Annotated in this window: 35 protein-coding genes and 1 pseudogene; 20 read left to right on the plus strand and 16 right to left on the minus strand. The window is 75.1% G+C overall.

From position 1 onward, the window contains the following. Nucleotides 1–99 precede the first annotated feature (99 nt). From AVW11_RS25040 to AVW11_RS25060, 5 genes are all read left to right on the plus strand, one after another. Nucleotides 100–450: an ArsR/SmtB family transcription factor gene (locus AVW11_RS25040; RefSeq protein ID WP_030848840.1), complete on the plus strand. Its 351-nt coding sequence runs from the start codon at nt 100–102 to the stop codon at nt 448–450. 144 nt (nt 451–594) lie between these two features. Next, entirely contained in the window at nt 595–1,998 is a 1,404-nt protein-coding gene (locus tag AVW11_RS25045) for an MFS transporter (RefSeq protein ID WP_079070822.1), read from the plus strand. Nucleotides 1,999–2,053: 55 nt separating this feature from the next. Next, on the plus strand, nt 2,054–3,478 hold the full coding sequence (locus tag AVW11_RS25050; protein ID WP_076046048.1) for a hypothetical protein: 1,425 nt from the start codon (nt 2,054–2,056) through the stop codon (nt 3,476–3,478). Between the two features lie 111 nt (nt 3,479–3,589). Beyond that, nucleotides 3,590–4,840, plus strand: coding sequence for an AAA family ATPase (locus AVW11_RS25055; protein ID WP_381788318.1), 1,251 nt, complete (start codon nt 3,590–3,592; stop codon nt 4,838–4,840). After that, on the plus strand, nt 4,837–6,090 hold the full coding sequence (locus tag AVW11_RS25060) for a vWA domain-containing protein (protein ID WP_076046050.1): 1,254 nt from the start codon (nt 4,837–4,839) through the stop codon (nt 6,088–6,090). Before AVW11_RS25055 ends, AVW11_RS25060 begins: the two co-directional genes overlap by 4 nt. Nucleotides 6,091–6,097: 7 nt before the next feature. On the opposite strand, the gene AVW11_RS25065 is transcribed toward AVW11_RS25060, so the two are convergent. Beyond that, nucleotides 6,098–7,186, minus strand: a complete 1,089-nt coding sequence (locus tag AVW11_RS25065) for a type II CAAX endopeptidase family protein (RefSeq protein WP_240528259.1) — start codon at nt 7,184–7,186, stop codon at nt 6,098–6,100. Nucleotides 7,187–7,248: 62 nt separating this feature from the next. Then, on the minus strand, nt 7,249–9,252 hold the full coding sequence (locus tag AVW11_RS25070) for a PAS domain S-box protein (RefSeq protein WP_225884591.1): 2,004 nt from the start codon (nt 9,250–9,252) through the stop codon (nt 7,249–7,251). A gap of 228 nt (nt 9,253–9,480) precedes the next feature. Between AVW11_RS25070 and dhaL the strand changes: the two genes are divergently transcribed. Both dhaL and AVW11_RS25080 read left to right on the plus strand, forming a co-directional pair. Continuing rightward, a complete protein-coding gene (gene dhaL, locus AVW11_RS25075; RefSeq protein ID WP_060180308.1) occupies nt 9,481–10,095 on the plus strand; it encodes a dihydroxyacetone kinase subunit DhaL in 615 nt (204 codons plus the stop codon). Further along, nucleotides 10,092–10,523 (plus strand): PTS-dependent dihydroxyacetone kinase phosphotransferase subunit DhaM, encoded by a 432-nt coding sequence (locus AVW11_RS25080; RefSeq protein ID WP_225884593.1) that lies wholly within the window; start codon nt 10,092–10,094, stop codon nt 10,521–10,523. The genes dhaL and AVW11_RS25080 overlap by 4 nt, the downstream gene beginning before the upstream one ends. Nucleotides 10,524–11,601: 1,078 nt before the next feature. Here AVW11_RS25080 and AVW11_RS25085 read toward each other — a convergent pair. Further along, nucleotides 11,602–11,991 carry an RNA-binding S4 domain-containing protein gene (locus AVW11_RS25085; protein ID WP_076046054.1) on the minus strand — a complete coding sequence of 130 codons (390 nt, stop codon included), beginning with the start codon at nt 11,989–11,991 and terminating at the stop codon, nt 11,602–11,604. A gap of 145 nt (nt 11,992–12,136) precedes the next feature. Here AVW11_RS25085 and AVW11_RS25090 point away from each other — a divergent pair, with 145 nt between their 5' ends. From AVW11_RS25090 to AVW11_RS25100, 3 genes are all read left to right on the plus strand, one after another. Beyond that, nucleotides 12,137–12,532, plus strand: a complete 396-nt coding sequence (locus AVW11_RS25090; RefSeq protein WP_076046056.1) for a TOBE domain-containing protein — start codon at nt 12,137–12,139, stop codon at nt 12,530–12,532. Between the two features lie 143 nt (nt 12,533–12,675). Further along, nucleotides 12,676–13,491, plus strand: coding sequence for a molybdate ABC transporter substrate-binding protein (gene modA, locus AVW11_RS25095; protein WP_076046058.1), 816 nt, complete (start codon nt 12,676–12,678; stop codon nt 13,489–13,491). Nucleotides 13,492–13,732: 241 nt separating this feature from the next. Beyond that, entirely contained in the window at nt 13,733–15,700 is a 1,968-nt protein-coding gene (locus AVW11_RS25100) for an ABC transporter permease (protein ID WP_076046060.1), read from the plus strand. A 436-nt stretch (nt 15,701–16,136) separates the two neighbouring features. Here the strand turns inward: AVW11_RS25100 and AVW11_RS25105 are convergent, their stop codons facing one another. The 3 genes and pseudogenes from AVW11_RS25105 to AVW11_RS39125 all read right to left on the minus strand — a co-directional run. Then, complete coding sequence (locus tag AVW11_RS25105) at nt 16,137–18,218, minus strand: SpoIIE family protein phosphatase (protein WP_076046062.1); 2,082 nt, start codon at nt 18,216–18,218, stop codon at nt 16,137–16,139. A gap of 121 nt (nt 18,219–18,339) precedes the next feature. Beyond that, nucleotides 18,340–18,555: a hypothetical protein gene (locus AVW11_RS25110; protein WP_060180313.1), complete on the minus strand. Its 216-nt coding sequence runs from the start codon at nt 18,553–18,555 to the stop codon at nt 18,340–18,342. Between the two features lie 1,352 nt (nt 18,556–19,907). Further along, nucleotides 19,908–21,185, minus strand: a pseudogene (locus AVW11_RS39125) (DUF6777 domain-containing protein); the annotation flags it as partial. A gap of 92 nt (nt 21,186–21,277) precedes the next feature. Between AVW11_RS39125 and AVW11_RS25120 the strand changes: the two are divergent. Then, on the plus strand, nt 21,278–22,561 hold the full coding sequence (locus AVW11_RS25120) for a streptophobe family protein (protein ID WP_076046064.1): 1,284 nt from the start codon (nt 21,278–21,280) through the stop codon (nt 22,559–22,561). A gap of 73 nt (nt 22,562–22,634) precedes the next feature. On the opposite strand, the gene AVW11_RS25125 is transcribed toward AVW11_RS25120, so the two are convergent. Both AVW11_RS25125 and AVW11_RS25130 read right to left on the minus strand, forming a co-directional pair. Beyond that, entirely contained in the window at nt 22,635–23,300 is a 666-nt protein-coding gene (locus AVW11_RS25125) for an SH3 domain-containing protein (RefSeq protein WP_076046066.1), read from the minus strand. Nucleotides 23,301–23,305: 5 nt separating this feature from the next. Beyond that, nucleotides 23,306–25,684, minus strand: coding sequence for an FHA domain-containing protein (locus AVW11_RS25130; protein WP_060180317.1), 2,379 nt, complete (start codon nt 25,682–25,684; stop codon nt 23,306–23,308). 180 nt (nt 25,685–25,864) lie between these two features. Between AVW11_RS25130 and AVW11_RS25135 the strand changes: the two genes are divergently transcribed. The 5 genes from AVW11_RS25135 to AVW11_RS25155 all read left to right on the plus strand — a co-directional run bounded on the left by AVW11_RS25135 (nt 25,865) and on the right by AVW11_RS25155 (nt 31,107). Continuing rightward, nucleotides 25,865–26,911, plus strand: a complete 1,047-nt coding sequence (locus AVW11_RS25135) for a cation diffusion facilitator family transporter (protein ID WP_076046068.1) — start codon at nt 25,865–25,867, stop codon at nt 26,909–26,911. Nucleotides 26,912–26,941: 30 nt separating this feature from the next. Further along, the gene (locus tag AVW11_RS25140; RefSeq protein ID WP_030848901.1) at nt 26,942–27,409 is read left to right on the plus strand and encodes an NUDIX hydrolase; all 468 of its coding nucleotides are present in this window, start codon (nt 26,942–26,944) and stop codon (nt 27,407–27,409) included. A 48-nt stretch (nt 27,410–27,457) separates the two neighbouring features. After that, entirely contained in the window at nt 27,458–28,708 is a 1,251-nt protein-coding gene (locus tag AVW11_RS25145; protein WP_076046070.1) for a Tm-1-like ATP-binding domain-containing protein, read from the plus strand. A 150-nt stretch (nt 28,709–28,858) separates the two neighbouring features. Next, nucleotides 28,859–30,484 (plus strand): serine/threonine-protein kinase, encoded by a 1,626-nt coding sequence (locus AVW11_RS25150; RefSeq protein WP_076046072.1) that lies wholly within the window; start codon nt 28,859–28,861, stop codon nt 30,482–30,484. Continuing rightward, nucleotides 30,481–31,107 carry a hypothetical protein gene (locus AVW11_RS25155; protein ID WP_076046074.1) on the plus strand — a complete coding sequence of 209 codons (627 nt, stop codon included), beginning with the start codon at nt 30,481–30,483 and terminating at the stop codon, nt 31,105–31,107. Before AVW11_RS25150 ends, AVW11_RS25155 begins: the two co-directional genes overlap by 4 nt. A 195-nt stretch (nt 31,108–31,302) precedes the next feature. On the opposite strand, the gene AVW11_RS25160 is transcribed toward AVW11_RS25155, so the two are convergent. Next, the gene (locus AVW11_RS25160; RefSeq protein ID WP_076046076.1) at nt 31,303–32,592 is read right to left on the minus strand and encodes an ATP-binding protein; all 1,290 of its coding nucleotides are present in this window, start codon (nt 32,590–32,592) and stop codon (nt 31,303–31,305) included. A 160-nt stretch (nt 32,593–32,752) separates the two neighbouring features. Here AVW11_RS25160 and AVW11_RS25165 point away from each other — a divergent pair, with 160 nt between their 5' ends. Beyond that, entirely contained in the window at nt 32,753–34,207 is a 1,455-nt protein-coding gene (locus AVW11_RS25165) for a glycosyltransferase family 39 protein (protein WP_076046078.1), read from the plus strand. Between the two features lie 165 nt (nt 34,208–34,372). Continuing rightward, on the plus strand, nt 34,373–35,149 hold the full coding sequence (locus AVW11_RS25170) for a trypsin-like serine peptidase (RefSeq protein WP_037833514.1): 777 nt from the start codon (nt 34,373–34,375) through the stop codon (nt 35,147–35,149). A gap of 108 nt (nt 35,150–35,257) precedes the next feature. On the opposite strand, the gene AVW11_RS25175 is transcribed toward AVW11_RS25170, so the two are convergent. From AVW11_RS25175 to AVW11_RS25200, 6 genes are all read right to left on the minus strand, one after another. Further along, nucleotides 35,258–36,466 (minus strand): acyltransferase family protein, encoded by a 1,209-nt coding sequence (locus AVW11_RS25175; RefSeq protein WP_079250780.1) that lies wholly within the window; start codon nt 36,464–36,466, stop codon nt 35,258–35,260. 103 nt (nt 36,467–36,569) lie between these two features. Next, nucleotides 36,570–37,070: an NUDIX hydrolase gene (locus AVW11_RS25180; RefSeq protein ID WP_060180322.1), complete on the minus strand. Its 501-nt coding sequence runs from the start codon at nt 37,068–37,070 to the stop codon at nt 36,570–36,572. A 34-nt stretch (nt 37,071–37,104) separates the two neighbouring features. Beyond that, nucleotides 37,105–38,748, minus strand: coding sequence for an apolipoprotein N-acyltransferase (lnt, locus tag AVW11_RS25185; RefSeq protein ID WP_076046080.1), 1,644 nt, complete (start codon nt 38,746–38,748; stop codon nt 37,105–37,107). 61 nt (nt 38,749–38,809) lie between these two features. Further along, nucleotides 38,810–39,325: a hypothetical protein gene (locus AVW11_RS25190; RefSeq protein ID WP_030848930.1), complete on the minus strand. Its 516-nt coding sequence runs from the start codon at nt 39,323–39,325 to the stop codon at nt 38,810–38,812. Nucleotides 39,326–39,452: 127 nt separating this feature from the next. After that, nucleotides 39,453–40,037, minus strand: coding sequence for a dihydrofolate reductase family protein (locus AVW11_RS25195; RefSeq protein WP_076046082.1), 585 nt, complete (start codon nt 40,035–40,037; stop codon nt 39,453–39,455). A gap of 114 nt (nt 40,038–40,151) precedes the next feature. Continuing rightward, the gene (locus AVW11_RS25200; RefSeq protein WP_079250781.1) at nt 40,152–41,237 is read right to left on the minus strand and encodes an FAD-dependent oxidoreductase; all 1,086 of its coding nucleotides are present in this window, start codon (nt 41,235–41,237) and stop codon (nt 40,152–40,154) included. Between the two features lie 80 nt (nt 41,238–41,317). Between AVW11_RS25200 and AVW11_RS36760 the strand changes: the two genes are divergently transcribed. Together AVW11_RS36760 and AVW11_RS36765 are read left to right on the plus strand one after the other, a co-directional pair. Next, nucleotides 41,318–41,908 (plus strand): TetR/AcrR family transcriptional regulator, encoded by a 591-nt coding sequence (locus AVW11_RS36760; RefSeq protein ID WP_076046084.1) that lies wholly within the window; start codon nt 41,318–41,320, stop codon nt 41,906–41,908. Continuing rightward, nucleotides 41,905–42,837 (plus strand): ADP-ribosylglycohydrolase family protein, encoded by a 933-nt coding sequence (locus AVW11_RS36765; RefSeq protein ID WP_060180325.1) that lies wholly within the window; start codon nt 41,905–41,907, stop codon nt 42,835–42,837. Before AVW11_RS36760 ends, AVW11_RS36765 begins: the two co-directional genes overlap by 4 nt. On the opposite strand, the gene AVW11_RS25215 is transcribed toward AVW11_RS36765, so the two are convergent. Then, nucleotides 42,807–44,420, minus strand: coding sequence for an ATP-binding cassette domain-containing protein (locus tag AVW11_RS25215; RefSeq protein WP_076046086.1), 1,614 nt, complete (start codon nt 44,418–44,420; stop codon nt 42,807–42,809). The genes AVW11_RS36765 and AVW11_RS25215 overlap by 31 nt on opposite strands. Nucleotides 44,421–44,770 lie beyond the last annotated feature (350 nt).

Below are 44,770 nucleotides of genomic sequence, written 5' to 3' on the forward strand. Positions count from 1 at the left end.
TGCACGGGCTCCGCGACCCCCTGGGCGCGGAGCCCGTGCACGTTCGCATGCGTGCGCAGCGGCGCACGCCTCGCGCACCGGCCGCCCTACGATGTCCGCATGAGTTCAGGCACGCGCCCGACAGGTGCGCAGGATGCGCAGGTGCGGGGCGACCGGCTGGAGGTCGCCGCGGCCGTTCTGGCCCTGCTGGCGGACCGTACGCGCCTGGCGCTGATGGAGCGGCTCGGACGGGGCGAGGCCGACGTCACCACGCTCACGCAGGCGTGCGGGGCGGCCCGTCCCTCCGTGAGCCAGCACCTGGCCAAGCTCCGTCTCGCCGGTCTGGTCACCACCCGCAAGGACGGGCGCCGCGTCGTCTACGCCCTGCGCCACGGGCACCTGCGCCGGCTGGTGGACGAAGCCATGAACGTCGCCGACCACGAGATCGGCTCGCTCCCTCCGCACGACTGAACCCGTCCGATCGGACCGCGGCGGATGCGTGCATAGGTACGCACATGTTGGCTACGCTGGAGTGGCGTCATCGATCCGCCGACCGGAACGGGGCCGCCGTTGCCGTCCTCTCCTTCCGCGCCCTCCGCACCGGCCGCGCCGGCCGTGCTGTCGGTTCTGCGCAACGGCACCTACCGCCGCCTGTTCACCGCCCAGGTCGTCGCCCTGGTCGGCACCGGGCTCGCCACCGTCGCGTTGAGCCTGCTCGCGTACGACCTCGCCGGCGACGGCGCCCCGGCGGTCCTCGGCACCGCCCTGGCGATCAAGATGATCGCCTACGTGACCGTGGCACCGCTGGTCACGGCCGTCGCCGACCGGGTGCCCCGGCGCGTCCTCATGGCGGCGACGGACCTGACCCGCGCCGCCGCGGCACTGGTCCTCCCCTTCGTCACCGAGGTGTGGCAGGTCCACCTCCTGGTCTTCCTGCTGCAGGCGGCTTCGGCGACCTTCACCCCTGCCTTCCAGGCCACGATCCCCGAGGTCCTGCCCGACGAACAGGACTACACCCGGGCGCTGTCGATGAGCCGGCTCGCCTACGACCTGGAGAGCCTGTTCAGCCCGGTCCTGGCCGCGGCGCTGCTCACCGTGGTCTCCTACGACCGGCTCTTCGCCGGCACCGCGGTCGGTTTCCTCGCCTCCGCCGCGCTCGTCACCGCCACGGTGCTGCCCCGACCCGCTCCCGTCCGGCGGACCGGCAAGATCCACGCCAAGGCCGCTTTCGGCACCCGCCTGTTCCGGGCGACTCCGCGGCTGCGGGCCCTGCTCGCCCTCGACCTGGCGGTCGCCGCCGCCGGAGCCGTCGTCTTCGTGGACACCGTCGCGGCCGTCCGCGGCCACCTCGACCTCCCCGCCGGCGCGGTCTCGGTGGCGCTCGGCGCGTACGGGGCCGGGTCCGTGCTCACCGCGCTCGCCCTGCCGCGGCTCCTGCGGCGCGCCACCGACCGAGCCGTGATGCTCCGCGCCGCCGCCACCCTCCCGGTGGTCCTCGCCGCGGTGGCCGTGCTCACCGCGACCACCCCGGGCGCCTGGTCCTGGCCCGCGCTCCTGGTGGCGTGGGCGGCGATCGGAGCGGCCTGCTCCGCCGTCCTGACGCCCGGCGGGCGCGTGGTCCGCCGCTCCACCGCGGATGCGGACCTGCCCGCCGCCTTCGCCGCCCGGTTCTCCCTCTCCCACGCCTGCTGGCTCCTGACCTACCCGCTCGCCGGGTGGCTCGCCCCGTGGGCCGGCCTGCCGGTGACCGCCGCGGCCCTGGGCGCCGTCGCCCTGGGCGCGACCGCCGCCGCGGCGGCGCTCTGGCCGGTCCGCGACCCGGACCGGCTGGACCACGTACACCCGGACCTGCCGCCCGGCCATCCGCACCTCGCCGACGCCCGTCCGGCCGGCGGCGGTTGGCTGCACGGCCACCACTACGTCATCGACCGGCACCACCACCACTGGCCCGGTCCGAACCGCGCCGACCGGAAAACCCCTCGCCGGTCGCGGCAGGGATCGCTACGATCACCGCGATGACCACCACCCGTTCCGCTCACGGATCGGAGGTCCCCACCGCGCAAGGTGAGTGCTGATGCTCACTCGGACCGCGAACAGGGACTCCCGCCTCGCCCTCTGGCTCCGCGTACGCGAGTACGCCGTGCCGGCGTCCATGATCGAGACTGCGACCGCCCGCCGGCACGCCGGCGACTGGTCCGCGGCGTGCGCCGCCGCAGGCTTCGACGTCGATTTCAACCTGCGTTGCCTGGCCCGCTCGCACGGCCGCGACCTCGCGGACCGGATCCGGGCCGACCTGCGCCACCTGGCTCCCGACCTGCTGCGCTGGCACATGCCCCGCGTCGCTCCGGACGGGCTGCTGCGCCCGGGCCTGACCCTCACCCTGGCCCGCTACGACACCGCCGCGACCGGGGACACCGCGCCCCCGGTGCACCTCGTGGCCCGCACCCCGCCCGCCTGGGCGGACGGCGGGCAGCGCATCAGCCTCGCGCTGTGGGACGGTGCCCGCTCCGGGTCCGGGGCCGTCGGCGCCGATCCCCGCCGCGGGCCCCGCCCCGACCGGCGCTTCCGCCTCGACCTGCACCGCCACCTGTGGGACGCGCGCAGGGCGGCCGAGCTGCGGGCCCGCTCCGGGGCCGACCGGCCGCCCTGCGACGACCCGCCCGGACCGGATCGGGAACTCGCCCGAGCCCTGCCGCCGGAGCACCGCTGCGCCGTCGGCCGGTGGGCCGCCGAGGCCGGGATCGTGCTCCGGGCCGAGGGACGGGACACCGGCAGCGTCACGGTCCGGCTCGGCGCGCGGCGCCGGCTGGTCCTGGACCTGGTCGCGGACGGGCACGGTGACGGGCACGGGCCCGGCGCCGGGACGCCGTCGCTGCGGATCGGGGCCGCCCCCGCGGACGGCAGCGCCCACGCGCTGCCCGTCCTGCCGGACGCGGCCGCCCGGGTGCTCCCCGACCTGGAACTGCTCCGCACCGGCTCCCTCACGGCCGACCGGCTGCACCCGCTGGTCGCCGCCGCCCTGGCACCGGAGCATGCGCCGGCCGCGCCGTCGCGGAGCCCGGACCCGGCACCGGGTCCCGGCCGGCCTGGCCTCGTCGAATGCCGCGGAGCCCGCCATCGCATCGGCCTCGTCGACGGGGTGCTGACACCGCTGGACCACGACCCGGCAGAGGTGCGGCGCGAGGAACTGCTGGCGGCCCTGTCCGGGACTCCCCTGCCCTGCCTCCGGGCCATCGACGCGGCCCACCGCCGACCGGACTGCCTCACCGGCGTCCGCGAACGCCTGGACCACGGAGACATCGCCGGGGCGCTGGCCGTCGTCGAAGGCCTCCTGGGCCCGGCCGCGCTGGTGCGCCCCGGTGCCCTGCTGGACGAACTGGAGGCGGCCGCCCGACGGCGGATCACCTACGGGCTGTTCCGCGCGGGCCTGGCCGGACCGGGTCCCGACCGCCTCCCCCCGAAGCCCCGCCGCTCCCGGCACGACCGCCGGGCCGCCTGAGCCCCCGGGACTCCGCACGTCGGCCGGAGCCCGCCCCACCGCCGCGCGCCACGCCGCGCCGCGCCCGCACCCTTCTTCCGCACCCTTGACGAACCCCACAGGTGACCACACATGCCCATGGACCTGCCCGCCCCCTCCCAGCTCTCCCAGCTCGACGTCGCCGGCGAGCTGCTGGCCCTGCTCGGCGCGACCACCACCGAGCCGCGCCCCGACAGCCAGCTCGAAGCCCTCACCCTGGCCGTCGCCGCGGACCTGCCCGTCCTGCTGTGGGGCGAGCCGGGGATCGGCAAGACCGCTGCCCTGACCCAGCTCGCCACCACCCTGGACCTGCCGCTGACCACGGTCATCGCCAGCGTGCACGAGCCGTCCGACTTCTCCGGGCTGCCCGTCGTCGGCGACGACCCCGCCGAGCAGGGCGTCCCCATGGCCCCGCCGGACTGGGCGGTGCGCCTGGTACGGGCCGGGCGCGGACTGCTCTTCCTCGACGAGTTGTCCACCGCACCCCCGGCCGTGCAGGCCGCACTGCTGCGCCTCGTACTGGAGCGGCGGATCGGCGCCCTGCAACTGCCGCCCGGCGTGCGGATCGTGGCGGCCGCCAACCCGCGGTCCTCGGCGGCCGACGGCTGGGAACTGAGCCCGCCGCTGGCGAACCGGTTCGTCCACCTCCAGTGGACCCACGACCACGAGGTCGTCGTACGGGGGCTCGGCGGGACCTGGCCGCGGGCCACCCTGCCGCGCCTCGACGCGCAGGCGCTGCCGGCCGCCGTGGACCACGCCCGCCGTGCGGTGTGCGGGTTCCTCACCACCCGGCCCCCGCTCGTGCACCGCCTGCCCTCCGGTGAGTCGCGGCGCGGCGGTGCCTGGCCGTCGCCCCGCAGCTGGGACATGACGCTGCGCCTGATCGCCTTCGCCACCGCGGCCGGCGCGTCCAGGGAGGTGCTCTCCATGCTGGTCAGGGGAACCGTCGGGGACGGTCCGGCGCTGGAACTGCTCGCCGCGCTGGACCGGATGGAACTCCCGGACCCCGAGGTGCTGCTCGCCGACCCGGACGGCGCCGACCTGCCCGAGCGGGGCGACCAGCGCCAGGCCGTACTGGACGGGATCGTGGCGGCTGTCAACCGGCGTCCGGAGAAGGCCCGCTGGGACGCGGCGTGGGCGATCATGGTCCGGGCGCTGGAGACGGGCGCTCCGGACCTGGTGGTCGTCCCCGCGACCTCGCTGGCCGCACTGCGCCGGGAGGAGTGGGACGTGCCGGCCGCGATCGAGCGGCTCGCCGGGGTGGTGGACCTGTCCCGGCGCGCGGATCGGGCGGCGGAGCGGACCGCGGTCCGTACGGGCGTCCCCGCGGGGGCCCGCCGGTGAGCGCCGGGGCGCCGGGGGCGCTGGACCTCGACAAGCTCTACACCGCGCGGCTGCACGCCGCGCGGGTCCGGCCGTACCTCGCGACGGCCCTGTTCGCCCTGCACACCGTGGAGTCGCGGCAGGTGCCGACGATGGCCGTCGACCGGTACTGGCGGGTCTACGTCTGCGCGGGGTTCGTGGACCGGACGCCGGTGGAGGAACTGGCCGGGGTGTGGGTCCACGAGGTGTCGCACCTGCTGCGCGACCACCACGGGCGCGGTGACCGGGCCGCGCGGCTGCAGGGTCTGGAAGGCCCCGGGGCACGGCTGCGGATGAACATCGCCGCGGACCTGGAGATCAACGACGACGTGTTCGGCGACGGGCTGCTCCGGCCCGCGGGCGCCGTCACCCCGCAGGACCTGGGCCTGTCCGGGGGCGAGCTGATGGAGGACTACCTGCGCCGGTTCGGGCTCGGACCGCGGACGGACGGCCTGGTGTGGCTGGACTGCGGCAGCGGCGCCGACGGGATGGAGCGCGAGTGGGACCTCGGGCCGGACGGCGCGCACGGCCTCAGCGAGCAGGAGCAGGACGGGATCCGGTTCCGGGTGGCGCAGGGCATCGACGGACGGCCGGGGACCGTCCCGAAGGGATGGAAGCGGTGGGCGCAGGAGGCATTCCACCCGCCGCAGCCGTGGCGGGAGTTGCTCGGAGCGGCCGTCCGGTCCGCGGCGTCCGGCACGGGCGCCGGGGAGGACTACGGCTACGGCCGTCCCTCCCGGCGCTCGGCCGGACTGCCCGGTGTCGTCCTGCCGAGTCTGCGGCGCAGGCCACCGCGGGTCTGCGTGGTGATCGACACGTCCGGGTCGGTCAGCGACTCCGAACTGGGCAGCGCGCTCCTGGAGGTCACCGCGATCTCCCAGGCCGTGGGCGGCCGCCGCGACCTGGTCACGGTCGTGCCGTGCGACGCGGCGGCCCGGATCGTGCACCCGCTGTGCCAGGGCGAGGGCATTCCGCTGCTGGGTGGCGGCGGTACGGATCTGCGCGCGGGTTTCGCCAGGGCACTGCGGTCGGGTCCCCCGCCCGACGTCATCGTGGTCCTGACGGACGGGCACACGGCCTGGCCCGCCGTCCGGCCGCCCTGCCGGGTGGTGGTGGGCCGCTTCTCCCGTGCCCGGGCCCCCCGGTGGGACGAGGACGATCCGCACTACCGGCCGGACCGGACGCCGTCCTGGGCCCGAGTGGTGGAGATCGGATCGCCCGCCGGCCGGTGAGCCGCGCCTACCCGGCCGGCTCCGCACGCCCGTCCGGCTCCGCACTGCCGGCGGGCGTTGCCGGGCTGCGGCGTCGGACGCCGTGGGCGGTGGCGAGCTTCGCGATCAGCAGGCAGTACGCCGGTGCGGCGACGAGTTCGAGGACGAGCGCCTGCCACGGGGCGTCCGCCGCGTTCCCCGATTCCGCCAGTTGCCCCAGGGCGGCGGTGATGGCGTAGGCGGTCATGTTGTTCGCCACGTGCACCGCGATGACGGCCTCGAGGCCGCCGGTGCGGACGGTCAGCCACCCCCACCACATGGCGGAGTAGAAGAGCAGGGCGAAGCCCGACCACTCGCCGAAGCCGTGGGCGGCGGCGAAGAGGGCGGAGGCGATGACGGTGCCGGGCCAGGGGGACCTGAGGAACCCGCCGAAGAACTGGGCGAGCCAGCCCCGGAAGACGAACTCCTCGGCCGCGGCCTGAAAGGGGATCAGCGCCCACAGCACGACGAGTGCGAGCGCGAAGCCGGACCAGCCGGGGAAGTCGCCGGCGAGCGACTCCTCGCCGTCGCTGAGATAGCCCCACAGTGCCAGCCCGCCCATCTGGAGCACGATCAGCGGGAAGGCCACCGCCGCGCAGCGTGCCAGCCAGCCCCAGCGCAGCCGGCCCACGACGGAGGCCGCGGTGCCGGCGGGGCGGCTGCCGCACCAGCGGACGGCGAGCAGCACGACGGGTATGCCGGTGGCTATGGAGAGCAGGGCGAGTGCCTCGTCGGCGAGCGGGTCCGCCAGGATCCGGTCGCCGTCCTCGGGGGCGAAGTCCAGCCCCAGCACGTACCAGGCGAGGGCGCCGAACGCGACGACGACCAGCGGCACGGCCAGGTTCCCCACGACGACGAGGAGGAACTCCCCCAGGCGCTGCGGCGCCTTCTGCCGTCCGTTGCGGGCCTGTTCGTGGTAGTCGCTGCCGGGCGGCGCGGTCTCGGTCGGCGGTCGCGGGGGCCCGGCGGCGTACGGGGGACCGCCCTGGGCGGGCGGCCATCCCTGCGCCGGGACCGGCCGTCGCGGAGCGCCCGCGGGCGGCGCGGCCCACACGTTCGGCGGGGGCGTATCTGACACAGCGGGACCCTTTCCGTCACGGCCGTTCACCCGCCCATTCGATCACGCGGCCGCCGCGGGGCTCAGTCCGTTTTCGCGCGGGGGTCCGTTCTCGCGCAAGGATCCGCTGTCGCGCGGGGATTGGTTGTCGCGCGGGGGTCCGCCGGCCTCCCGCAGGCCGCGCCTTCGGCCGGCCGGTCCGAGGGGGGTGCGGGGCGTGGGGCGGGCAGGGGCAGCGAGAACCAGACGGCTTTGCCCTCGGCCGTGGGGAGGGTTCCCCACGAGGCGGCGAGGGAGTCGACGAGGAGCAGCCCCCGGCCGGACTCGGCGTCGGGGGCGGCGAAGCGGGCCTGCGGCAGGACCGGGCTGCCGTCGCAGACCTCGACGCTGAGTTCACGGCCGGCCTGGCGCAGGCGGAGCCGGACGGGTCCGCAGCTGTGGTTCACGGCGTTGGAGAGCAGCTCGGAGGTGAGCAGGCAGGCCGTGTCGCGGAGTTGGTCGTCGTCCTTGCCCCACAGGGCGAGGGTGGAGCGCAGGAACCGCCGCCCCGCGCCGACGCTGCTCGGGTCCGCGGCGAGGAGCATGCTCTGCGAGGTCACCGGGGTGTCGGGAATGCGGACCAGCAGGAGGGTCACGTCGTCGGGGTTCTCGTCGACCTCCGGCAGCAGTTCGCCCAGCAGCCGGTCGGCGGCCGCCTCCAGGCTGTCCGTCGTCGCGACGGCCTTCTCCAACGCGGCCGCGAGACCGTCGACCTGGCCCTCGATGTCGCTGTCCGGCGTCTCGACCAGGCCGTCCGTGTAGAGCGCGAGCACCGATCCGGGCTCGACGGTGTGCCGGGTCTCGTGGTGGGGCACCTCCCCCACCCCGAGCGGCACGCTCACCTCGACGGGCAGCCGGGTGACCTCCCCGCACGGGGCGACGAGCAGGACCGGCAGGTGTCCGGCCGAGCACATGGTGATCTCGGCGGAATCGGCGTCGACGACGAGGTAGCAGCAGGTGACGAACTGGTCCGGCAGTTCGCTGACGACGGCGTCCAGGGCGCGCATGAGCTGCCAGGGCGGCATCCCGGTCTTGGCCAGGGCGTGGGAGGCGGATCTGAGCTGGCCCATGACGGCGGCGGCGTCCAGGCCGCGCCCCATCACGTCGCCGACCATCACGCCGACCCGGCCGCCGCCCAGCGGGATCAGGTCGAACCAGTCGCCGCCCACCCCCGCCCCCTGCCGGGCCGGGAAGTACCGGCTCGCCGTGGGCATCCCCGGTACGTCCGGCGGGGATCCCATGAGGCTGCGCTGGAGGGTGAGCGCGACGTGGCGCTGCTGCTCGTAGAGCTTGGCGAGCATCTCCTCCGCCGACTTGCGTTCGGTGACGTCGCGGATGGCGGCGGAGACCAGGGTGCCGTCGGGGGTCTCCAGCGGGCTCAGGCTGATCTCGACCGGGAACTCGCCGCCGTCGCGGCGCAGTCCGTACAGCTCCAGGCCCGCGCCCATGGGGCGGGTCTTGCGGTTGACGAAGTAGCCGTGGCGGAAGTCGGAGTGGTGCCCGCGGAACCGTGCCGGTACGAGTACCTCGACGGGTCTTCCCAGGAGGTCCTCCCGGGCGTATCCGAAGAGGGCCTCGGTCTGCGCGTTGACGAGCTGGATCGCGCCGCGCTCGTCGACGATCACCATCGCGTCGGGTGCCGCCTCCAGCAGGGCCCGGAAGCGTTCCTCGGCGGCCCTGCGCTCGCTCACGTCGCGGACGGCGGCCGAGATCAGCAGGCCTTCGGGGGTCTCCAGCGGGCTCAGGCTGATCTCCACGGGGAACTCGCGTCCGTCCCGGCGCAGCCCGTACAGCTCCAGGCCCGCGCCCATCGGGCGGACCTGGCGGCTGGCCGCGTAGCCGACGCGGTGGCCCGGGTGCTGGCCGCGGAACCGCTCGGGGACCAGGATCTCGATGTGGCGGCCCAGGAGTTCCCGCCGGGGATGGCCGAAGAGGGCTTCGGTCTGTGCGTTCACCAGCCGGATCACCCCGGAGTCGTCCACGATCACCATCGCGTCCGGTGCCGCTTCCAACAGAGCCCTGAACGGCTCTTCAGTCGTCGCTGCCACGCTGCGCCTCGCACTCGTCGAATCCCGCAGAAGCAGACATCCGACCACGTGGCCGAATCTCGCGCTTCCGGTTGATCGCATGCGGCGCCAATTGACCGTTTCTGCGCACGGGCGGGGCGGGCGGCGTCTGCGCGGTCGACGTCCCCGTACGGAGGCGGCGCCGCGGCGGGGGCGCTGATCTATGGTGGCGGGAGGACTGGCCGGGCGGACGCGAGGCGAGGAGATCCGGTGCGTGACGCAGAGTTCTTCCGGAACTGGATGGCGGCCGCCGCGGCCGTCGTGGAGCGTGAGGCGGACCGGCTCACCGAGCTCGACTCCCCCATCGGGGACGCCGACCACGGGAGCAATCTGCTGAGGGGGTTCACGGCGGTGCGCACCGCTCTGGACGCGGAGGGCCCGGCAGCACCGGGCGCGGTGCTCCAGCTCGCCGGGCGGACGCTGATCTCGACGGTCGGCGGCGCGTCGGGACCGCTGTACGGGATGCTGCTGCGCCGTACCGGCAAGGAGCTCGGGGAGGCGCCCGAGGTGTCCGACGAGGAGCTGCGCGAGGCCCTGGACAAGGGGGTCGGCGCGGTGGCGCAGCTGGGCGGGGCGGCGCCGGGCGACAAGACGATGCTGGACGCGCTGCTGCCGGGCGTGGCCGCGCTGGCCACGTCGTACCGGGCGGCGGCGGACGCGGCGCAGGACGGGGCCCTCGCCACCGTACCGATGCAGGCCCGCAAGGGGCGGGCCAGCTACCTGGGCGAGCGCAGCATCGGACACCAGGATCCGGGCGCGACCTCGTCGGCGTTGCTGATGGGTGCGCTCGCGGACGCGGCGGAGCGGGTGGAGGGCGCACGGTGACGGGTGGACATGGCGACGGCGGTACGCTGCCGGCCCTGGTGGGGGTGGTGCTGGTCTCGCACAGCGCGCCGGTCGCCGAGTCGGTGGCGGAGTTGGCGCGGGGCCTGGCGGCGGGCGGACCGGTGGCTCCGGTGGCAGCCGCCGGCGGGACGGCCGCAGGCGGCCTCGGCACGAGCGCGGAGCGGGTCGTGGCGGCCGCGCGCGAGGTCGACCGGGGGGCCGGGGTGGCGCTGATCGCGGACCTCGGGAGTTCGGTGCTGACGGTGAAGGCGCTGCTGCTGGAGGACGAACTCCCGCCGGATGCGCGGCTGGTGGACGCCCCGTTCGTGGAGGGCGCGGTGGCGGCGTTGGTCGCCGCGTCCGCGGGCGCCCCGCTGGCACAGGTCGCGGAGGCCGCCGCCGAGGCGTACGCCTACCGCAAGGTCTGAGCCGCCCTTCCTCCGGGGCCACCGTCCGAAGACCGCTCCGCGAGAGTCAACAGGACGACCGGCCGACCGCACCGCGCCCGAGACGGGCGGCCGGGACGGGCGGCCGGGGCGAGCGGCCGGGACGGGCGGCCAAGGCGAGCGGCCAGGGCGAGCGGCCCAGACGAGCGGCCAGGGCGAGCGGCCCAGACGAGCGGCCAGGGCGAGCGGCCCAGACGAGCGGCCGGGGACCGGCGACCGAGACGGACGCCCAGGACCGGCGGCCCAGAAGGGCGACCGAAACCGGGGGCCCAGACAGCCAGGAGGGGCGGGCCAGAGGCCGGCCGGAACGGCTGGCGAAGGCGCGACGCGTCCTGAGTACACCGGCGTGGGCCCGGTTTTCCGAAGCCGTCGGCGACCGATGAGCGCCCCGACCTCGCCGCCGGCGACCCGGGCGACGCTGCCGCGGGCCACAAGGGGCCGCCATGCGCCCGTACAGCCGGACGACACGCGGCACACTCCCAGGCCGCCACGGGCCGGTACAGCCGGACGGCGCGCGGCCCCTGCAGCGTGCGGGCCGTGCGGCGCACCCCTGGGCCGCCATGCGCCCGTACAGCCGGACGACACGCGGCACACTCCCAGGCCGCCATGGGCCGGTGCAGCCGGACGGCGCGCGGCCCGTGCAGCGCGCGGCCCGTGCAGCCGGACGACGTGCCGCCCCTGCGGCGTGCGGCCCGGGCGGCCCCCCCCTGGGCCGCCATGGGCCCATGCATTCGGACGACGTGCGGCGCACTCCCGGGCCGCCATGGGCCCATGCATTCGGACGACGCGCGGCACACTCCCAGGCCGCCGCGGGCCTGTGCAGCCGGAGGGCGCGCGGCCCCTGCGGCGTGCGGGCCGTGCGGCGCACTCCTGGGCCGCCATGCGCCCGTACAGCCGGACGACGCGCGGCTCGCTCCTGCGGCTGCCACGGACCCTTGCGGCCGGACGGCGCGGTGCAGTCCTGCGATCGGGGGCGGCGCCGCTGCCATCGGGCCGCAGGGCTTGCCCTCGGATCGGCGGGCCCGGCCGAACCCCCGGGGCGCCGCGGGCCCGGCGGGCGTCAGCGTCCGCGCAGCGACTGGATCTCGCGGCGGTCGCGCTTCGTGGGGCGGCCCGTGCCCCGGTCGCGGATGCCGACGACCGCGGCCTCCACCGGGGTCGGCGGCGGCGGGCTCTTGTCGATCAGGCACTCGGCGGCGACGGGCGCACCCACCCGCTTGGACACGGGCCGCTTGACCACGACGATCCGCTCGCGCCCGGCATGGAAGAGCCGTACCTCGTCCCCCGCCCGGATCGCCTGCGCCGGCTTGGCGCGCTCCCCGTTGACCTTCACGTGGCCCGCCCGGCAGGCCGTCGCCGCGATCGAGCGGGTCTTGGTCAGACGCACGGACCAGATCCACGCGTCGACCCGCACCGTGCCCGTTTCCGTCCCCGATACCTCATCTGCCATGCCCCGACTCTAGCGATCCCGCCCCCGCGGGACGGAACGACTTTTCCCGCGCCTTTGGCAGATGCACCAACGCCCTTGGCACCTACCATGGTGATCCCCCCAAGAGAATTGCAAATGCGCCACACGTGCGCCTACCGTGTCGCACATGCAGTCCTACACCATCGGACAGGCTGCGCGGCTGCTGGGCGTCAGCCCGGACACCGCGCGGCGCTGGGCCGACGCCGGCCGGGTCGTGACCCATCGCGACGAGGTCGGCCGGCGGCTGGTCAACGGCCGTGATCTGGCCGCCTTCTCCGTGGAGGTCGGGCAGGGCGCCCACGCCGAGGACGCAGAGCCGTACACCTCGGCGCGCAACGCCTTCCCGGGCATCGTCACGGCCGTCCGGCTCGGCGACGTCTGCGCCCAGGTCGACATCCAGGCGGGTCCGCACCGCCTGGTGTCCCTGCTCACCCGCGAGGCCGCCGAGGAGCTCGGGCTGGAGGTCGGCATGCGGGCCACCGCCCGCGTGAAGTCCACGAGCGTGCACGTCGACCGCGCCTGAACCACAGACGCCCGCCCGCGACCCACACCGCCGCCCAGCACCATCGAACCGTCCCCACCCGCTCCGCCCGTCACCGGCGCGGGTCACCACCGAGCGGATCCGGCACCGGGCCGGCCGCCGACCCGACCGAGGAGCCTGCGCCCATGCCCCCGACGCCGATCCGCCGCCGCACCGCCGCCGCTGCCGCCCTGTCCGCCGCCCTGCTCGCCGCCCTGACCGGCTGCGGCAGCGGCGACGACAAGCCCGCCGCCTCCGACTCCGGCTCGGCGGCCCCGTCGGCGTCCGCCGCGTCGCGGGCCGACCTCACCGTCCTGGCCGCCTCCTCGCTCACCGACGTCTTCAAGGCCGCGGGCGAGGCGTACCAGAAGTCCCACCCCGGCACGAAGGTGACCTTCTCCTTCGCCGGTTCGCAGGAGCTCGCGGCGCAGGTCAAGCAGGGCGCCCCGGCCGACGCGCTGGTCACCGCCGACACCAGGACCATGGACGGGCTGAAGGCCGAGACCGGCGACGCCAAGATCATCGCGAAGAACCGCCTGGTCATCGCGGCCGGCAAGGGCAACCCGTTCAAGATCGACGAGCTCAGGGACCTCGCCGGCCCCAAGGTCAAGGTCGTGCTCGCCGCGCCCGAGGTGCCGGTCGGCCGCTACAGCAAGCAGATCCTCCACGCCCAGAGGATCGAGGTGAAGCCGGTCTCCCAGGAGCCCAACGTCCGTGCCGTCCTGAGCAAGGTCGAGCTGGGGGAGGCGGACGCCGGCCTCGTCTACAGGACGGACTCCGCCAAGGCGGGCGACAAGGTCGTCACCGTGGAGATCCCCGACGAGCAGAACGCCGTGGCCTCCTACCCCGCCGCCACGCTGAAGCAGTCCAAGAACGCCGACGCCGCGGCCGCGTTCGTGGCCTGGCTGAGCACCCCCGAGGCGCAGAAGATCCTCCAGGACGCGGGCTTCCAGCAGCCGTAGCCGGCGACGCCTGCCCCGAAGAGGCGCGGGGGCTGTCCGGTCCGGGGGGAGGGACAGCCCCTCCGCGCATGCCGCCCCGCCCGCGCGTACCCGCCCCGCCCGCGCGTACCCGCCCCGCCCCACGCGTGTGCCCGCCCCGCCCGCGCGTACCCGCGTCCGCCTCCCGGCCCGTCATACGCTGCACCCCTGCGCCGCCCGCCCCTTTCCCCGGCCCACCACGCCGTCCCAGCCAGGAAGTCCCGTGAGCAGACTCCGTACCCGCACCCGGCCCCCGGTGGCCCTGGCGCTGCCCGCGCTGCTCGCCGTGGCGTTCCTGCTGCTGCCGCTGATCGGGGTCCTCGTCCGCACTCCGTGGGGCGACCTCGGAGAACACCTCGGCAGCCCGGGCGTGGTCGAGGCCCTGAAGCTGTCGCTCCTGGTCTCCCTGTGGGCGCTGGGCCTCTCCCTCCTCCTCGGCGTGCCGCTGGCCTGGCTGCTGGCCCGGGTGCGGTTCAAGGGCAAGGCGCTGGTCCGCTCGCTGGTGCTGCTCCCCATGGTGCTGCCGCCGACGGTGGGCGGTGTCGCCCTGCTCCTCGGCTTCGGCCGCCGCGGACTGCTGGGGCCCTGGCTGGAGGACTCCTTCGGGCTCACCCTGCCCTTCCACACCTCGGGCGCCGTCGTCGCGGCGACCTTCGTCGCCATGCCGTTCCTGGTCATCAGCCTGGAGGGCGCCCTCGGCGGCCTCAAGCAGAGCTACGAGGAGACCGCGGCCTCCCTCGGCGCGTCGCCGGTCCGCGTGTTCTTCACGGTGACCCTGCCGATGGTGGCGCCCGGTCTGGTCGCCGGCGCCGCCCTCACCTGGGCCCGGGCCCTGGGCGAGTTCGGCGCGACCATCACCTTCGCCGGGAACCTGCCGGGCACCACCCAGACCCTGCCGCTCCAGGTGTACCTGCTGCTCCAGGACCGGCCCGAGGCCGCGACCTCGGTCTCGCTGCTCCTCCTGGCGATCGCGATGGCCGTGCTGATCGCGCTGCGCGGCCGCTGGACGGGCGCCCCGGTCGGCCGCGGGGCGGTCACCGTGTCGCGGCCGGCCCCCGATGAGGCACCCTCCCCCGCCGCGGAGCCGGTCGGGGACACCGCCTCGGCCGGCCTCCCGCCGACGGAGTCCGCGGGTCACGCCGCACAGCCGGTACAGCACTGGCCCCTGCACGCCACCGTCACCGGCTTCAACCGCCTCACCCTGGAGGCCGAACCGGGCACCACCATCGCCGTCGTCGGCGAGAACGGCGCCGGTAAGACCACCCTGCTGCGGGCCCTGCTCGGCCTCACCCCGCGGGCCCACGCCGACCTGCGGCTCGGCGACGCCGACGTCACCGCCCTGCCGCCGCACAAGCGGCAGGTGGCCTGGGTCCCGCAGGACGGTGCGCTGTTCCCGCATCTGAGCGCGCTGGCGAACACCGCGTACGGGCTGCGCGCGCGCCGGGTGCCGCGCGCCGACGCCCGCCGCGAGGCCCAGGCCTGGCTGGACCGGTTGGGCGTCGGCCACCTCGCCCACCGCAAGCCGTCCCAGCTCTCCGGCGGCCAGGCCCAGCGGGTCGCCCTCGCCCGGGCCCTGGCCGCCCGCCCGCGGCTCCTGCTGCTGGACGAGCCGCTGGCGGCCCTCGACCAGACCACCCGGGCCCGCGTACGGCACACCCTGCGCACGCACCTGGCCGGCTTCGGCGGGGTCTGCCTCATCGTGACCCACGACCCCGTCGAGGCGGTGTCGCTGGCCGACCGGGTCCTCGTACTGGCCGACGGCCGGGCCCTCCAGGACGCGCCGCCCGCCGAGGTCTCCCGGCACCCGCGGTCCCCGTGGGTCGCCCGCATGCTCGGCCGCAACGCCTGGCCGGGCATCGCCTCGGGCGGCGGCCTCGCCCTCGCGGCGGGCGGCCGCCTGGTGGTCGCCGAGGCACTGCCCGACGGGGCCGAGGCCTTGGCGATCATCGCCCCGGAGGCGGTGTCGGTGCACCGGGACCGCCCGGGCGGCAGCCCCCGCAACGTGTGGCCGGGCACCGTCCGGGAGATCACCGCGGTGGGCAGCCGGCTGCGCGTGCTGATCGCGTCGCCCGAGGCGCCCGACCTGGTCGCCGAGATCACCCCGGACGCGGCGGCCGAGCTGGGCCTGGCCGACGGCTGCGCGGTATGGACGAGCGTGAAGGCCACCGAGGTCACCCTGGTACGCCTGTAGGCCCCCGGGGGCGGCCGGCGGCATCGGCTGCGTCCCGCAGCGCGCGGCCGTGTCCACCGCCGGACCCCCGGGCCGGCGGCACGGCCGATTCCCCGGCCCGAGCCCTCCCAGGACCCCGCCCCGACGGCCCCGTCGCCTGTGGGACCCCCGCTCGGGCCACCGGTCGCAGGTCCCGGACGGCCCGTCGCCTACGGGACGCCGCTCGGGCCCCCGGACGCGGTTCCCCCGCGTACGCCGGCCTCACCCGGGCCCGTGTCCACCGCGGTACGGCCCCGGGCGAATCGCCGGGCGGGCCCTGGGCCGTCTCGTGCGGAGCGTCACGAGCCCGCGCGAGACGACCCGGCTCCGCCGGCGGGCAAGGAGCTGCGCTCCCGCCGTGCGCCGCGGGCGACGCGGCCGTGCCCGTACGCAACGACCTCTGGACGCGGACGCCCCCTCAGGACGGCTCGCCGGTGCTCTGCTCGGCATCCACGACGAACTCGCACCACACGCACTTGCCGCCGCCCCGCGGCTCCACGCCCCACTCGTCCGCGAGCTGCTCCACCAGCATCAGGCCGCGCCCCGACACCGCCCAGTCGTCCGCGTCGCGCCGCCTCGGGAGGGCGCTGCTGGAATCCTCGACCTCGACCCGGATCCGGCCCTCCGCAGTGGTCCGCATGCTGATGTGGCCGCCGCCGTCCGTGTGGACCAGGGCGTTCGTCATCAGCTCGTCGGCCGCCAGCTCGATCTCGTCGGCCCGGTCACGCGCGCCCCAGGCGGCGGCCGCCGCCCTGACGAGGTGCCGGGCCAGCGCCGGGGCCTCGGCGTCGCCCGGTTCCAGGCGGTGGCTCAGCGGCCCGCCGCCGCGCCCGGGGGGCGTACCCCGGCGGCGCAGGACGAGCAGGGCCATGTCGTCCCCGCCGCCCGAGTCCCCGACGAGGTCGCACAGCACGTCGGCGAGTTCCTCGACGTCCGCGGGGCCGCTGTGGATCGCCTCCATGAGTTCGCGCATGCCGGTGTCGGGGTCGGCTCCGGGTCGTTCGACCAGACCGTCCGTGCACAGCACCAGGGTGTCTCCGGGGTGTAGTTCCAGGCTGGTGACGGGATAGCCGGAGCCTGCCGCCGCGGTCGGTTCGCGGGGCGGGAGGCCGAGCGGCAGGCCGCCCGCCACCCGGATCCGGTGGCAGCTGCCGTCACCGCGCCGGACGACCGGGTCGAGGTGGCCGGCGCGGACCATCTGGAGCATTCCGCTGGTGAGGTCGATCTCGGCGTAGGTGCACGTGGCGAAGCGTTCGGTCTCCAGTTCGCGCAGGAAGGAGGAGGCGCGGGCCATCGCCGCGCCGGGTGTGTGGCCCTCGACCACGTACGCGCGCATCACGATGCGCAACTGCCCCATGACGGCGGCCGCGTCCGTGTCGTGCCCCTCGACGTCACCGATCATCACCCCGACCCGGCCGCCGCCGAGCGGGACCACGTCGTACCAGTCGCCGCCGATGTCCCGCCCCATCCGGGCGGATCGGTAGCGCACGGCGATCATCGCGCCCGGCACCGCCGGAATCCGGCGGGGCAGCATGGCCCGCTGGAGACCCTCGGCGAGGTCGTGCTCCTGCTCGAAGAGGATGGCGCGCTGGAGGCTCTGGGCGACGCCGCTGCCGAGCGCCATCAGCAGGTTGCGTTCCTCGGCGGTGAAGTCGCCCTCGCGCCGGTAGAGCAGCCCCAGGGCGCCGATGGGCCGGCCCTGGGCGATGAGCGGCAGGTAGACCCCGCTGTGGACGGCCAGCGGCTCGATGTAGGGCCACAGTTCCGGGTAGGAGTCCTGGAACTCCTGCCGGGAGAGGATGAAGACCGGCTGCATGGTGCGTACGGCCACGCTCATCGGGAACCGCTCGTCGATCCGGGTGTACTCGATCTCGGGGACGTACGTGCCGAGCTGGCCCTCCGCGACCAGGTGGATGCGGCCCCCGTCGACGACGCCCAGCATCACGCTGACCGCGCCGAGGTGGCCGAGGGCCTGGGGGTCCTTGAGGATGTCGGTCACGTCGTTGACGGTGCGGGCGTGGGCGAGGATGGCGGTGGTCCGCTCGACGACTCCGGTCATCCGGCGGCGTCCCTCGTCCTGCTCCCCGGCGGCTCCGGGCTCGCCCGGGTCGTGGGCGGCGTCGCGGAGGATGCCGATGACGCGGTACGGGCGGCCGCCCGGGTCCCGCAGGATGTGCCCCTGAATGTGGGTCCATGCCGGTGACCCGTCGCGGCGGCGGCTGCGAACGTAGGCCCCGTAGTGGCTCCGACCGTCCTTGATCGCCTGGGCGACCCGGGAGTCGAGCCGGGCCTCCTCGGCGGGTGCGATGCGCGCGCGGAGCCCGGCGGGAGTGCCGCTGTACTCGTCCGGGCGCAGGTCGAGGACCTCGAGGGCGGTGCGATCCAGGTGCATCCGCCCGCTGTCGAGGTCCCAGTCGAACGTGCCCATGCGGTTGAGCGCAAGGCTCGTGTCCGGCCGCGCGGGCCAGTCGACCTCGGGAACGTCTCCCCTACGGGCCATGCAGCCAGGGTCTCACTGTCCCCCGCCGGTGTCCCTGCGGGACGGCCGGCGGGGTGGCTGCGGCGCACCGGGACACGGCACTGTGCGGCCCGTCGCGCGGGCCGCACAGCGTGTGCCGGTGTCAGCAGTCGCCGTGGCCTCCGCCACGGTAGTCGTCGTCATCGTCGTCGTACCAGCCGTGGTGGCCGCCCTTGTCGTGGTCCCAGCCTCCGCCGCCGCTGACGTAGGAGACGGGCTGGGTGGGGGTGGCCGCCGAGGCGGTGCCTGCGGCTCCCAGGGCTCCGCCGGCCATCAGAACGCCGATGGCGGACGCCGCGAAGAGACGCTTGACTCTCATTGCTCGCATGGTTGAGAACCCTTCTCGTTGCTATGGCACGAAAATTTGTTCTTCCTCCTCGGCAAAGGGACGTACACGGCTGCACCTGTGGCCGTACAGATCTTTTGAATTGCGCGCATTCCCGGTCAACGCGGCCTCGTTGGGCCACGGACCCTGTGGGCGGGTGCGATATGCCGCACGCCTCGCGCTCCGGCGTATTCACCGCGGGTAAAGGGTGCGATTCCCGCAGTTGCCACAGCTACCTACAGATGATACTAATCACGGCTCCGCCGATCGGCATCTTGAACGCACGCGCGCACCCGGCCGGAATCCCCACAATTCCGTTGCATGGACCATCCATTCGGGTCGCCCGCCCGGTCACCGGGACGGACCAGGCTCGGTCCGGCACCCGAGGGGCGGCGCGACGACCGCGGAGTGAGCCTCGGCGAGCTGCGGTGTCGTGAGGGCGGCGCGCCACGGGGGCGATGCCGCACAACCCGCCCTCGACGGGCCCGAGTCGGAGCAGCACCGGCCGACGTCACCGTCGCCCTGCCGTACCCGCTGCCGCCGTACGGAACGGCCCGCCCGAAACCGGGTCCGGGGTGTGCGCGGCGGTCACCGGCGCCGCCCCGCACGGCAGTTGGGCCGTCCAGGGGCGCAAGGCGTCGTCCGGCGGGACGACCTGAACGGCCACCGCCTCCTTCTCCGCCGCGCTGGGCAAGGACGGGGGCGGCGGCGCCGGGGCCCCGGGCCGCGCGTACACGGCGCGCCCCTACGGCTCTGCCGGGGCAGTGGCACCGTCCAGTGCACCGGCCGCGCCATCACCGGCACGGGCCGACAGCGGCTCTTCCTCGTCGTGGCCCAACACGGCTGTCTCGACGCGGTTGCCGAGGCCCGGACGGCCGCCCTCGGCGCGGCGGTGGGCGCGACGGGGGAGGCACTCACCCGCCGCGCCCGGAGCTGACCGGCTACCGGTTCCCGCCGTTTCCGCCGTCTCCGCCGTTTCCGCCCCCGTCCTCGCGGGGCTGGTCCGCCGGCGGCGGACCATCGGGCTGCGGCGCCACCGGTGACTGCGGGGCCGGAGGCCTGCCCGGCAGGGAAGGCGTGCGGTCGGTCGGCGGCGGGGTCCGCGACGGCAGCGGGGGCGTGCGGTCGGTCGGCTGGGGCGAACGCGCCTCAGAGCGCGACGGCGACGGCTTGGTCGAGGGCGATGCCGCCGGGGACCCCGAGGGGGAACCCGACGGCGTCGGCGGTTCCGACGGTGACCCCGAAGGGGGCTTGGACGGGGTGGGCGACCCCGAGGCCGTCGGTGTGGGTGAGCCCGACGCGGACGGCGTCGGCGAGGGCTTCGGCGAGACCGACGGGGATCCGGAGGGCGACTTCGACGGGGTCGGCGAACCCGAGGGCGACTTCGACGGGGACGGCGAACCCGAGGGCGTCGGCGAACCCGAGGGCGTCTTCGACGGGGACGGCGAACCCGAGGGCGTCGGCGAACCCGAGGGCGTCTTCGACGGGGACTTCGACGGCGACTGCGACCCCGTGTGCGTGGGGGACTTCGACGGGGACTTCGACCCCGTGGGCGTGGGCGACTTCGACGGCGACCCGGTCGGCGGCGTCGGCCCGGTGCGCGTCGGCGTGACCGGGCTCGGCGTGGTCGGCGGCGTCGGGACCACGGGCGGCGGGATCGGCCGGTCGGGCTTCCTCTCCTGTTGGTAGCCCTTGTCGCGCTCGAACCAGTGCCGGTTCTGGTGGTCGTAGATCACGATCTTCTTCACGGGCTGGACGGCCGGCGCGATGACGACCACCTTCGCCGGCTGGTACGAGGGCCACGTCTGCCCGTAGCGCTTCGGCGCGGCCTTGAGCGGTACCGGCGGACCGAGCGGGTTCCCGCACGCGCAGCGCACCCGGGGCACGCCCCGGTCGTCCACGAGCACGGCCGTCCCGGCCTGCAGCACGGCCTGGTAGCTGGTGACCTTGCCGTTCTGGAAGCCGTGGTTCGTGACCCGGGTGTCCAGCCGCAGCTGCACCGGGGTCAGTGACCGCAGGTACGCGGGCACCGCCGCCGGCCGGATGCCGAGCGTCGTCGCGAAGGCCTCGTTCGTGGCGGGCTCCGCGGCCAGTACCCTGATCTGCTTCTCGACGTCGCAGCTCGCCACGTCCTGGGTGCCCCCGTACACGCCCGGGGCGGAGCCGCTGACGCTCCTGGTGCCCGTGGCGGCGCCCTGGGTGGTGGGTGCGGCGCCGGGCTCGGTCGGGGACGGCGCCGGGCTCTCCGGCGGCGGCGCGTCCTCCTTCACGACGGTGGACTCGGTGAAGGGGTCCGGGCCTGCCGCGGCAGCCGGCTGGAGGAACACCTCGGCCCCGGCGCTCGGGGGGCCGCCGGGCCGGGTGAGCACCACCGCCAGGGCCACGGCCGCCACCACCGCGACGAGCGCGGTGGCGAGCCGTGGAACGGACCGCCACCAAGGACCCTTGCCCCGCCCCGGACCGCCGGGGCCTGCCGGACCACCGGCCGGACCACCGGGCGGCCCGGTCGGCGGCCCGGTAGGCGGCGGGGGCGGAGGCACCTGCTGCCCGCCCGACAGCGGCCCGGAAGGCGGCCCGGTAGGTCGCTCTGACGACGGCTGCCTGCCGGAGGGATGTGTGCTCACGGGCTCTTCTTCCCAGGAGGAGGAGTTCCCATCGGACCATTGTGTGCGCCATCCGGGTGGTGCCCGCAAGCCGGGAGTGCCACGGTTGCAGGGTGAGCCAGACATCGGGAACGGCATCGTCCGGGGGCTCCGCGAGGGCTTGGCGCGACGCCCTCGTCAGCGTCGTGGCCGGCTTCGCGGCGATGATCGCGGTCGCCGCGGCCGGGCTGGCGTGCGCGGGCGCGGGCGACCTTCCGGAGGGGGCGTTCCCCCGGGTGCTCGCCGCGGTCGTCGTGATGGCGGCCGGCGGCACGGTGGAGGTGTCCGGCGACGCCGGTCTGCTGGCCGGCGTCGACGCGAGCCTGTCGGTGCTCCCGCTCTCGGTGAGCCTGGCGGGCGCCCTCGCGGCCGGCTGGTGCTTCCTGCGCCCGCTGCACAACCGGGCCGTCGCCGGCCCCCGGGAACTCCTCGGCCGGGCCGTCCCGCTGGTCGTGCTGTGGCTGCTCGCCCTGACCGGGGCGGCGGCCGTGGCCCGACAGGATTTCGGCATCTCCACCGGCGACTCCGCGCTCGGGGTGATCGGCGAACTCCTCGACGCCGAGCCGAAGGTGGGCTTCCGCGCCGATGTGCCCGCCACCCTCCTGCTCGGACTGGTGTGGATCCTGGGCCTGTTGCTGATCGCGCTGCTGGTGTCCCGGCGCGCGCCGCTCCCGGCGGGACTGGTCCGCTTCCACACGGCGGTACGCCCGGCCGCCTTCGCCACGACTCTGCTGCTCCTCGCCTACGTGGTGATCGGCGTCGTCGTCGGCCTGGTGGTGGCCGCGACCCAGGGGCACGCCGGCCGGACCCTCGCCGTGGTCCTGCTCGGGCTGCCGAACCTCGTCTGGATCGCGCTCACCCTGGGCTTCGGCGGCGCCTGGGAGGCCCGGGTCGAAGGGGCCTTCGGGCTGCCGGTGCCGCGGTTGCTGGACGAGGTGCTGCGCGACGCCGACGGGGCCCCGGTGGACGTGGCGACGCTCGCCGCGCGGGATCCGCGGGCGTGGTGGCTGGTGGTGGCGGCCGCGGTCCTGCTGCTGGGCACGGGCGTGCTGGCGGCCGTACGGTCCCCCGCGCACGTCCGGCCCTGGCAGCACGCGCTCCACCTGGGCGCGGCCCTCGCGCTGGCCACCCTGGCGGTCTGCCTGCTGGCCCGGATCCACGCCGTGTACGGGCTGTCCCTGCTGGGCATCGGCGATGTGGACGCCCTCGGCGGGCAGGTCCTGCTGGACCCCGTGCTGTGGCGGACGGTCGGCCTCGGCCTGCTCTGGGGTGCGGTGGCCGGCTTCCTCGGCGGCGTCCTGGCCCGCCCGCTGCACCGCCGCGGGCGGGTCGACGAGCCCGCCGCGAAGCGCGGCTGAAGCCGGCACCCTCCTTCCGGCTCACTCCGGGCCGGCTCACTCCGGGCCGGCTCACTCCGGTTCGGGGGCCGGTTCACTCCAGTTCGGGGTCGTGCGTGTCCACGATGCGGGTCGGGGTGGCCCGGTCGGCGCCGCCCGCCTCGGGGCCGGCGGGCGGCGCGTCCGGCCCCGCGCCCGCCCTGCCGGCGTCGTCCGGGCCCGCCTGGGGGGACCCGTGCCCGGGTGCGGTCCCGAGGGCATCGGTCACCGCGTAGGTCGCGAGGCGGGTCCCGTCGCCGTACATCCACCGTCCGGAGGACTCGTCGTAGAGCCAGACCGACTCGCCGTCGACGACGACGCCCACCCGCAGCCCGCGCAGGGACCGCCGGAAGGCGTCGGTGTCGGCCCGGCCGGAGGCGAGCTCGTCCACGGCGTGCCGGTAGCGCTCCAGGGCGTGGGCGCCGCGCTCCAGCAGCGGCCTCGGGTCCTCGGCGCGTACGGACGGCCGCTCGCCCGCGGTCGGCGGCGGCTGCGGGACCGCGACGAGGAGCCGCCCGTCGACCCAGGCGCTCCATCCGTTGGCGCACAGGATCTCCCCCCACTCCCCGCGCCGCGACAGCAGTTGCACGGGCAGGAAGGCGTCCAGGGAAGCGGTCGGCCGGGAGACGTCGGGCGCCTCCCAGGCGGAGAGCCCCGGCGGCGGCACCACGTGGGTGGGCCGGAAGTCCGCCACGGCGATCCCGGGATCCATCGAGCTCATGAGGCCTACTTCCGCATGATCACGGGCTCGTGCCGGCGCAGCAGCCTCGCGACCAGCAGCCCGAACAGGACGGACAGGACCACCAGCATGCCCAGGTTCAGCAGCCACACCGCGGGACGGTGGGCGAACAGCGGGTCGTCGGTGAGCGCGCCGGGCACGATCGCGCCGAGGTCGATGGTGCCGGCCATGGCGCCCAGGGCCCAGCGCGAGGGGACCAGCCAGGCCAGCTGCCCGATGACGGGCACGCCGTCCAGTTCCAGCAGGGCGCCGCAGAAGACCACCTGCACGATGGCGAGGAGGACCAGCAGCGGCATGGTGACCTCCTCCTTGCGGACCAGCGCGGAGACCAGCAGGCCGAGCATCATGGCACTGAACGCCAGGAGGGCCACCGCGATGGTGATCTCCACGAGGGGGTCCAGGAGCACGCCGTGGCCGCCCGGTGCGTTCAGGTCCACGCCGTACAGCGCCACCAGGGTCAGCACCACCGCCTGGGTGACCGTGACGGCGCCCAGCACCACCACCTTGGACATGAGGTAGGCGGAGCGGGAGAGCCCCACCGCCCGTTCCCTCCGGTAGATGACCCGTTCCTTGACCAGTTCGCGCACGGCGTTCGCGGCGCCGGTCAGGACGCCTCCGACGGACAGGATGAGCAGGGCGTTGATCGCGGTCTCCTGGGTGAGCCTGCTGCCGGCCAGGGCGCGGGCCATGGCGCCCATGACGAACGGCAGCGCGATCATGATGGCGAGGAAGGTCCGGTCCGCGGCGAGCGCCGCCGCGTAGCGCCGTACGAGGGTGGACAGCTGGGAGCCCCAGCTCTGCGCCTTGGGCGGCGGGGGGACGGAGTCGGGCGCGGCGGCGGCCCCGGCGGCCGCCGGGTACTCGCCGTACCAGGGCTGGCGGGCCGCGCCGAGGACGTACGTGCGGTGGGCGGCCGAGGCCGCGTACTCCGCGGCCCAGTCGCGGCCGCGCTGGTTCTCGAAGGCCTCGAAGGCCTCGGGCCACTGGGAGAAGCCGAAGAACTTGAGGGTCTGGGCGGGCGGCCCGTAGTAGGCGATGCGTCCGCCCGGGGCGAGGACCAGCAGGCGGTCGCACACGTCGAGGCTGAGGACGCTGTGGGTGACCACGATGACGGTGCGGCCGTCGTCGGCGAGGCCGCGCAGCATGTGCATCACCGAGCGGTCCATGCCCGGGTCGAGGCCGGAGGTGGGCTCGTCCAGGAAGAGCAGGGAGGGTTTGGTGAGGAGCTCCAGGGCGACGGACACCCGTTTGCGCTGACCGCCGGAGAGGCTGTGGATGGGCTGGTCGGCGCGCTGTTCGAGGCCGAGTTCGCCGATCACCTCGTCCACCCGCCGCCGGCGTTCGGCCTTCGCGGTGTCCTGCGGGAAGCGCAGCTCGGCGGCGTACAGGAGGGCGCGCCGGACGGTGAGCTGGGAGTGGAGGATGTCGTCCTGGGGCACGAGGCCGATGCGGCTGCGCAGTTCGGCGTAGTCGCGGTAGAGGTCGCGGCCGTCGTAGAGGACGGTCCCGTGGTCGGCCGGTCGCAGGCCGGTGAGGGCGCCGAGCAGGGTGGACTTGCCGGCTCCGCTGGGGCCGATGACGGCGAGCAGGCATTTGGCGCCCACGGGGAAGGACACCTGGTCGAGGAGGGTCTTGCGGCCTCGGTCGACGGCGACGGTGAGGCCTTGGACGTCGAGGGTTACCTCGCCCGTGTCCTCGTACTCCTGGAGCCGGTCGCCGACGAGGCAGAAGGCCAGGTGGCCGATGCCGACGATGTCGCCCTCGGTGAGGGGGGCCGTGCCCGTGACGGGGGCGCCGTTGAGGTAGGTGCCGTTGTGGCTGCCGAGGTCGGCGATCTCGTAGCCGCCGCCGGCGAGGGCCCGCAGTTCGGCGTGCCGGCGCGACACGTCGAGCTCGTCGATGACGAGGTCGTTGTCGGTGGCGCGGCCGATGCGCACGGTGGTGCGGGCGGGCAGCGGGAGTACGGCGCTGGGCTGTCGGAAGGTGGTGGTCATCGACGGGTCGGCGACCCCGGACGGCCGTCCTCCGGCCGCCTCGGGGGCGGGGCCGGGAGCGAGGAGGACGGCCCGGGGGCCGTCCTGGGCGTCGCCGAAGCGCAGTTCGCTGCCGGCGCCGACGCTCCACTCGTGGACGCGGTGGCCGTCGGCCCAGGTGCCGTTGGTGCTGTCCTCGTCCTCGACCGTCCAGTGGTCGCCGTCGGGGCGCAGGACCGCGTGGTGCCAGGAGACGCGGCCGTCCTCGAAGCAGACCTCGCAGAGCGGGTCCCTGCCGACGCGGTAGGTCCGGCCCGGGCTCATCGGTGTGGAGCCCGTGGCGGTTTCCAGGACGAGCTCGGGCGCGGTCGGCACACCGGGGCGCTGGACCATGAGCAGATTTTCCCACGATCGCACCGGCCCGGCAGCGGTCCATTGAAAGCGCAGGTCAGGGGCCTCTTATAGGGAATGACAACGGTCCCCGTTGCAGCCTTTGCCCATCTCGCCGGGGTGCGCTTCACTTCACGCGACGGGAACCGAACACACGGCTGCCGCGACGAGACGGGGGATGCCATGACGGGGCACGACCACGGGCACGACGACCACGGGCACGGGCACAGCCACGGCCACGGCCACGACGGCCACGGCCACGGGCCCGGGGGCCACAGCCACGGTGTGGCGGCCGACGCCGACCGCCGCTGGCTGGCCGTCGCGCTCGGCCTGATCGGCGGGTTCATGGCCGTCGAGGTGGTCATCGGCGTCATGGCGCACTCGCTGGCCCTGATCTCCGACGCGGCCCACATGCTGACGGACGCCGTCTCGATCGTCCTGGCACTGATCGCGATGCGGCTTGCGGCCCGCCCGGCCCGCGGCGGTTTCACCTACGGCCTCAAGCGGGCGGAGATACTCTCCGCCCAGGCCAACGGCCTGACGCTGCTCCTCCTGGCGGTGTGGCTGGCGTACGAGGCGGTGCGCAGGCTGATGGACCCGCCGCCGGTGGAAGGCGGGCTGGTCCTGGTGACGGCGCTCGCCGGCATCGTCGTCAACGTGGCCGCCGCCTGGTGCATATCGCGGGCGAACCGGTCCTCGCTGGCGGTCGAGGGCGCCTACCAGCACGTCCTGAACGACCTGTTCGCCTTCATAGGGACGGCCGTCGCCGGTCTGATCGTCATGACGACCGGGTTCCGGCAGGCCGACGCGATCGCCACGCTCGTGGTCGTGGTGCTGATGGTCAGGGCGGGGTACGGGCTGGTCCGCGACTCCGGGCGGATCTTCCTGGAGGCCGCGCCGGCCCACGTGGACCCCGACGCGGTCGGCGACCGGCTCGTCGGGCACCCGCCGGTCACCGAGGTGCACGACCTGCACATCTGGACGATCACCTCGGGGCAGGCCGCGCTCTCCGCGCACGTGCTGGTGGAACCGGCGGGCGACTGCCACGCCGTACGCCGGGAGCTGGAGCAGCTGCTGGAGAAGGAGTACGGGATCACGCACACCACCCTCCAGGTGGACCACGTGCAGGACGCCCTCCTCTCGGTCGGACGGCACGGCGAGGCCCCGTTCGACCCGCACTGCGCGGACGCGCACGGACCGGTCCACCGGGAGGGACCGCACGACCACTGACCGGCGCCGGTACGGGGCATGTATGGGCCCATGACGTACAAGCGCAGCGCCGGACTGCTCCTCTTCCGGCGGACGGAGCCCGGGATCGAGGTCCTGCTCGGGCACATGGGCGGCCCGCTGTGGTCGGGGCGGACCTCCGGTGACTGGGCCATCCCCAAGGGGGAGTACGGGCCGGAGGAGACACCGCGTGACGCGGCCCGCCGGGAGTTCACCGAGGAGATCGGCCTGCCCCCGCCGGAGGGCGAGTACCTGCCGCTGGGCGAGGTAAGGCTCTCCAGCGGGAAGCTGGTCACGATCTGGGCGGTGGAGGCGGACCTCGATCCGGCGCTCATGGTGCCGGGGACCTTCACCCTGGAGTGGCCCCCGCATTCGGGGAACGAACAGGAGTTCCCCGAGCTGGACCGGGTGGCCTGGTGCACTCCCGAGATGGCTCAAAGCATGCTGATCCCCTCGCAACTTCCCTTCCTGGAGCGACTGTTGGTGCTGCTGAAGGCTTGACCAGAGCTCGTACTTGCCAAGGTCCGCGGCTGCCTGGACATTGCACGTATGACGAACGTCGTGCTGGTGGGAACCCTGGACACCAAGGGTGTGGAGTACGGCTGGCTGCGCGAGAGGCTGCTGCGCGCCGGCGTCGAAGTGGTACTGGTCGACACAGGAATCATGGGCGAACCCCGGGTGGCCGCGGACGTGTCGCGCGCCGCGGTGGCCCGGGCCGCGGGAACCGAACTGTCCCTTCTGCGCTCGGCCGCCGACCGGGGCGCGGCCGTGACCACGATGGCCCGGGGCGCCGAGGCGACGCTGCTGCGCCTGCACGCCGAGGGCCGGCTGCACGGCGTGCTCGCGATCGGCGGCAGCGGCGGCACCTCCATCGCCACCCGGGCGATGCGCGCCCTGCCGCTGGGCGTCCCCAAACTGATGGTCTCGTCCATGGCGTCCGGGGACACCGCCCCGTACGTCGGCTCCTCGGACATCACGATGATGTACAGCGTCGTGGACATCGCGGGGATCAACAGCGTCTCCGCGCCGATCCTGGCGAACGCCGTGGCCGCCATCGCCGGGATGGCCGGATCCTTCGCCCGCGCCTCGGCGGAACACCCGCCGCGGCTGGGGGCGGGCCCCCGTCCGCTGGTCGCGGCGAGCATGGCGGGCGTGACCACGTCCGGGGTGGACGCGGCGCGCGAGCGGCTGACCGAGCTCGGCTACGAGGTGCTCGTCTTCCACGTGAGCGGTACCGGAGGCCGCACGCTGGAGACCCTCGCCGCCCAGGGGATCTTCGCCGGAGTCCTCGACCTGACGCTCAGCGAGCTCGCCGACGACCTGTGCGGGGGCATCCTGACCGCGGGCCCCGACCGGCTCAGCGCGGCCGGGCAGGCCGGGGTGCCGCAGGTGGTGAGCCTGGGCGCGCTGGACATGGTGAAGTTCGGCCCGCTGGAGTCGCTGCCCCAGCGGGTCCTGGACCGGGGCGTCCACGTGCACAACCCGTCGATCACGGTGATCCGTACGAGCGAGGCCGAGTGCGCGGAGCTCGGCCGCCGGGTCGCCGCCAAACTCCGCGCGGCGACCGGGCCCACGGCCGTCTGCGTCCCGCTCCGTGGACTGTCCACGCTCGGCGCGCCGGGCGGCCCGTACCATGACCCCCGCGCGGACCGGGCGTTGTTCTCGGCGCTGCGCGAGGGCTTGCGCGGCAGCGCCGCGCGGCTCTACGACTACGACACGCACATCAACGACCCGGCTTTCGGGCGGGCGGCCGCGGACCGGCTGCACGCCATGATCGCCGCGGTGCCGGCCGCGGCCTGAGACACCGGCCGCGGCGGGAACCAGCCGTGGCGCACACCACGTCCCAAGGGGAGTCCGGTCCGGGCCGGCCGGTGAGCGGCCGGCCCGGACCGGCCGCTGACATGGACGATTCGGCGCCACACGGCAGGCAGCAGGCAGGGGGCAGGAACGATGGACGACACGCGGGCGGCATGGTCGGTCCCCGGTTACACGGAGGTCCGCGAGCTCGGCTCGGGCGGCAGCGGCCGGGTGGTGCTCGCCGTCCACGACGCCACGGGCACGGCGGTCGCCGTCAAGTACCTCAGCGACCGGCTGCGCGAGGACCCCGCCTTCGTGGGGGAGTTCCGGGCCGAGGCCCGGCTCCTCGGCGGGCTGGAATCCCCGTACGTGGTGCGCCTGTACGAGTACGTGGAGGCGCCCGGCGGCGCGGCCATCGTGATGGAGCTGGTCGACGGCATCTCCCTGCGCGCGCTGCTGAAGCAGTCCGGACGCGCCGACGCCGAGGCGGCGCTGGTGGTCCTGAAGGGGTCCCTGCTCGGCCTGGCGTCGGCGCACCGGGCGGGTGTGGTCCACCGCGACTACAAGCCGGAGAACGTGCTGGTCGCGGCCGACGGCTCGTCGAAACTGGTGGACTTCGGGATCGCGGCGAACCGCGGCAGTACGCCCGGTGTCGCCGGCACCCCCGCCTACATGGCGCCCGAGCAGTGGCAGGGCCGGCCGGCGTCGCCCGCCGCCGACGTGTACGCGGCGACGGCGACCTTCTTCGAGTGCCTCACCGGGCGCAAGCCGTATGACGGGGAGAACTTCGCGGAGCTCGCGGTCCAGCACATCGAGGCCCCGGTGCCGGAGACCGAGGCCCCGGAGCCCGTACGTCCGCTGATCAGGCGCGGCCTCGCCAAGGCGCCCGAGCAGCGGCCGGAGAACGCCGAGGCGTTCGTGGCCGAGCTGGAGGACGTGGCGCTGGCCGCGTACGGGCCCGAATGGGAGGAGCGCGGGCAGCGCAAGCTGGCGGCGCTGGCCGCGCTGCTGCCGCTGCTGTTCCCGTCGGCGGGCGCGCCTGCGGCGGGCACCACCGCGGTGGCCACGACGAAGCTGGACGGCGGATCGGGCTGGGCTCCGGGCCGGCGCGGCTGGATCGCGGCGGGGGCGTCCCTGATCCTGGGGGCGGTCCTGGTGTTCACGACGGACGCGATCGGCGCGGCTCCGGGCGGGGCGTCGGCGCTGAGTGCCTTCGCCACGACGAGTGCGACCCCTGCCGGGTCGGCCTCCCCCACGCCCGATGCTTCCGCTTCGGCTTCCGCTTCGCCGTCGCCGAGTCCGAGCGCCTCGGCCTCGCCGAGTCCTTCGCCGTCCGCGTCCGCCTCCCCGTCGGAGTCGGTCTGGCCGTCACCGTCGCCGAGCCCCACCACCCCGACGCCGACGCCGACGGTGAGCCGGTCTCCGACGCCGAGCCCCACGCCGACGCTGCCCCTGCGGGTCACGAACGTCGCCGTGTCCCTCAAGACGAGCGTGTACCGGGGGGACGCGGCCATCACGGTCTCCTCCCAGGGCACCGGGCCGGTGACCGTGGTGGTGGAGTGGTTCCTGGGCGGCTCTCAGGGATCCTTCTCGGTGCCCGACGGCACCGAGTCGTTCACGGTCCAGGCCGGCTCGACCGTCACCGCGACCAGGCAGCACACCTTCAGCCGCGACCGCGGCTGCTACGGCGGGGTCCGGGTGACGACCAACCCGGCCGCCGGCAACAAGTCCGCTTCTGCCTCGCAGTACCTGCCGCGCTGCGTGGAGGTACCACGATGAGCGATTCCCGCGCCCCCGAGGGCGACGACTACAGCGCGACCGTCCTCGGGAGCCACTGGTTCAGCGGCCCGCCCGCGCCGGCCGGTCCGGTGGAACCCGACCGCGTCGAAGGGTCCGTGCTCCGCTTCGGGCCAGGGGTCACCGCCGCCATGCCCGCGCCGTTCCCGCTGGACGCGGCCGTTGCGGTGGCCGCCGCGCCCCGTCGGCGGCGGGGTGCCGGACTGCGCCGGTACGCGCTCGCCGCGGTCGTGCTGGCCGCGGTCCTCGCCTACCTCGGATGGCAGCGGTTCGGTCCGGGGATCGAGGTCCGCGACGTGGCCGTGAGCACCGACCCGGCCGGCCCGGGGTGCGACGCGACCGCCGACGTGGTGGCCGTCGTGGGCACCGACGGCCGGCCGGGGACGCTCACCTACCGCTGGGTCCGCAGTGACGGCACCAAGTCCGAGGAGCTGACCGAGCGGGTCCCGCGCGGGCAGCGCGAAGCCCGACTGCACCTGCTGTGGACGTTCCAGGGCACGGGCAACTACCAGGCGAAGGCCGAGCTCCAGCTGCTGTCGCCGGCGCAGCGCACGGCGTCCGTGAACTTCACCTACCGCTGCTCCCGCCAGCGGGGAGCCGGATGACGGCCCGTCCGCCGTCAAGGTCCACCCGGGGGCGGGCCGGGGCGCCGCCATCCTCGTCGTCGCGCATGGGCAGGACGCTCTGAAGCCGACCCGGCCGTTGCCGACCCGGCCGTTGCCGACCCGCCCGCCCGGCCCCTGGCGGGGGGCCGGGCACCGGCGTTGGTCCCGTCCCCCGCCGCAACCGGGGGACGGAGTTCAAAAGCGCGCGTGCGCGGTGATGTCCGCCTCGAACTCGCCCGTCATCGCCGGGGTCACCGTCGGCCGGCACTGGTGGACGGCCTCCAGGTAGTCCTGCGTGGTCGCGCCGAGCTGCGCGGCCGCCGCGCCGCGTGCGCCCACCGCCTCCAGGTCCCGTTCGAAGGACACCTGTGCCGCGATCCGCGCCGCGTGCTCGATGTCGGCCGGGGTGAACAGCTCGGTCGCCGCGACCAGGGCGCTCACGTCGACATCGGCGCGGCCCGCCGTGTAGCGGGCCCAGATCGCGGCGCGGGCCCCGGCGTCGGGGGTGCCGATCGGGATGAGGTAGTCGAAGCGGCCGGGCCGCAGGAAGGCCGGGTCGAGGGAGCGGATGGAGTTGGTGGCGCAGACGAGTAGCCTCTCGTCGCCCTCCCGGAAGCCGGGTATCAGCTTCAGCAGCTCGTTCGTGACGCCGTGGATGCCGCCGGGCTGGGCGGGCTCGGTGCGCACCGGGGCGATCTCCTCCACCTCGTCGATGAAGACGAGGACGCGCTCCAGTTCCGCGATCCGGGCGAAGGCGTCGCGCAGCGCCGCGGCCAGGTTGCCCTCGTCGGCGAGGCGCGAGGGCAGCAGTTCCACGAAGGGCCAGCCGAGCCGGGAGGCGATGGCCCGGGCGAAGGTGGTCTTCCCGGTGCCGGGCGGGCCGAAGAGGGTGATGGCGCGCGGCGGTCGCACTCCGTGCGCGGCGGCCCGCTCGGGCTCGGCGAGCGGCAGCACCACACGCCGCTCGATGAGGTCCTTCTCCTTCTCCATGCCGGCGACCTTCGACCACAGGCCGTTCGGCAGGAAGCGGCCGCCGAGGTCGTCGAGGAGGCCGGCGGCCGGTCCGTGGAGCGGCTCGGTCTTCTCGAAGTAGGCGACGGCGGGCTGCCGGGTGTAGCCGGCGTTGAGGAGGCCCTCGCCGAGCAGGTCCTCCTCGGGCAGGACGTAGGCGATGCGGCCGACACGGGCGGCGATGAGCCGTCGTTCCAGCTCGACGAGGAGGGCGCTGGCCAGGCCCCGGCCGCGCCAGCCGGCGGCGATCGCGATGCGCATGACCCAGGCGCGTTCCCCGGTGACGCAGGCGAGGGCCGCGCCGATCGGGACGCCCTGGTGGACGGCGACGACGCAGGGCTGCCGGCCGGTCAGTGCACTGATGCACTCGGCGAGCGAGAAGACGGACTCCTGGCCGAGTTCGGCCGTGGTGTCGATCAGGTGGACCACCGCTGCGAGATCGCTCTCGCGGTAGTCGTGGATGAGCCAGTTCACCGGGTACCGCCCCTCGTTCGTACTCCTTGCGGCGAGGCTAGGGGCGGGTGGGCCCGGCGATCTCGCTCCGCGGTGCACAACAGGCGGTCGGGAAACCCTCCGTGGCGTCCATAGACTGTGGTTTCCGCCCGAACGCCAGACCGAGGAACCCAGCACCTTCATGCGTTGCCACATACCCGCGGCCCGACGCGGGCCCCTCCTCTGTCTCGTGCCGTTCCTGTGGACCCTGGCGCTCGGCCTGTGGGGGCTCTCGCGGCAGGACAGCGTGTGGCGCGACGAGGCGGCGACCTGGCAGGTGGCCGGGCGGCCGGCGGGCGAGATCTGGCGGATGCTCGGGAACGTCGACGCCGTCCACGGGCTCTACTACCTGCTGATGCACGGCCTCTTCGAGGTGTTCGGGACGAGTACGACGACCCTGCGGATGCCCTCCGTGCTGGCGGTCGCGTGCGCCGCGGTGTGCGTGGCCCTGATCGGGCGGCGTGTGGCGGGCTTCTGGGCGGGCCTCGGGGGCGCCCTGGCGCTCGGCCTGCTGCCGGCCGTGCAGTTCTACCTCCAGGAGGGCAGGCCCTACGCGCTGGTCGCGGCCGGGGCCGGGCTGTCGGCCCTGCTGCTGGTGTCGCTCCTCCAGGACCGGTCCGGGCGGCGGACGTGGCCGCGCTGGACGGCGTACGGGGCGGTCGTGCTGGTGTGCGCGCTCCTGAACTGGCTCTCGCTGCTGGCCTTGCCCGCGCACGCGGCGACCCTGTGGTGGGTGCGGGCGGGGCGCGGGGTGTGGCTGCGCTGGGCGGCGTACGGATCCGGGGCGGTGGCGGGGGCGCTGCCGCTGATCCTGTTCAGCCGGGGCCAGTCCGACCAGGTGTCCTGGATACCGCCGTTGACCTGGCACATGCTGATCGGCCCGGGGATCCTGCTGGCGATCGGCGCGCTGGGGGCGTGGGCGGACCGGCCGGACCGGTCCCGGGTCTCGGCGGCGGCGGTGGGGCTGCCGCTGCTGGCGGTGCCCCAGCTCGGGCTGATCGCCCTGTCGCTGGTCCAGCCGCTGTTCCTGGACCGGTACGTGCTGTTCGCCATGGTGGGTCTGGCGCTGCTGATCGGCGCGGCCCTGGGGGCTGCCGTACGGGCCTGCGCACCCCGGTTCCCGAAGGCGTCGGCCCTGCTGGTGCCGGGGGCGGTCGGTGTCTCGGTGCTGGCCCTGCTGCCGGTGGAGCTGGGCAGGCGGGCCCCGGCCAGCCGGGTCGACGACGTGCTGGCGGTGGCCGGCGAGGTGGCCCGGCTCAAGCGGGACGGGGACGCGGTGCTGTTCGTGCCGGCCGCGCGGCGGGACACGGCGCTGGTCTCCCCCGGCGCCTTCACGGGCCTGACGGACCTGGCGCTGGCCGAGAGCCCGGTGGCCTCGGCGACCCTCAAGGGCGAGGAGGCGCAGCCGGCCCGTATCCGGGAGGCGCTGCTGGAGCAGCGGCGGGTGCTGCTGGTGACGGACTCGGCGAAGGTCGCGAAGGCTCCTTCCGCGGAGCGGGACAAGGCGAAGGCGGAGGTGCTGCGGGAGCGGTTCACGGTGGTGGAGGACCGGCAGGTGCGGGGGCGCCGGGTGACGGTGTACGAGCGCCGGGGGTGACCCCCTGCGGCCTCGCGCCGCCCGGGCGTGTCGTCCGGCACTGTGCCGTTCGGGACGGTCTCGTCCGGGCATGGCCGGGGTTTCACACCGGGTTCACGGGATTCACAGCGGATTCATACGGAACTCCGCCCTCCGGTCATAGGTTCGGCGGGCAGGGTGGCAGGCATGATCCACGACGTGCTCCCCCGAACGGCCCGGCGCTCCCGTGCGCGGCGGGCATCACGGATCCTCCTCGCGCTGACCGCGACGGCCGCGCTGCTCGGCGTGGACGCACCCGACACCGTGGCCGGACCGCCGCTGGGGGTCACCGCGTGGGCCCCGCCCGGCGCCGCCGCCGACCGGGTCGGCGCGCTGTTCGCGCAGGGGCTGGACGGCGGGCACTTCTGCACCGCGGCCGTGGTGCGCAGCGACGACCGCGACGTGATCGCGACCGCCGCGCACTGCCTGGAGAGCCCGGACACGACCGTCTTCGCGCCGGGATACCGGGACGGGAGGGCTCCGTACGGGCTGTGGCGGCTGACCGGCGTGTACGTGGCCCCGGAGTGGACCGAGGGGCAGGACCCGGACGCCGACATCGCCTTCGCGACGGTGGCCCCGGTGGACGGCGGGCGGACCGGCCGCGTCGAGGACCTCGTGGGCGGCTTCCCGGTCGCGGCCGAGCAGCCCGCCGGGGCCAGGGTGACGGTCATCGGCTATCCGCGGACGCTGGAGGCCCCGCTGCGCTGCGCCAACAGCACCGGCCTGCTCTCGCCGACCCAGCGCCGGATCGGCTGCCCCGACCTCAGCGGCGGCACCAGCGGCAGCCCCTGGCTGGTGGACGGCGCCCTGGCCGGCGTGCTCGGCGGCCACGAGGGCGGGGGGACCGTGCCGGAGATCTCCTACAGCGCGGTGATGGGCGACCGGGCGGTGGAGCTGTACCGGCGGGCCGCGGTCGACGGCTGAGGCAGGTTTCGACCGGACCTGCGTGCCGGCCGTACCCGCCGTGCTGCCGTACCTGCCGTTGCTGCCGTTGCTGCCGTGCCTGCCGTTGCTGCCGTGCCTGCCGTGCTTTCAGGAGCGGCCGGCCGGGACGCGTTCCGCCTCCCGGGCGGAGGGCTGGGCGGGGATCCGGCCCAGCGGGGCCCGGCGCGGGGTCCCGCAGCGAATGTCCTGCACCCCGCGCCGCAGGCCGTCACACAGCAGTCGGCCCAGCGGGCGTTCGACGAGCCGGTGGACCAGCCAGGCGAGGACCACCATGAGGGCGGTCACGCCGATCACCAGCGGCACGGGCGCGATGTCGCGGCGGAAGTGGTGGATGAGGGTCAGCCCGGCCATCATGTGGATCAGGTAGAGCGGGTAGGTGAGGGCTCCGGCGTGCCGGAGCCAGGGCCACCGGACGCGGTCGAGGGCGCCGAGGGCGACGGCCGCCATGACGGCGAATCCGAGCACGATGACGGCGTGGGCCGGCCAGGCGGGCGTCTGCTCGGTGGCCTTGCGGCCGAGGCTGGAGATCATGCGGGCGTGCACGTGGTGCTGCGCCAGGAGGAACTGCACGCCGACCACCGCCCACAGGACGGCGTTCGGCCGGAAGCGGCGCATCAGGTGGAAGGCGATGCCGGCGATGAAGTAGGGGGACGCGGACGGCACCGCGAAGAAGGACAGCAGGCCGTTGTCGGCGCTCGGGGCCACGACGCCGGCCAGGGTCCAGACACCGCAGAAGAGCACGCAGTTGCGGTAGGTCACGCCGCTCATGACGACGGCGGCGAACAGCACGTAGAACTTGAGCTCGACGAACAGCGTCCAGTACGCGTCGTCCAGGTGGGGGACGCCGATCCCGCCCTGGAGCATCGAGAGGTTCACCACGACGTCGCTGAACGACTCGACCCTGCGCACCTCGGGCCACGTGAACAGCACGAGTGAGGTGAAGGCCACGGCCGCCCAGTAGGCGGGGAAGAGCCGGGAGACCCGGGAGACCGCGAAGTCGCCCACGGTGCGGCCCCAGGCGCTCATGCAGATCACGAAGCCGCTGACCAGGAAGAAGATCTCGACGCCGAGCCAGCCGTAGACCGCCAGTGCGTGAGCGGCCGGGAAGACGTCCTCGGCTGGCTTCCCCCAGGCGCTGTCCAGGGCCGCGTAGTGGTAGAAGAGCACGGAGAGCGCGGCGAGGACCCGGACGGCGTCGAGGGCCGCGAGGCGCGGGCCCGGTGCTCCGGCGGGCGGTGCCGCGGCGCTCGCGCGCCCGCCCGCCCTCGGTATCCCTGCCGTTCCTCCCGGGCTCATCCCTCGATCGCTCCCCGCATACGTGACGGCCCGATGAACTCCGTCGGGTCAGCGGAACCATACAGGCCGCCCGCCGGGGGTCCGTCCGGGGCGGCGGTCGTGCTCATCGCAGGGCGGCCTGGTCGGCGGTCTCGGCGGGGACCTCGAACCAGGTGGCTTCGTCGCGCAGGGCCCGGTGGATCCGGTCCAGGGCGAAGGGCTCCAGCGGAGGCAGCGCGTCCACACCGAACCAGGCCACCTCGAGGGACTCGTGGTCGTTGGCCCGCGCCTCGCCGCCGGTGGCGCGGCAGCGGAAGGTGATGTCCTGGAACTGGCAGACATCGCCGTTGGGGTAGGTGATGGGTTCGAGCATCTGGACGAGGACCACACGCTCGGGCACGCAGCGTACGGCCGTCTCCTCGTACACCTCGCGCACGGCGGTCTCGGCGGGCTGCTCACCCGGCTCGGCGATGCCGCCGACCACGGACCAGCGCCCGGTGTCGGAGCGCCGGCCGAGCAGGACCCTGCCCAGGTCGTCGACGACGATGGCCGTGACCCCGGGCAGGAGGAGCAGCTGGTGGCCGGCGGACTCACGGATGCGCCGGATGAAATCAGGTGTGGTCATCCCCCGACCCTACGAGGCGGTGGGCCGGTCCGTCTCAGGCGGCGCGGCGGGCGCGGATGCGGCGGGCGGCGAGTACGCCGAGCCCGCCCGCGGCGAGCAGCACCAGGACGTACTCGGGGAGCGGCCCGAGCACGGTGGCGGGGGTGCGGCTCGAGCGCAGCGGGATCTCGGCGACGAGCGCGTCCGCGGTGAACATCTTCGTCTCCGAGACGATCCGGCCGTCGGGTCGGATGACGGCGCTGACCCCGCTGGTGACGGGGACGAGGACGGTGCGGCTGTGCTCGACGGCGCGGACCCGGTCCATGGCGAGCTGCTGGTAGGTCATCTGTGTGCGGCCGAAGGTGGCGTTGTTGCTCGGTACGGCGATCACCTGGGCGCCGTCCTGGACGGTGGAGCGGACGGCGTCGTCGAAGGCGGCCTCGAAGCAGGTGACCATGCCGACGCCGCTGCCGGCCATGTCGAAGACGCCGGGGTCCTTGCCGGGGCCGAAGTCGCGGCGCACCCGGTCCACGTCGGAGCTGAAGAGCCGGACGAAGGAGCGCATCGGGATGCGCTCGCCGAAGGGCTGGATCTTGCGCTTGTCGTAGGTCGCGGTGGGGCCCGCGACGGGGTCCCAGAGGATCATCGTGTTGCGCAGCGGGCCCGTCTCGGGGGCGACGACCGCGCCGATGGCCACGGGCACGCCGATGGCCTTGACGGCCTTGTCGATGACGGCGTGGGCGTCGGGTTCGGCGTACGGGTCGAGGTCGGAGGAGTTCTCGGGCCAGACGACGAAGTCGGGCGCGGGGACCCGGCCGGCTTTGACGTCCTCGGCGAGCTGGATGGTGCGCTTGGCGTGGTTGTCGAGGACGGCGCGGCGCTGGGAGTTGAAGTCGAGGCCGAGGCGGGGCACGTTGCCCTGGATGACGGCGGCCACGACGGTGCCGTCCTCGGCCGCGTCGGAGACCAGGGGGCGGGCGGCGAGGGCGGTGGCGACGGGGGCGGCGACGGTGAGCGCGGTCAGCGCGGCGGTGGTGCGGCCGGGGTGGCGGCGGGCGACGCGCAGGGCTTCGTAGAGGCCGAATCCGCAGAGGGCGACGCCGAAGGAGAGCAGGGGTGTGCCGCCGAGGGCGGCGAGCGGGGTGAAGACGCCGTCGGCCTGTCCGAAGGCGAGCTTGCCCCAGGGGAACCCGCCGAACGGCGCCCGGGCGCGCAGTGCCTCTCCCGCGACCCAGACGGCGGCGGCGAACAGCGGCCAGGCCGGGAGCCGGCTGACGAGGGCGATGCCGAGGCCGGTCAGGCCGATGAAGAGGGCTTCGAGGGAGGCCAGGGCCAGCCAGGGCACGGGGCCGACCTCCTCACCGGTCCACACCAGGAGCGGCAGCAGGTAGCCGAGGCCTGCGAGGGTGCCGAGCCCGAAGCCCGCGCGCGGACGGCGGCCGTGGAGGCAGCCGGCGAGCAGGGCGAGGGCGAGCGGGGCCAGCCACCACAGGGGGCGGGGCGGGAAGCTGAGGTAGAGCAGCACGCCGGACAGCGCGGCGAGCCCGCAGCGGACCAGGCGGGCGCCGCTGCGTCGCGGCGCGGCCGTCGCGGCGGGGCCGACGGGGGGCGTCGCGGAGGGCGTCCTGGGCTCGGCCGGTCCGTCGGCGGGCCGCGAGGGCTCGTTCGAGGCGGCCTCGCGCGTCACACTGCTGCTCATCTGGCGGAGTGTACGTCCCCGTGCCGTCGGATCCGGTAAGCGCCTCGGTTCGCCGGCGGTCTCATCCGGCGTGGGTGTGCAGGTGGGCGCGGATGACGCGGACGGCGTTCTCGGCGTCGTCGACGGTCACCGTGAAGAGCTGGCCGTCGACCAGCCTCAGCTCGATGCCCTCGCCGCCCCGGACGATCACCGCTGTGCCCTTCTCGGGGCGCCAGCGGCAGCCCCAGCCGCCCCAGTTCTGCGGGGTGATTCGGGGCAGGAACTCGGCCGCGGCCACGTCCGCGAGCTCGATCCTGCGGCGCGGGAGCCCGATGTGGCCGCAGCGCACCACCAGGGCCTGGGCGTCGACGGTGACGGCGACGTGCACGAAGGCGACCGTGCCGTAGACCATGAGCAGCCCGGCGGCGAGGCAGCCGGTCACCGCCATGAGGAGCGGGACGAAGCCGGAGGTCCACGCGTTGTCGACGGCCAGCTCGATGCCGAGCGCCACGCAGGCCGCACCGGCCGCCGCGAGCAGCCACTGGAAGGGGTTGGTGGCCCGGCCCGTCCAGAGCGGACCAGGGGGGTGACCCGTCATACCCAGCAGCGTACCCACGTTCCGCAAGGACACCAGCGCCGCCCGCCCGAACGCCCGAACGCCCGGCCGGGCGCCTCCGACCTCACAGGCTCCGGCCTCACAGGCTCCGACCTCACAGGCTCCGACCTCACAGGGGCGATACACCTGGCCGGCGCGCCACGCGGTAGCGGAGGTGGACGACCTTCGAGGCGAAGGTGCGGGTCTCGACGAGTTCGAGGTCCACCCGGCGGCCGTGGTGGGGGAAGAAGGGGATGCCCCCGCCGACCAGGACCGGGTGGACCACGACCCGGTACTCGTCGATCAGGTCCAGTGCGGCGGCCTCGGCGGCGAGCGTCGCGCCGCCGATCGCGATGTCGCCGTCCCCCGGCTCGGCCCGCCACCGCTCGATCTCCTCGGCCAGGCTGCCGGAGGCCAGCCGGGCGTTGCCCTGCACCGCCGCCAGGGTCGTGGAGAACACCACCTTCGGGAGCGGATTCCAGACCGAGATCCATTCGAGTGACGCGGCGTCGAGCGAGGGGTCCTGTTCGGCGGTCTCCCAGTACAGCATCGTCTCGTACAGCCGCCGCCCCAACAGGTGGACGCCGAGCTCGCGGGTCTCGTCGATCCAGAAGCGGAAGACCTCGTCGAGGGGCTCCGTCCAGTCGAAGCCGCCGTCCGGTCCGACGATGAAGCCGTCGAGCGATACACCCATGGCGTAGGTCACGCGTCGCATCAGGAGTCCTCCCTCGGTGAGGATCCGACACTACGGCCGCCGGTCGCCGCGGAGATCGCCGCGACGCGCGCGAGCCGCGGCCGGGGGCCGCGCCCGGGGCCTCAGCCGGGGGCCTCAGCCGGGGAGCACGCGCAGGAGCGCGTCCCGCATCGCGGGGCGGCGGGCGGTCATGAACCGGTGCAGGTTCCGGGAGGCGAAGGCGACGCGCTGGGCGCGGCGGCGGCGCTCGGCGTCGTACGCGCGAAGGGCTGCGGGCAGCCCTTCGGGCCGGGCGGCGGCGACGGCACGGGTGAGGGCCTCGGCGTCGAGCAGGGCGGTGCAGGCGCCCTGTCCGAGGTTGGGTGTCATGGCGTGGGCGGCGTCGCCGACGAGGGCGACCCGGCCGCCTGCGACGAAGCGGGGCAGCGTGGGGTGGAGGTGGCGCATCTCGTACCGGATCCACGTCGCCGGGTCGGTCGCGGCCAGGACGCGCGGGACGGGGTCGTGCCAGTCGGCGAAGGCTTCCCGTACCTCGCGTGCGGTGGTGGCGGCGGGCACGGTGGCGTACCAGTTGGTGCGGCCGGGCTCCACGGGGGTCATGCCGAAGAAGCTGCCCGCGCCCCAGGTCTCGCCGTACAGCCCGGTCTCGAATCCGGCGATGCCGATCCAGGCGGCGGTGCCGATCGGGCGGGGGCCGCTGCGGCTGCCGAAGTAAGCCGTGCGCACCGCGCTGTTGATGCCGTCCGCGCCGACGAGCAGGTCGGCGTCGAGTGCGCCGGGGTCCGTCAGGGGACTCCCGTACACGATCTGCGTACCGCCGAGCCGGTCGAGCTCGGCCAGCAGTGCCTCGATCAGGTACGGCCGGGATATGAGCAGTTCCGGTCGGCCCGCCCTGCGCTCGATCCGCTCGAGCGGGAGGGCCGCCAGGACCGTGCCGTCGGGGCGCCGGATGCGGGCGTCCCGGTACGGGACGGCGCGCGCCCGCAGCGCGTCGCCGAGGCCGAGGCGGTCGAGCGCGGTCTGCGCGGTCGGGTGGATGCCGAAGGCCGTTCCGTAGCGTTCGAGGGCGGCCCGGCGCTCCAAAACGGTCACCGTCCAGCCCGCCCGGCGCAGGCCGACGGCGGTGGCGAGCCCGCCGATCCCGGCACCGGCCACGACGGCCGTGCCCCTCCGGCGCCCGCTCGGAGCACCCGTCTTCCCGTACGTGGTCCCGCCGCTCATGACTCACCCCTCCGCCCACACCGACCACTACAAGCGTGGTACTACATCCGTGGTACCACGATTGTGGTTATGCTGGCAACGTGAATCAGGACCGGAGGGACCGGCTGCGGGACGCGGCCATCACCGTGCTGGCGGAGTCGGGCGGGCGGGGGCTGACCCACCGGGCCGTCGACGCGGCCGCCGCCGTGCCGACGGGCACGGCCAAGAACTACTTCCCCACGCGGGACGCACTGCTGCGAGCGGTGGCCGGGCGCTGCGTGGAGCAGTACCGGGCGCTCGCCGCGTCCCTGGCGGGGGCCGGACCGGGGCCCGCCGACGCCGAGCAGCTCGCCGCGCTGCTCGCCGGGCTGCTGCGGGACGTGGCGGGGCCCGGGCGCACCCGCGTCCTGGCCTACCTGGAGCTCCAGACCGAGGGGGCGCGCCGGCCGTGGCTGGCCGCACTGCTGGACCCGATCGCGGCGGGGGACTTCGCCGCGCACGGGCACCTGCTGCGCACGGCCGGGCTGCTGGGCGGACCGGAGCGGGCCCGGGCCCTGACCCTCGCCCTGCACGGCGCCGTCCCCCACCTGCTCACCGGCACCCCGGCCACCCTGGCCGCCGCCGGCCTGGACGACCTGGACCGGTTCACCCGCGGCCTGCTGGCCTCCGTGTGCGCGCAGGAGGCACGGTGACCGCGCCCACCCGGCTCGACCGGGCCGTGGGAGCCGTGCTCGGGTCGGCTGCGGGGGACGCGCTGGGCGCGCCGTACGAGTTCGGGCCGGCAGGGCAGTTGAGCGCGCAGGGCCGGGAGATGCGCGGGGGCGGCGGCTGGGATCCGGGCGAGGCGACGGACGACACGCAGATGGCCGTCCTGGTCGCCGAGTCGCTGCTGGAGCACGGCGGCCTCGAACTCCCCGACGTCTTCGCCCGGTTCCAGCGGTGGGCGGCCGGGGACCCGAAGGACATCGGCCTGCAGACGCAGGACGTGCTCACCAACGGCGAGCCCTGGGACCTCGCTGCGGCCCTGCACTTCCAGGTCAACGCCCGGGCGGCCGGCAACGGCTCCCTGATGCGGGCGGCCGGCTCGGCCGTGTACTTCTCGGCCGCCGGGCGGGAGGCGACCATGGACGCCGCGCGGCGGATCGCGGCGCTGACCCACGGCGACCGGGCAGCGTGGGAGGGGACCGCGATCCTGCACGAGCTCGTCCGCGTCGCCCTGGACGGCGCCGATCCGCTCGCGGCGGTCCCGTCCGTGCTCGACGCGGTGCACCCGGACCACCGCGAGCGGTACGGCCGGGTGCTCGCCCCCGACTGGCACCCGGGCCTGGCCACCGAGTTCAACGGGGCGGTGTGGCCCTGCCTCGGCTCGGCGGTGTGGGCGCTGCGGACCACGACCGGGTTCGCGGAGGCCGTTCGGGCCGCCGTGGACCTCGGCGGGGACACGGACACGGTGGCCGCGGTGACGGGCGCCCTGGCCGGCGCGCGGTACGGGCAGGGCGCGGTGCCCGCGCACTGGTCGGCCGCGCTCCACGTGCCGCTGCCCGGCTTCGGCGAGCGGGTCCTGGACGCGGACGACCTGCGCGCCCTGGCTCAGCGTCTCGCGGCGGCCGGCTCCCGCTGAAGTTCCAGGCGGCGGCCGCGGAAGCCCGCGCGCAGCCGCCGGTCGTGCGTGACCACCACCAGGGTGCCGCCGAAGTGGGCCAGGGCCGCCTCCAGTTCCTCCACCACGGCCGGGGCGAGGTGGTTCGTCGGTTCGTCCAGCAGGAGCAGGTCCAGGGGCCGCGCCACCAGCCGGGCCAGCTCGAGCTTCCGGCGCTGCCCGGCCGAGAGGGTGCGTACCGGCCGGGCGAGGTCGGCCGGGTTCAGCAGGCCGAGCCCGGCGACGAACCGGTCGGCGTGCTCCGGCCCGAACAGCTCTACGGCGGAGCGCCGTTCGGCCGCCCAGGGGTCGTCCTGCCGCAGCAGCCCTACGCGTGCCGGGGTCCGTACGACGCCCTGCACGGGCGGCAGTTCGCCGGCGAGCAGATGCAACAGGGTGGATTTTCCTGCGCCGTTGGGTCCGGTGACCAGCAGCCTTTCCCCCGGCGCGAGTTCCAGTGTGACCGGTTCGAGCCGGCCCGGCACCGCCGCGCCGGCCAGTTCCACGGCCCCGGCGGCGCCTTCGGTGAACCGCCCGGTGAAGGTGAGCGGCCGCGGGGGCGGCGGGACCGGGTTCTCGGTCAGCCGGTGCAGGCGTTCGCGGGCGGTGCGGATGCGGCTCGCGGCGCCGTGGGTGCGCGACCGGGCGCGGAAGGCGCCGGCTCCGCTGAAGCCGCGCGGCAGCTTGCGCGGGATCGCCGCGAACCGCCCGATGTTGGTGTCCGCGAGCCGCTCGGCGCTGCGCACCTCCTCGCGCCACTCCTCGTAATCCCTTTCCCGGCGGGCCCGTTCGGCGGCGCGGCCGGCCAGGAAACCGCCGTAGCCGTTGCCGAAGCGGCGTACCGTGCGGCGGTCCGCGTCGACCTCCAGGACGGCGGTCGTGACCCGGTCGAGGAAGAGCCGGTCGTGGGTGACGGCCACGAGGGTTCCGCGGCGGGCCCGCAGGTGCTCCTCCAGCCAGGCGACGGCCTCGTCGTCGAGGTCGTTGGTCGGCTCGTCGAGCAGGAGCAGTTCCGGCTCGGCCGCGAGGGCGGCGGCGAGGGCGAGCCGGGAGCGCTGGCCGCCGGACAGCGTGCCGAGCCGGCGGTCGGGGTCGATGTCGGTGCGTTCGCCGAGACGGCGCAGGGTGGTGGCGACCCGTCGGCGGGCGTCGCGGCCGCCGCGCGCCTCGTAGGCGGCGAGGAGGTCCCCGTAGGCGGCGAGTTCCTCGGGCCCGGCCCGGTGCAGGAGGGCTTCGGCGGCGCGGATCCGGTGTTCGAGGGCGCACAGGTCGGCGAGGGCGAGGTCGACGGCCTCGCCGACGCGGGCGTCCGGGGGGAGGTCGAGGGTCTGCGCGAGGTGCCCCGTGCCGCCGGGGGCGGTGACGGTGACCTCGCCGTGGTCGGGGTGCTCCCGTCCGGCGAGGAGCCGGAGCAGGGTGGACTTGCCGGAGCCGTTGTCACCGACGACACCGACCCGCTCGCCGGGCCGGACCGTGCAGCTGACGCGGTCCAGGACGACGCGGGTGTCGTAGCTCTTGGTGACCTCGGACAGGACGATCTGGGTGGAGGCGAGTGGAGCGCGCAAGGGCGGTTCCTTCCGAAGAGGATCAGGGAGACGAGACGGTCCGTCTTGTCATAGGTAGAAACCTAACCCACGTCCGGGCGTTGCGCAAGACGGTTCGTCTCGTCGGCTGGGTGGGCGTGCATGCGGGCCGCCCGGCGGGGGTTCGGCGGCGCGGACTCCGCGCCCTGGGCCCGCCCCGCCGGGGGCCACGACCGGCGTCGCCGGGCGGGCGGGCCCGGCACGCCGCAGCCGGGCGGAGCGGGCGCGGCACGCCGGAGCGGGCGCGGCACGCCGCGGCTCCGGCGGCTGCCCGTCGGCTTCGCCCGCCCCGCGGAAGGCGTGGGCGGGCGGGTGGTCCGAGGGAACGGGGG

It is taken from the genome of Streptomyces amritsarensis (assembly GCF_001953875.1).
GTDB classification, from domain to species: domain Bacteria; phylum Actinomycetota; class Actinomycetes; order Streptomycetales; family Streptomycetaceae; genus Streptomyces; species Streptomyces amritsarensis.

Bases quoted from the DNA above. Each gene is read 5' to 3' on its own strand.
- AVW11_RS25135 (WP_076046068.1), top strand. From the start codon at position 25,865: ATGACGGGGCACGACCACGGGCACGACGACCACGGGCACGGGCACAGC.
- AVW11_RS25175 (WP_079250780.1), bottom strand. From the start codon at position 36,466: ATGAGCCCGGGAGGAACGGCAGGGATACCGAGGGCGGGCGGGCGCGCG.
- AVW11_RS25130 (WP_060180317.1), bottom strand. From the start codon at position 25,684: ATGGTCCAGCGCCCCGGTGTGCCGACCGCGCCCGAGCTCGTCCTGGAA.
- lnt (WP_076046080.1), bottom strand. From the start codon at position 38,748: ATGAGCAGCAGTGTGACGCGCGAGGCCGCCTCGAACGAGCCCTCGCGG.
- AVW11_RS25040 (WP_030848840.1), top strand. From the start codon at position 100: ATGAGTTCAGGCACGCGCCCGACAGGTGCGCAGGATGCGCAGGTGCGG.
- AVW11_RS25105 (WP_076046062.1), bottom strand. From the start codon at position 18,218: ATGGCCCGTAGGGGAGACGTTCCCGAGGTCGACTGGCCCGCGCGGCCG.
- AVW11_RS25200 (WP_079250781.1), bottom strand. From the start codon at position 41,237: ATGAGCGGCGGGACCACGTACGGGAAGACGGGTGCTCCGAGCGGGCGC.
- AVW11_RS25165 (WP_076046078.1), top strand. From the start codon at position 32,753: ATGCGTTGCCACATACCCGCGGCCCGACGCGGGCCCCTCCTCTGTCTC.
- AVW11_RS25190 (WP_030848930.1), bottom strand. From the start codon at position 39,325: ATGACGGGTCACCCCCCTGGTCCGCTCTGGACGGGCCGGGCCACCAAC.
- AVW11_RS25090 (WP_076046056.1), top strand. From the start codon at position 12,137: ATGCAGTCCTACACCATCGGACAGGCTGCGCGGCTGCTGGGCGTCAGC.
- AVW11_RS25085 (WP_076046054.1), bottom strand. From the start codon at position 11,991: ATGGCAGATGAGGTATCGGGGACGGAAACGGGCACGGTGCGGGTCGAC.
- AVW11_RS25150 (WP_076046072.1), top strand. From the start codon at position 28,859: ATGGACGACACGCGGGCGGCATGGTCGGTCCCCGGTTACACGGAGGTC.
- AVW11_RS25140 (WP_030848901.1), top strand. From the start codon at position 26,942: ATGACGTACAAGCGCAGCGCCGGACTGCTCCTCTTCCGGCGGACGGAG.
- AVW11_RS25195 (WP_076046082.1), bottom strand. From the start codon at position 40,037: ATGCGACGCGTGACCTACGCCATGGGTGTATCGCTCGACGGCTTCATC.
- AVW11_RS25125 (WP_076046066.1), bottom strand. From the start codon at position 23,300: ATGAGCTCGATGGATCCCGGGATCGCCGTGGCGGACTTCCGGCCCACC.
- modA (WP_076046058.1), top strand. From the start codon at position 12,676: ATGCCCCCGACGCCGATCCGCCGCCGCACCGCCGCCGCTGCCGCCCTG.
- AVW11_RS25170 (WP_037833514.1), top strand. From the start codon at position 34,373: ATGATCCACGACGTGCTCCCCCGAACGGCCCGGCGCTCCCGTGCGCGG.
- AVW11_RS25180 (WP_060180322.1), bottom strand. From the start codon at position 37,070: ATGACCACACCTGATTTCATCCGGCGCATCCGTGAGTCCGCCGGCCAC.
- AVW11_RS25050 (WP_076046048.1), top strand. From the start codon at position 2,054: ATGCTCACTCGGACCGCGAACAGGGACTCCCGCCTCGCCCTCTGGCTC.
- AVW11_RS25055 (WP_381788318.1), top strand. From the start codon at position 3,590: ATGCCCATGGACCTGCCCGCCCCCTCCCAGCTCTCCCAGCTCGACGTC.
- AVW11_RS25110 (WP_060180313.1), bottom strand. From the start codon at position 18,555: ATGAGAGTCAAGCGTCTCTTCGCGGCGTCCGCCATCGGCGTTCTGATG.
- AVW11_RS25155 (WP_076046074.1), top strand. From the start codon at position 30,481: ATGAGCGATTCCCGCGCCCCCGAGGGCGACGACTACAGCGCGACCGTC.
- AVW11_RS25145 (WP_076046070.1), top strand. From the start codon at position 27,458: ATGACGAACGTCGTGCTGGTGGGAACCCTGGACACCAAGGGTGTGGAG.